The organism is Nostoc sp. KVJ20, assembly GCF_001712795.1.
In the GTDB taxonomy this organism is placed as follows: domain Bacteria; phylum Cyanobacteriota; class Cyanobacteriia; order Cyanobacteriales; family Nostocaceae; genus Nostoc.
Genome location: NZ_KV757586.1, coordinates 57,672 through 103,769, shown reverse-complemented (window position 1 = coordinate 103,769; position 46,098 = coordinate 57,672). Strand labels below are relative to the sequence as shown.

Annotated in this window: 40 protein-coding genes, 1 tRNA gene, 1 pseudogene, 1 CRISPR repeat array and 1 riboswitch; of the genes and pseudogenes, 18 read left to right on the top strand and 24 right to left on the bottom strand. The window is 41.7% G+C overall.

All coding sequences use genetic code 11. From position 1 onward, the window contains the following. Positions 1–743: 743 nt before the first annotated feature. Positions 744–1,697, top strand: a complete 954-nt coding sequence (locus A4S05_RS09890; RefSeq protein WP_069069656.1) for an SGNH/GDSL hydrolase family protein — start codon at positions 744–746, stop codon at positions 1,695–1,697. Between the two features lie 187 nt (positions 1,698–1,884). Next, positions 1,885–2,940 carry a M28 family peptidase gene (locus A4S05_RS09885; protein ID WP_069069655.1) on the top strand — a complete coding sequence of 352 codons (1,056 nt, stop codon included), beginning with the start codon at positions 1,885–1,887 and terminating at the stop codon, positions 2,938–2,940. A 298-nt stretch (positions 2,941–3,238) separates the two neighbouring features. On the opposite strand, the gene A4S05_RS09880 is transcribed toward A4S05_RS09885, so the two are convergent. After that, positions 3,239–3,694: a hypothetical protein gene (locus tag A4S05_RS09880; protein ID WP_069069654.1), complete on the bottom strand. Its 456-nt coding sequence runs from the start codon at positions 3,692–3,694 to the stop codon at positions 3,239–3,241. A 638-nt stretch (positions 3,695–4,332) separates the two neighbouring features. On the opposite strand from A4S05_RS09880, the gene A4S05_RS09875 reads away from it, so the two are divergent. From A4S05_RS09875 to A4S05_RS09865, 3 genes are all read left to right on the top strand, one after another. Further along, positions 4,333–5,994, top strand: a complete 1,662-nt coding sequence (locus tag A4S05_RS09875; RefSeq protein WP_069069653.1) for an alpha/beta hydrolase — start codon at positions 4,333–4,335, stop codon at positions 5,992–5,994. A 683-nt stretch (positions 5,995–6,677) separates the two neighbouring features. Beyond that, positions 6,678–7,364 carry a DUF6875 domain-containing protein gene (locus tag A4S05_RS09870; RefSeq protein ID WP_069069652.1) on the top strand — a complete coding sequence of 229 codons (687 nt, stop codon included), beginning with the start codon at positions 6,678–6,680 and terminating at the stop codon, positions 7,362–7,364. A gap of 303 nt (positions 7,365–7,667) precedes the next feature. Further along, positions 7,668–8,132 (top strand): CYTH domain-containing protein, encoded by a 465-nt coding sequence (locus A4S05_RS09865; protein WP_069069651.1) that lies wholly within the window; start codon positions 7,668–7,670, stop codon positions 8,130–8,132. 504 nt (positions 8,133–8,636) lie between these two features. On the opposite strand, the gene A4S05_RS09860 is transcribed toward A4S05_RS09865, so the two are convergent. Both A4S05_RS09860 and A4S05_RS09855 read right to left on the bottom strand, forming a co-directional pair. Next, on the bottom strand, positions 8,637–9,140 hold the full coding sequence (locus tag A4S05_RS09860; RefSeq protein WP_069069650.1) for a 2TM domain-containing protein: 504 nt from the start codon (positions 9,138–9,140) through the stop codon (positions 8,637–8,639). 154 nt (positions 9,141–9,294) lie between these two features. Continuing rightward, positions 9,295–10,104: a creatininase family protein gene (locus A4S05_RS09855; RefSeq protein ID WP_069069649.1), complete on the bottom strand. Its 810-nt coding sequence runs from the start codon at positions 10,102–10,104 to the stop codon at positions 9,295–9,297. Positions 10,105–10,342: 238 nt separating this feature from the next. On the opposite strand from A4S05_RS09855, the gene A4S05_RS09850 reads away from it, so the two are divergent. Then, positions 10,343–11,059, top strand: a complete 717-nt coding sequence (locus A4S05_RS09850; RefSeq protein WP_069069648.1) for an ROK family protein — start codon at positions 10,343–10,345, stop codon at positions 11,057–11,059. A gap of 793 nt (positions 11,060–11,852) precedes the next feature. Next, complete coding sequence (locus tag A4S05_RS09845) at positions 11,853–12,407, top strand: peptidoglycan-binding domain-containing protein (protein ID WP_069069647.1); 555 nt, start codon at positions 11,853–11,855, stop codon at positions 12,405–12,407. Between the two features lie 53 nt (positions 12,408–12,460). Here A4S05_RS09845 and A4S05_RS09840 read toward each other — a convergent pair whose 3' ends face one another. The 5 genes from A4S05_RS09840 to A4S05_RS09820 form a co-directional block, all read right to left on the bottom strand. Next, on the bottom strand, positions 12,461–14,881 hold the full coding sequence (locus tag A4S05_RS09840; protein ID WP_069069646.1) for a sucrose synthase: 2,421 nt from the start codon (positions 14,879–14,881) through the stop codon (positions 12,461–12,463). A 1,203-nt stretch (positions 14,882–16,084) separates the two neighbouring features. After that, positions 16,085–16,609, bottom strand: coding sequence for a hypothetical protein (locus A4S05_RS09835; RefSeq protein WP_256090908.1), 525 nt, complete (start codon positions 16,607–16,609; stop codon positions 16,085–16,087). Between the two features lie 18 nt (positions 16,610–16,627). Continuing rightward, positions 16,628–17,908, bottom strand: coding sequence for an LbetaH domain-containing protein (locus tag A4S05_RS09830; RefSeq protein WP_069069644.1), 1,281 nt, complete (start codon positions 17,906–17,908; stop codon positions 16,628–16,630). Positions 17,909–18,083: 175 nt separating this feature from the next. Continuing rightward, a complete protein-coding gene (locus tag A4S05_RS09825; protein ID WP_069069643.1) occupies positions 18,084–18,311 on the bottom strand; it encodes a hypothetical protein in 228 nt (75 codons plus the stop codon). 888 nt (positions 18,312–19,199) lie between these two features. Beyond that, positions 19,200–19,272 (bottom strand) — tRNA-His (locus A4S05_RS09820). A gap of 125 nt (positions 19,273–19,397) precedes the next feature. On the opposite strand from A4S05_RS09820, the gene A4S05_RS09815 reads away from it, so the two are divergent. The 8 genes from A4S05_RS09815 to A4S05_RS09780 all read left to right on the top strand — a co-directional run bounded on the left by A4S05_RS09815 (position 19,398) and on the right by A4S05_RS09780 (position 26,473). Further along, on the top strand, positions 19,398–19,781 hold the full coding sequence (locus A4S05_RS09815; protein WP_069069642.1) for a DUF4359 domain-containing protein: 384 nt from the start codon (positions 19,398–19,400) through the stop codon (positions 19,779–19,781). Positions 19,782–19,919: 138 nt separating this feature from the next. Then, positions 19,920–20,669, top strand: coding sequence for a sirohydrochlorin chelatase (locus A4S05_RS09810; RefSeq protein ID WP_069069641.1), 750 nt, complete (start codon positions 19,920–19,922; stop codon positions 20,667–20,669). Continuing rightward, positions 20,666–21,445, top strand: a complete 780-nt coding sequence (cobA, locus tag A4S05_RS09805) for a uroporphyrinogen-III C-methyltransferase (protein WP_069069640.1) — start codon at positions 20,666–20,668, stop codon at positions 21,443–21,445. The genes A4S05_RS09810 and cobA overlap by 4 nt, the downstream gene beginning before the upstream one ends. A 49-nt stretch (positions 21,446–21,494) precedes the next feature. Next, a riboswitch (cobalamin riboswitch) is annotated at positions 21,495–21,653 on the top strand. A 22-nt stretch (positions 21,654–21,675) separates the two neighbouring features. Beyond that, the gene (locus A4S05_RS09800; protein WP_069069639.1) at positions 21,676–22,128 is read left to right on the top strand and encodes a DUF1636 domain-containing protein; all 453 of its coding nucleotides are present in this window, start codon (positions 21,676–21,678) and stop codon (positions 22,126–22,128) included. 175 nt (positions 22,129–22,303) lie between these two features. Then, positions 22,304–23,041: a cobalt-precorrin-6A reductase gene (locus tag A4S05_RS09795; RefSeq protein ID WP_084227061.1), complete on the top strand. Its 738-nt coding sequence runs from the start codon at positions 22,304–22,306 to the stop codon at positions 23,039–23,041. A 76-nt stretch (positions 23,042–23,117) separates the two neighbouring features. Further along, positions 23,118–23,606 carry a PEP-CTERM sorting domain-containing protein gene (locus A4S05_RS09790; protein WP_069069637.1) on the top strand — a complete coding sequence of 163 codons (489 nt, stop codon included), beginning with the start codon at positions 23,118–23,120 and terminating at the stop codon, positions 23,604–23,606. 734 nt (positions 23,607–24,340) lie between these two features. Further along, on the top strand, positions 24,341–25,213 hold the full coding sequence (locus tag A4S05_RS09785) for an inositol monophosphatase family protein (protein ID WP_069069636.1): 873 nt from the start codon (positions 24,341–24,343) through the stop codon (positions 25,211–25,213). Between the two features lie 279 nt (positions 25,214–25,492). Beyond that, complete coding sequence (locus tag A4S05_RS09780; protein ID WP_069069635.1) at positions 25,493–26,473, top strand: 2-dehydropantoate 2-reductase; 981 nt, start codon at positions 25,493–25,495, stop codon at positions 26,471–26,473. 45 nt (positions 26,474–26,518) lie between these two features. Here the strand turns inward: A4S05_RS09780 and A4S05_RS09775 are convergent, their stop codons facing one another. The 7 genes and pseudogenes from A4S05_RS09775 to trxA form a co-directional block, all read right to left on the bottom strand. Further along, positions 26,519–27,295: a class I SAM-dependent methyltransferase gene (locus A4S05_RS09775; protein ID WP_069069634.1), complete on the bottom strand. Its 777-nt coding sequence runs from the start codon at positions 27,293–27,295 to the stop codon at positions 26,519–26,521. 76 nt (positions 27,296–27,371) lie between these two features. After that, entirely contained in the window at positions 27,372–28,667 is a 1,296-nt protein-coding gene (locus A4S05_RS09770) for an MFS transporter (protein WP_069069661.1), read from the bottom strand. A 111-nt stretch (positions 28,668–28,778) separates the two neighbouring features. Further along, positions 28,779–30,010: pseudogene (locus A4S05_RS09765) on the bottom strand (RNA-guided endonuclease InsQ/TnpB family protein). A gap of 380 nt (positions 30,011–30,390) precedes the next feature. Then, entirely contained in the window at positions 30,391–31,056 is a 666-nt protein-coding gene (locus A4S05_RS09760; RefSeq protein WP_069069633.1) for a nitroreductase family protein, read from the bottom strand. Between the two features lie 209 nt (positions 31,057–31,265). After that, positions 31,266–32,378, bottom strand: a complete 1,113-nt coding sequence (locus A4S05_RS09755) for an alkene reductase (protein WP_069069632.1) — start codon at positions 32,376–32,378, stop codon at positions 31,266–31,268. Positions 32,379–32,479: 101 nt separating this feature from the next. Beyond that, positions 32,480–33,274, bottom strand: coding sequence for an SDR family NAD(P)-dependent oxidoreductase (locus A4S05_RS09750; protein ID WP_069069631.1), 795 nt, complete (start codon positions 33,272–33,274; stop codon positions 32,480–32,482). A 134-nt stretch (positions 33,275–33,408) separates the two neighbouring features. Beyond that, a complete protein-coding gene (gene trxA, locus A4S05_RS09745; protein WP_012412473.1) occupies positions 33,409–33,732 on the bottom strand; it encodes a thioredoxin in 324 nt (107 codons plus the stop codon). An 80-nt stretch (positions 33,733–33,812) separates the two neighbouring features. Here trxA and A4S05_RS09740 point away from each other — a divergent pair, with 80 nt between their 5' ends. Beyond that, a complete protein-coding gene (locus A4S05_RS09740) occupies positions 33,813–34,163 on the top strand; it encodes an ArsR/SmtB family transcription factor (RefSeq protein ID WP_069069630.1) in 351 nt (116 codons plus the stop codon). Between the two features lie 146 nt (positions 34,164–34,309). Continuing rightward, positions 34,310–35,286: direct repeats of the CRISPR family, unit length 37 nt; unit sequence GTTTCAATCCCTAATAGGGATTTTGTTGAATTGCAAT. 378 nt (positions 35,287–35,664) lie between these two features. Here the strand turns inward: A4S05_RS09740 and A4S05_RS09730 are convergent. The 3 genes from A4S05_RS09730 to A4S05_RS38745 form a co-directional block, all read right to left on the bottom strand. Next, positions 35,665–35,964 (bottom strand): hypothetical protein, encoded by a 300-nt coding sequence (locus A4S05_RS09730; protein ID WP_069069628.1) that lies wholly within the window; start codon positions 35,962–35,964, stop codon positions 35,665–35,667. Between the two features lie 563 nt (positions 35,965–36,527). Further along, a complete protein-coding gene (gene rbfA / locus A4S05_RS09725; RefSeq protein ID WP_069069627.1) occupies positions 36,528–36,947 on the bottom strand; it encodes a 30S ribosome-binding factor RbfA in 420 nt (139 codons plus the stop codon). 123 nt (positions 36,948–37,070) lie between these two features. Beyond that, entirely contained in the window at positions 37,071–37,277 is a 207-nt protein-coding gene (locus tag A4S05_RS38745; RefSeq protein ID WP_084227060.1) for a DUF751 family protein, read from the bottom strand. A gap of 165 nt (positions 37,278–37,442) precedes the next feature. Here A4S05_RS38745 and A4S05_RS09720 point away from each other — a divergent pair, with 165 nt between their 5' ends. Continuing rightward, entirely contained in the window at positions 37,443–38,270 is an 828-nt protein-coding gene (locus A4S05_RS09720; protein ID WP_069069626.1) for a DNA adenine methylase, read from the top strand. On the opposite strand, the gene A4S05_RS09715 is transcribed toward A4S05_RS09720, so the two are convergent. The 3 genes from A4S05_RS09715 to A4S05_RS09705 form a co-directional block, all read right to left on the bottom strand. Beyond that, complete coding sequence (locus tag A4S05_RS09715) at positions 38,267–38,749, bottom strand: PD-(D/E)XK nuclease superfamily protein (protein ID WP_069069625.1); 483 nt, start codon at positions 38,747–38,749, stop codon at positions 38,267–38,269. The two genes, A4S05_RS09720 and A4S05_RS09715, sit on opposite strands and share 4 nt — an antisense overlap. Before the next feature lie 282 nt (positions 38,750–39,031). Further along, positions 39,032–40,252, bottom strand: coding sequence for a HetZ-related protein (locus A4S05_RS09710; RefSeq protein ID WP_069069624.1), 1,221 nt, complete (start codon positions 40,250–40,252; stop codon positions 39,032–39,034). Between the two features lie 466 nt (positions 40,253–40,718). Then, the gene (locus tag A4S05_RS09705; RefSeq protein ID WP_069069623.1) at positions 40,719–41,378 is read right to left on the bottom strand and encodes an L-threonylcarbamoyladenylate synthase; all 660 of its coding nucleotides are present in this window, start codon (positions 41,376–41,378) and stop codon (positions 40,719–40,721) included. A gap of 87 nt (positions 41,379–41,465) precedes the next feature. On the opposite strand from A4S05_RS09705, the gene larC reads away from it, so the two are divergent. Further along, the gene (gene larC / locus A4S05_RS09700) at positions 41,466–42,746 is read left to right on the top strand and encodes a nickel pincer cofactor biosynthesis protein LarC (protein WP_069069622.1); all 1,281 of its coding nucleotides are present in this window, start codon (positions 41,466–41,468) and stop codon (positions 42,744–42,746) included. A 68-nt stretch (positions 42,747–42,814) separates the two neighbouring features. Here the strand turns inward: larC and A4S05_RS09695 are convergent, their stop codons facing one another. The 3 genes from A4S05_RS09695 to A4S05_RS09685 form a co-directional block, all read right to left on the bottom strand. Then, positions 42,815–43,348: an REP-associated tyrosine transposase gene (locus A4S05_RS09695; RefSeq protein ID WP_069069621.1), complete on the bottom strand. Its 534-nt coding sequence runs from the start codon at positions 43,346–43,348 to the stop codon at positions 42,815–42,817. Positions 43,349–43,419: 71 nt separating this feature from the next. Next, a complete protein-coding gene (locus A4S05_RS09690; protein WP_256090907.1) occupies positions 43,420–44,985 on the bottom strand; it encodes an NAD(P)H-hydrate dehydratase in 1,566 nt (521 codons plus the stop codon). A gap of 88 nt (positions 44,986–45,073) precedes the next feature. After that, positions 45,074–45,937, bottom strand: a complete 864-nt coding sequence (locus A4S05_RS09685; RefSeq protein ID WP_256090906.1) for a hypothetical protein — start codon at positions 45,935–45,937, stop codon at positions 45,074–45,076. Positions 45,938–46,098: the final 161 nt, after the last annotated feature.

Genomic DNA, 46,098 nt, shown 5'->3' with positions numbered 1-46,098 from the left:
ATATTAAGTAGGTATGTTACGGCTATGTAAGAGGATGTTTGAAAAGTCATGATTGATGTATAAAATTTTTTTACCCCACCCTAGCCCTCCCCTTATAAAGGGGAGCCACTGCGTTGGGCGGCTTCGCCGACTTGAAGCATGTGGCGTGAGGGAACTGGATTTTATTGTTTCCACCCTTTATAAGGGGGGACTAAGGGGGGTAATAATTCGATTAAAATCACAACATACTACTTTTCAAACAACCTCTAAGAATTTGAGGATTTTAAAAACCCTAATTTAGCCGTAACGCAACATATTTCTAGGTGCGTTATGCGCTGCTTGAACGCATCTATAAATTTAAGGGTTACTTTATAAATGGTCTTTAAACCATTATTTTTTAGTGTAGATTATAGTCAAAATCAACGGCTTGCTTAACTATAAATTAGCAACTTTATTAAAGACTAATAATTATTAAGCAAGTATCTTTAAAATACAAAAGCTTTATTATTGTTTTCTGCCTTTTTCAATCAATAGTTAATAGCTAAATCTCAAACAATTTCAATCAATTACAGAAAACTGCAAATAAATAAAGTACAAAATGCAGGACTTAAAATCAGATGCGAACAAGCTCTAACTCTACCTATTAACTCAAAATCCGTAGTTTTTTTACTTCATGGAAAACAAAACTACTGAAATCACTCTTTGAGTTCCTATTGCCCAGTAATTTAATTTATAAAGTTGCTCAAACACATGAGGAAAATCTTATGAAGAATACAATTTTAACGGCAGCAATTTGCTTATTTTCATTCGTGTTTACACTGAAGGTAGAAGCTGCTGATTTTGAACAGATTTATATCTTTGGTGATAGTTATTCTGATGATGTAAATTATTACAAGATCACAAAAAGTGAATTGGGTATAGGTATTCCCCCCCAACCTTACAAAGATGGACGTTTTTCTAATGGGCCAGTCTGGGTAGAATATCTTGCACAAGATATGGGCTTAAATCCCTCTGGCATTACTAACCTTGCTGTTGGTGGTGCTAAATCTGGGTTATATAACGTTACTATACCTCCTATACCTGGTTTATATTTCACAGGAGTTTTATCTCAGATTAAGAAATTTACAGAAGTTAATAAGTCGGTTAACCCAAACGCACTTTATATCGTATGGGGCGGTACGAATGATTTCCTTTACTCTCAAAGTGCTGTAAATCCTAGCCAGCCAGTTACGAATATATCAACAGCGGTGCGTGCTCTTGCCAATGTTGGGGCTAAAAATATCCTAGTGGCTAATTTATTCAATTTGGGAGACTTACCAGGGACAAGAAATAGTGTAAACTCCACACAACTCAATGATTCGGCCACTGAATATAATGTCGAGTTGATTAAAAGCCTCAATTCTTTAAGCCAAGAACTAAATAATGTAAACATCATTTTTTTAGATGTTAATTATTTATTTAAACAGCTTTTAGCTAATTCTAGACAAGATAAGTTTACAAATGTGCTTGACTCTTGCATAGGAAGCTCAGTTTTAATAACTATACCAGCTTCTACTCCATCATTTGAATGTAAGACCAACCCCGACAAATTCTTGTTCTGGGACAGCATCCATCCTACAACTGCTGGTCATAAGATTATCGCGGAATATGCAGCTTCAGTGTTAAAGTCTCAACCTATATTGAAGTCTTTCAACAAATTAGGAAAATCTAGAAAATAGAACTATTTCTTGAAAGAGGCAGAAGGAGTCAATCAGTATTTCTTCGGAATTGCTGGAAAGGGGAGACAGAACAACAAAAAACTACTGAGACTTTATTAGAAAATTTTGATGTTGATCTAGACGATGATTAATTCATTCTGACTAGGGATTTGCGCTACCCTAAGTCTGGAAGCCAAGGATAAATTACATGAAAAAATGGATTTGGCTGATGCTGTTGGTACTGATGGCAGTTGCGGTGGTGGGTAGTAGAAGTAGCACATTTTTTGAACAGCGTCCCTCACCAGAAATTGTTGAGCGCATTCCAGTGGAAACACCCCAACCACAGCCAGAGCCAAAAAAAGTTGACAGTGCGCCGCAAGTGTCTGCTGACAGGCTGTTAACTCATGTCCAAAAGTTAAATTTTCAGCGCTACACAACAAAAGAGCGATCGCTTACTCGCACTTATATCACAACTGAACTCACAAAATTAGGCTGGAAACCTAAATTGGAAAACTTCTCTGACGGTGTGAATATTTTTGCCGAACGCCCAGGAACGAGCATTGCCGCTAAAGCAATTCTTGTGGGAGCGCATTACGACACTGTTGCTTCATCCCCCGGTGCTGATGATAATGCCAGCGGTATAGCCGTATTGCTGGAAGTCGCTCGGTTACTCGGTTCTCGCCCCACGCCACGGACGTTACAGCTAGCTTTTTTTGACCAGGAAGAAATAGGACTTTTGGGTAGTCAGGCTTTTGTGAGCAAGACAGCACGCTTGCAAAATTTAGGCGGAGCGATCGTTATGGATATGGTAGGTTATGCATGTTACACTCCTGGGTGTCAAAAATACCCTGCTGGATTGCCTGTTACCCCACCTAGCGACAAGGGCGACTTTTTGGCAGTAGTCGGTGATACAGAACATTTGCCTTTACTGAATGCCTTTCAAAACTCGCAGAACGTCCCCTCAATCGCCCTGAATAAAGAAGAATCAAATCTGCCAGCAATCTTGACACTGCCGATTCCTTTTAAAGGTTTACTGACACCCGATACCCTACGCAGCGACCATGCACCATTTTGGTATCAAGGCGTGGGTGCTGTGCTGGTCACAGACACCGCAAATTTACGTACTCCCCACTATCATCAACCTAGCGATGTTCCAGCGACTATCGAGCGATCGTTCTTCACAGGAGCAGCACAGATTGTAGTCAATGCGACTACTGCCTTGTTAGAGAAGACCGAAGTTTTGGAAACTCAACCACAAAACTGATTCTTGAAGAAGAATCCAGAAGTCAGAATTCAGGAGTCAGAATAAATCAGTCGGGGATTCAGACCGGCGCAGGAATTGAAAACCACCAAATCTACGATTTGGTGGGGGTGCAAAAACGCCGGTCATTCATCCGCCAGTCATACAGAAAACATTGCTAAATTCTGACTCCTGACTCCTGAATTCTGTTCGATAAATTATGAATTATCTTGACTAGTACAGCACAGCGGAAATAAACCACCCATTCCCAATCAACAAAACCCTTACGCTGTCTTCATTTTTAATTTTTAATTTTTAATTTTTAATTCCGCCTTGCGGTACTAGTGTTTGGTTCAGGGAAAGTTAACGTCCAGTTATCTTTATTGTTGAGGTCGAAGTACAAACCTTGGAGAATGAGTCGCAGAGCTGTTCGAGTTCTAATAAATTTCCTCACCAGATAAGTGCCTGGTTCAGCTAAGATATCATTAAAGTTTTTTCTATAACCAAATTGTTTTGAACAATAACTGCCAGCACCTTGGACTGTTAACACAAAAAATGGAGATTGTTTGTATTCATCAGGAATCATAAATATTCCATATACATGGTGACGGCCACGCCACGGCTGAACAATAACTTTAGTAGCGCGTACTTGGAATTTTGTAGTTTTTGATGTGAGAAAAGTCTCGAAATTGCAATCAGAGTTATTCACAGGCCACCACAGTGTAATAATACTCAGGGAGAGCAGCAAAATTAAAATATAGCGGAGTCTGTGACGCATAAATCTAAGAAAAAGTTTTGAGGCGGCTGGTAGAATTTGATGAGTAATGATAATGCAGCGACAGCAGTAAGACTATCCACCTGCAACACCTCTGCAACACGTTCTAAAAGTCATTTTTAGATTAAGGGGGGTAATTCTACTTGTGTATACACGGTAGCTTTTTAAGGGGGCTAGGGGGGATCTAAAAGTGCCTAAAATCACAGTGGAATACTTTTAAAATAACCTCTAAATCGGCAGGCGGCTTATTCCTTCCATCCCTCTTGTTGAGATGGAATTACCACTATTTTTTTGACCCCATACATAATCTAGTTACTTTGAATAAATAATTTTTGATTGTCGCTGTTACAGTATTAAACCTAGCTGAGAAACAATCGAGCTTTTGTGGCTGTTAACACTGATTTATGCTCAATTTTTTAGCTGTAATAAATTCTACAATTTGTTACTTTTGTTATGCTTTTGATGTGGCTCTGTTTGGATCAGCAGTTACTTTGAGGAGATCAGAGCGTAAGCGTAGCGCGTCGTAGACATCGCAATTAAGTTCAGGAAAAAATCTACTTTTATTTTTAGGCAATTAATGGGGTAGTCAAATACACAAATATCCGTTATATTCCCGTAAGTAACACTTGGTATAAATATTTATGGGAATAAGTTGGGGAAGTCTTAAGACAGTTGCGGGTTTCTTTGGTGCGATTATACTTACATCGTTCGGGACAAATGCTTCGGCCATTGCGGCTGACACAGTTGTGGTGCGTTTGGGTTTATTTACAGAATCCATCTCTCTTGCTGAGTTGCAAAAGGCTGCAAAAACTGGAAAATTACCTGGAAGTTTGCAGCCTTACGCTAAAGGATTATCTGAAGAACAACGCCGCTTTTTCTTAGGGGCGCTGGGTATGAATATACCGATGAATGTTGTCACCATTAATCGGTTAGTTAATACCCAGATTGGCACAACTATTCTCAATGACTTTGCTACAGCTTTAGCGCGAAAGGACAAAGCTGGGGTACAAGCACTGAGAGCAGGATTAGTATTAGGCTCTACTGCACCGCAGGGTCTTTCTATACTGAGTTTTATCGCCGCTTATCCCAGCAAACGCCTAGAAATTGATTTGCCACAGGCTTTTGTGGTTGCAGGGAGTTTGAATACAGCTTTTTGGCGTACTCAACAATTTATGCTAGCGATCGCTCCCCAACTCGACCCCATAACACCACAGCCTAGAACACCACAGGTTGCTTTCCCTTTTGATCCTAGTCAACCAGGAAGCGCCCAAGTAAAAATACTCAACTTAAGCCTAAATGACCAAAAGCGCGAGCGCAAAATCCCAGTTGATGTTTACTGGTCAACTGCTGCAACTCCCGACAAACCCGTAATTATCTTTTCTCATGGCTTCGGGTCAGTCCGCACGGACTTGCGTTACCTCGCAGAACATTTAGCATCCCACGGTTATGTAGTAGCAGCTTTAGAACATCCCGGTAGTAATGAGGCAAATACTAATTTGGCATTACAAGGTAAAACCAGAATTGTACAGCCTCAAGAGTTTTTGTATCGTCCTCAAGATATTAGTTTTGTTCTCGACGAATTAGAAAAGCTCAACCAAATGGCTAATAATCCCCTTGTTGGGAAACTTGCAACTACGAACGCGATGGTTGTTGGCTATTCTTTTGGTGGTGGTACAGCTTTAACAATTGCTGGAGCCGAGTTACAACTGGAACAACTCAAACAACGCTGCAAAAAAAACTTGACTAGCTTGAGTCTGGCGGAAGGTATGCAGTGCATCGCTGAAGAATTGCCCGAAAATAGCTATCAACTACGGGATACTAGAATCAAACAGGCGATCGCTCTTAATCCAACAACTTCTCTGATTTTTGGCAAAACTGGGTTAACTAAGGTGCAAGTTCCTACCCTAGTATTAGCAGGTTCCGCAGATAAAACCACCCCAGCTTTAACTGAACAAATTGTGGGATTTGACAAAATTCCATCCCCCAAATGGCTAGCTGGTATACTTGGGGGTACTCATCTAAGTGTAAAAGATCCCAGCACCACTTTGGATCAGGCAGGACAACCGAATACACCGATTAGTGGCGGTGAAGTTGTGGGTGAACAAGCCGCTGATGTACGTAAGTACGTTAAAGCTATAGCTTTGGCCTTTGCCGCACAGATGACTCCAGAAGCTAAAAACTACGCTGTGTTTCTGACATCAGATTATGCCCAGTTTGCTTCAACTCCCACATTCCCATTTCGCTTAATTACCCAGATTCCTCCTAATGCTATGGCAGTAGTGAAAGAATTTGTTGATAAATAAGGCCTTCCAATTCAAAAAATATCCAATTTGTTTATCAGGGAACCAGTGCGTTGCCAAGATTTGTCTGAGGGTCGGTTTCCCCCAATAGCACAGCCTCTACTCCATGAGAGGCTGTGCCAATAAGTCTGCATACCTCTACGAAGAAAGAAGCTTTAACAGTAGAGATACGGGGAACACTAGAAGCCGCAGATCATCCAGCCTCCTCATCCCTTTGTCCTTTCAATAAAATTGGACTGAATTTTAATATTTTACTTCAATAAAATCATACTAACTTGATAATAGCTTTATAGTTGTTATCCAGTCAATATTAAAATTTTACAGTAAGAATAAGTATTTAGATATAAACTTTATAATTGTTTTGTTAAAAATAATAGAAACTTAAGAGTGTAAAAAAATCCGAGCATCTACTGGATAATACATATGTATTCTGACGAAAATGCCAAAAATTAATGAACACAAGTTGCTTGATAAAAAAATATGTTTGCGTATTGATTGGCGTAAAATTGTTTAAATTCACAAAAATGGTAGAAAAATTTTATCTACTACAAGCCACAGATGAAGCCAAAATAAAAAACTTCAAGGCTTGCTTTGTTTATTTAAATAATAATTAGTTCCCGATACATAATATTATAAAACTAATTTTGAATTCAGAATTAAACAATTATTCCATTTCACTCAAGCTCATGCAACTATATACAACTCGTGAAATCGAACAACTCCAGCAACACGAAGACCTTCCTTACTTAATTGAAATTATGGATTGGGTGAAAAATTTTTTAGGAAGACCTCATCCTAACTTAGGAAGAACCGGTGCAGTTTGCCCTTTTGTACCTTTATCTCTCAAGTCAAATACTATTCGTCTGGCAGTTATTCGCACAAAAGATTTGTATTCAGAACAATTAGAAGATGTTGTTGGACGCTACCGAGATATCTTTCTTGAGATGGATCTTAAAGAGCAGGAATTAGCAATCAATAAAGCTTTTTTACTTATCTTTCCTGACGTTCATATAGAAGACGCTACTAAGCTAATAGATAGTGTCCAACAAAAACTTAAACCTTTGTTTGTTGAGTCAGGACTGATGATAGGAGAGTTTCATAAACGTAATGATAGTCCTGGTTTGCACAACCCAAACTTTCGTCCACTTCGTAGCCCTATTCCCTTGTTGGCTATCCGGTTTATGGTTGAAGCTGACCTTCCCTTTCTTCTGAGTCCGGCTGATCCACGCTTACGTATTCGGTATCTGGAAGCTTATTTAAAGCGTTTTGGTAATAAATTTATAGATGAAACAAAGTTTAAAAATGCCCATCAAGCATTGGCTTTAGCGAAGAAACAACTTCAAAAAGAAAATTTACTGAGTTATTGCATATAAATATCAAATATTTGAATAGGGGGTTGGGGACTGAGCAGCTAAAGTAATGATGCCAGGAAATTTGGCGATCGTATAGAATTATTTTTTGAATATGACTTTACTGAATTAGGACTTACGCAAACAATAGCTGAAACCTTTGTTTTACGGTAGTGGCAATTCATGCAGACGCATACTCCTAGGTCGAAGCAAGCTACAAGGAGCGTCTCGTAGAGAAACGGCTTTCCCCTAAATGAATAAAGCGCCACCTCATATAGAATTGGTATAAGGACACTATTGTTTAATACATAAAAGCAAATAAATAAAATGGCAAAAGAAATAGAGCGGAAATATTTAGTGAGAGGAGATAGCTGGAGAGGATTAGCTGAGGGTAGTGTTTATCGTCAAGGATACATTGCCACACAAGACAAAGGGACTGTACGTATACGTATAGTAGGAGAAAAAAGTTATTTGACAATTAAAGGCCCTAATATTAAATATTCCAGATTAGAGTTTGAGTATCCTATTCCTCTTGAAGATGCTCAAGAAATGCTTGAGACATTGTGTGAACGTCCCTTTATAGAAAAAATCAGATATAAAATAGAATCAGGCGGTTTAATTTGGGAAATAGATGAGTTTGATGGTGTTAATAAAGGACTTATTTTAGCAGAAGTTGAACTCAGTGATGAGAACCAAAAAATTGAACTACCAACCTGGATTGGAGAAGAAGTTTCTGATGACTTCAGATATTTCAACAGCAATCTAGTAAAACACCCTTTTTCACAATGGTAATGGCTGAAATATTGATGATAAGCACACCCCTATAGGGAAGCAAGCTATACGCACCGTCTGCCATAATATAGCTATTTTTAATCCGGTGAAGTACAGGTGTGCAAATAGACCTAACCCCTTTCCGAAGGCGGGAAGGGGGAACAATTCAAAGCCTCTCTCCTAAAAGGCTACGGTGTACACACAAGTCGAAAAAAGCTTGATTTTCCATTCATTGTTTTCCCGTTGATCTCGTTCCCACGCAGAGCATGGGAACGAGGAAAAACGCTTATCAAGCTAGGTTTTTAGGACTTGTGTGTACACCGTAGCTCCTTTTAGGAGAGAGGTTTGGAGATAGGTCAAAATTGTACTTCACGCTTGTCGAGAACTGCTATAGCGTCATTACGAATTACGATTCACAAAATTAAAAAGGGGGATTTTGAGGATCGAAAGTTTTTGATACCGACAAGAGGACTTTTCAAACATCCTTTACGAGACACTACACAGACGCTTACGCCAAAAAATTTCCTAAGCCTGTAATGCCTTAAACCACTTATTCAAAACGGTGCTGATGGTTTTCTTAATTTGATGGTTACGACTCCACTTTTGGAATGCAATTTCATACTCTTCACCTTTGATTTGAAAAGTATTCCAGACATCCAGTCCTACAGGTAATCCGCAGAATAGTAAAATATACAGCGACCAAGAAATTCCGCCACCAGCAATTAAATCAATCAGTATAAAAAAACCATTGAAAATTGCATAATTGCCTATACGCTTCTGAAATCTTCTGATCCGGTAATCGTCAAAAGCTTTTCGCTGTTGGACTTGGCCCTGTTGGACTACCCAATCACGCTCTGCTAATTTTAAAGATTCAGGTGAAATTTCTAACTCAGCAGCAATTTCTAATATCTGTTCATAAGAAAATTCTGTGTCTTTGTCATCAGCTTGACGAGCGATCGCTAAGTGCAGAATTTGCTGAACATCTTCTTGGCTATAAGAGCGGAGGCTCTTGGGTTCAAATGTTGTCATAATTCTTTCTCTTAATATTACTTTCAATAGAAATTTGCTACCCGATAGATTTTCAGCAGCGACGCTAGTACTATTTCCATTATTCTTACATTAGCAAATCTAGATGCTGTCCTGCATTGAATGTATTGGATTTTTAACTTTGGGTAAAAAGGGTCTATCTCTCGTCTACTTTTGGTTGTCGATAGGCATAAATATCTTGAATAACTTGTACCCAACCGTTAGCCACAGATTCGAGGATGCGATCGCCTTTTTCTTTTGTTGCGGTTGTCGCGTCGCCAATCACTCCACTTTTACTGATATCTCGCGTCACCCAAGCCACAGGTAACTTACCCTCCCAACTCAGTAAACTACTTTCTGACTGTTCTGGTGGATATTCTGCAACAGCTTTCTCTAGCTTCACTTGTTCTGGCAAAATCGATAACATAATGCTAGTTTCAGCGTCTCCAGCGTGCATTCCTAGCGCTGCCTCTTTCGGAGTCAATAAATCTTTAGTTATATGAGGCACGCGCCAAGTAAACAAGGGGAATACCAAAAAGTCATCATATTTAACGTGCAAATCTCGCGCCGCCATTTGCATAACTTGGGGTTGTCCACCGTGGGAGTTCATTAACACCAGTTTTCTAAAGCCAGCCCGGTAAATACTTTCTCCCATTTCCATAATGATTGCCGTGAGAGTTGCCGTACTCAGGGTAATCGTACCGGGAAAGTGCCAGTGTTCGTTAGATTTGCCATAATAAAGGTTTGGTAAAGCATAAGCGGGAATACTGGCATCCAGCTTTTCCATTGCTTTTCCCAGCACCCCCACACCGATCGCAGCATCTACAATCAAAGGCAAATGAGGGCCATGTTGCTCAATTGCGCCTACTGGCTGGATGATTACCACGTTTTCCTTATCTGGCATTGCCTGAATATCAGTCCAGGTAAGGTAGGGAAAAAAGCGTTCTGGTGGAATGAAACTATGCATATTAGTTAAATTTATATTTTAGGGCATTGGGAATTGGGCATTGGGCATTGGGCATGGGTTATTTATTCCCTTGTCCCTCTTATCTCCCTTGTCCCCCTTGTCTCTCTTCTCCCCCATGCCCCATGCCCCATTCCCCATTCCCAATTCCTAATATAAAGACTCTCCAAACATCCAGATATTATCAAATTCAACAGAGCATAATAACGAAATAACGAACATTAACCAAGGATGTAACTTAATGGTTGAAGAAAATGGATCGATTCGTACCCTATCGGTTGATATTGGTGGTAGTGGCGTTAAGGCAATGGTTTTGGATATTACGGGGCATCCTGTAACCGAAAGAGTGCGTTTAGATACACCCCAACCTGCGACACCGGAGGTTGTAATTAATGCAATTGTTGTGTTAGCGGCGGCTCAAGGTGAATTTCATCGCGTTTCGGTCGGTTTTCCTGGTGTGGTGCGGTGTGGAGTCACGGAGACAGCGGTAAACTTACATCCAGATTGGATCGGATTTGATTTGGAAACAGCATTATTAAAACATTTAAACAAGCCTGTGCGGGTGATTAATGATGCAGATATGCAGGGGTTTGGTGCGATCGCAGGTAAGGGTCTAGAAATGGTGATTACTCTGGGTACAGGGTTTGGTTCAGCTTTATTTATAGATGGTAAACTGGTGCCGAATATGGAAATGGGGCATCATCCGTTTCGCAAAGGAGAGACTTTCGAGCAGCAGTTGGGGCGTGCAGAGTTAGAAAAAATTGGTGACAAAAGATGGAATAGGCGTTTAGAAAAAGCGATCGCATCCTTGCAACATCTGTTCAATTATGATTACCTTTACATTGGCGGTGGTGAAGCTGTGAGAGTGAATTTACAGCTACCGTTAAATGTCAAACTCATCCCCAATATCACTGGTTTATTAGGTGGTATTGCTTTATGGCGAGATGAGAAAAGGTAAAGTATTCAGAATTCAGAATTCAGAATTCTGATTCCTGTTTTATTAAGGTGCTTCTTTTCTCAAGATTTAAAAATGTTATAAAAATTAACATAAGCTAGGCCAGAGAATTGTATAGACATTTTTTCCGTGCCCCCGTGTAACTTTGTCATGCAGTAATCTAAACTCTAGTTAAAATTTAAGACCGTGCAACAACGTTGTGCGGTTTCATTATTTTGAAGCTAAAGTATGCGCTTTCCGAGAAAAATTTCCTAGAAAAGTAGATATTTAGGAATTATGGCTGAAGACTTCCAGAGTTTCTGAATTCTGATTTCTGAATGCTGGCTTCTTCTTCAAAATAACCTCTGAGAGAGGACATTTTTTTGTAATTAACAATTGATTTTGTTGTCAAATGTTGCATTGATGAATGCTTAAAAACCTGACTCAGTGAATATAGCAGTATTTTTTGTAGCAGTATAAATATGATAAAAGTAGCATCAGCATACCAAGAACCAACCGAAGACAATTAGGCAAATTGGTTTCATGACATTCCCAGATGATCATATAGTATGTTATTGTCTAAACCGTTGATTTAAATATCATATTTGACAAATTGATGCCTGGATGAAAGATAAAAAAAGCACAAAGCTAATAATATTAGTCTGATTAAACGGAATAGGAGGTGAGAAAATATGAGCCTGATAATATTATCTGAAAAAATTAGTACATGATTTTTTATTTGGTCAGCATGAACTATCCCGGACAACAGCAATGTTGTTAGTTAAAAGAAATATTGCTTGAAGTAAAATGAACTACAATGAGTGAAATTGGCCTGATGATGACGGGCGTGTTAACAATAAGACAAGCATCTGGGGCCAATTTGCCACAGCAGCAATTATTTCAGATGGAAAATGACGTAAACCAGTCAAAACAGAGTCAGTTAGAAATGACTGCTCAAGTCACACCACCTGAATTTATGCAGACAGATGAGGTTTCCCAGGCTTCTCCCTCAGCGATCGCACTAACAAAAGAACACATACTTAATAAAATCGGCAAAAATAATCAGTTCCTAGCTTCTTCCAACTTAGGTCAGCCTAAGAAATATGCTCAGGCTGGAGTTAGAATCCGTGTAAAGGCTACAGGACGTTTCCAGAAGTTTAGTAGCCAACCTATGCCGACTCTTTATTTCGGTAGCTCTGGCCTTACTGTCAGAGTCTTACAAAGGCTGTTAGTGTCTAATGGTTATGCCGTTAGAGTGGATGGGATTTATGGCGCACTGACAGAGACGGCTGTCAAAGCCTTTCAAAATCAACGGAATTTAGCAACAGATGGAGTAGTTGGTCAACGAACCTGGCGGGCGTTAACAATTTAGTCATTTGTCCTTAGCCCTTAGTCCTTGGCTAATGACAAATGACAAATGACAAACTATCGATACTGATGTTGCTCTAATAGCTGTTGCGCTCTTGGCTTGTAAATTAAATAGAACAAAGCCTCAATGTAGCGCAACAAATCTTCCCGATTTTCCTTTGAAGTAAAATTCCAGAAGCCGTAAATCCGTGCTAATGATAACAACTTGCTAGTGTGAATTTTCCAAGTATAGGTGGTGTAAACTCGGTCAATTCCTCGCTGGGAAATTTCACTCCAATAGTTAGGATTTTGTTCGCATTTAGTGATGAAGTCCACAATTTTAGTGGCTGTTTCCTCTAAATTTGTCGGGTTAATTAAAAATCCATTCACCTTATCTTGAATAATCTCCAATGGCCCGCCAAATTGTGTAGCAAAAGTAGGTAAGCCTGAAACCATCGCCTCTAAAATTGTCAAACCAAAAGCTTCAAATAAAGCTGGTTGGACAAAAATTCCCTGATGATCTGCAATAACTCGGTAAATTTCACCAGAATCATTTTTAGTCAGGCGCACACCCAGCCAACGAATCTTTCCGTGGAGATTGTACTGATCAATTATTTGGTAGAGTTTGATAATTTCGTCACGTTCTTCGTTGTCGCCTGATTCTTCAACGCGCAATTTACCCGCCACCAAAATTAAGTTGCAATGCTCTTGTAATTCTTTACTTTGACCAAAGCATTCAGCTAAACCTGTGAGGTTTTTGATGTGGTCAAGACGCGCCATTGAAAATAGAGGGCGCTTGTTAGGATCATCGAGTTTGCCAAATATTTGCGTGGGATCTTCCAGAGTAAAGAGTATTTCTGCAAGGCGTTGGCGATCGCTCTCCACCCGATCTTTAGTCCTGGTGTAAGGGAAGTAATTATTTTCGTTTACTCCAGGCGGCACAACATTAAATTTGGGACTAAATAATTCAATGCCATTGGTCACATGGTACAACTCCGGCATGGTGAAACACTTATAAGACTCATACTGTCCCACACTATCCGGTGTTCCGACAATTTCTTGATAGGTGCTGCTGATTACAAAATTGGCAGCATTCATGGCAATCAAGTCAGCTGTGAATTGCAAGGAAAAATGATATTTTTCTTCCAAATCTTGCCAGTAGAGGTTACTGAACAAGTACTTAGATTTTTCCAAAGCATGGGCAACATTGCATTGCGTAACTTTCAATCGTCGCGCCAGCAAGAATGCCACTAAATTCCCATCAGTATAGTTTCCAACTATTAAGTCAGGTGTGCCGTGAAATTCTGCCCTTAGTTCTCTTTCTGAGTCAATGGCGAAAGTTTCTAGATAAGGCCAAAACTCAAACCGAGAAATCCAGTTTTGAGTCATGTTGGGATTAAATTCCCGTAAAGGTACTCGCAAAATCCAAGCGTTTTCAGTACCATAAACTTTTTCCAGTCGTTGATTGCACAAAGTACCATCACTGTTGGGAATTAAGCGGGTGAGAATAATCACCTTTGGCTCAACATTCAATCCCTCTAAACCAGCTAGCAAGACATCTTCTTGTAGCTGCTTCTCTAGACTCTTTGCCTGGTCAAGGACGTAAACCACCTGACCACCGGTATCGGGACGCCCCAAAACGCCCTCTTGCCCAAACCAACCGTGGGCTGACACTAAGACGATTCTAAAAATCATCGGGATGCGAGAAATGAAAGCTTCTAGGGTTTGAGGATCGGCAGAATCAATCAATTCATCGAGAATATTTAGGGTTTCCCGGACTCGCCCTGCGGTATTACCCCAACCTGGCTCAAAACCCATTGACTGCAATTGGAATCGGAATTGTTCGTAGGGTTCTTCTTCGGGGCGATTATTAACAAAACCGATAGCTTTTTTTACTTGCTCGGAAAGTTGCTGTTGTGATTGAATGCGATCGTTGACCAGCAGTTGAACACCGTTGTATTGGTGCAGGCGCAAAAAATTCAATAAGCTGTCCAGCAATTGTTTGGAGTCTTGAAATATTTTGCTGGATAGATAGCGGTTGAGAAATTGTACTCCCTTACCAATATTTTTGGGGTCGCGGATGACTGGGGTGTAGTCATAAAACGGGCCGAAATCCAATTCTAGCAAGCCGCCGTCGTTAGGATGAGATTTGTCCACTAAGCGATCGCGCAAATCCAGCAAATCCTGCACCGTCATCGGCTCAATGCTCAAGTCTGATGTCAACCAATAAACTTCTTGGCTAGCAATCTTAGAACGGATAATGAAACAGAAGTTTGAGTCCTCCTGAATTATTTCCTGAGTATAGTAAATAAGTTTGCCTAACTCCGAGGAAGTATAAAAAGCTTCAGGTTTTTGGGACTTAGAACAATACTCACTATATACATTCAGTATGTCGTTCCGCAGCAAGTACTTCTTTTCTTGTTGGCGTAATTCACTAATAAAGGAACGTAAATCACTTCTTTCTTCACTATCTAAGACTGCTTGAAGCAATTCAGACATGGCAACTCCACTAGATGACGATGTTTGCATTCTTAACTTTCAAGGCAAGACAAACAAGCCTCTACCTTTTCTTAAACCACATATAAACATGAAATAACACAGATAAACTATATTTATCTGTGTACCTACAAGTCTCAACTTTTCAGCAGGCACTTAAATCATGTTCTACTTTACTTAAAGTATCTATGACTCAGTATTTTTGGATCTAACTAAAGGAATACAATTTTTATTTCTTTTGATAGATGTTAGTAAATAACTGCATAATAATATTTTGGGCGCAATCTATTATGCCCTCAAATTCTTGATTAAACTTGATTATATCAACAATTTACATCTATCAGATTATCAGCACACCGATAAGGTCAATATTTATCTCTCAAGCTCAGTAAGACTTGTAAATCAATACTTTTTTTATTATTTTAGAATGTTGACATTTCTGTACTTGTAGGACTAATCTTTGATTTCTGAAATGCACGTAGGGTATGTTAGCGCAGAAAATATAGCATCAAAAGCTTAGAATGGTTCGTTAAGCTCCACGAATTAAAATCAATTTTTGTTCAGAGATAGACTAATCTTGATTTGCCCTAGTTATAATTTCAGCAAGGTTGTTTAAATCTGGTTGATTGATATGGCTACCAATACACATAAGTTAACAACTTCCGATCACAGTATAGGCAACATTCTGATTATCTCTTTGCTTGCTTTCTGTGGGCTGACTGTTATCATTCTTCTAGGCATTTTCTAACAGTTAAATGTGTGTTCAAAAACTTCTGATGCTAAAATTCCCGACTTTTCCAATAAGTCGGGAATCTTGATGTAAGCTTCACAACTCTTTCGGTGATTGCATTCTCTCAAAGGGAGAAAACAGGGCTAAGTCTAAATATTCAAGCGACCTGTAGTAAACATTAGATACGTTTGCCCTGCTACAGATAGATAGAGAGATTGCTGTTACTGTTTTTGATTCCTTTTGATAGCCGTAGAAACTGACCTCGTTCTTAATTGGAGTAGGTGCTGAGTCAGATCGGATTGAGTCAGCAAATGTAATATAGCTGGAGTACAACAAGGACAAAACAATGGTTCAAGGGGAAGCATGACTATTACGCACCTTTACTAGGGTATCTTCGCGCTGGGATTGCACCACAAACATTAGAAAAACTCACTTCTGGTGCTATCGCTAGTACCACAAGGGCTATTACAGATATTCTAAGTACCATTCAATTCAGAGGTAGTAGTTGCACCGACTGCCATGACTTCAGACCATTCACTGAGACGGTTGTCATTTAAGACAGCTCGCACTCGATAACCAAGCTGAATTTTATGCATTAGCAAGATCAAATCACGGTTGAGTAATCCTTGTGATTTTTGGTTTTCATTAGATGCAGCTTGTATACGAAAGCAGCGATCGCTTTGACGTTTCAACTTTGGAGATTTACCTTCCACAAGCACCGTTTGTAGTTCGTACTCTTTAGCTTCAGGATATGGTTCCCAGCAAAGTTGCCAGTAAGTTGACCAGCGAATTAAGCCTGATGGTAATTCCTCGACTTCATCTGACAATGTAGAGACAAGTCCGGTGACTGAAGGTTGTACAACTTGAGGCTGATTTGAGGTGATTTCAGCAGCTATAGATGAACTGTCATCAACACCTAGTATCAATCCGAATATCAAAGTGAACAGCACAATCAATCGTAGGCATTGTAATTGCACCGACAATATTTTCCGATTCATCATGATGCAAAAGTCAGTTGCTTACCACTCCACAGGTAAAATCAGGTTGCCGTTGTCTGCATAGATTGTTCGAGAACGGATATACGTTCTGGGAGCTACTGTAGAGTTGAAGACTGCGCTTCTTTGCCCAATTGCTGATCTGTTGCCAATGCTGGCGCGGAATATAACAGAGTTCGGCCCTAGCCCTACAGCATCACCTATGCTAGTTTCAGGGCCATTAGCAACACCATTGACAACCTGCCGACCACCATGAACTAGAGCGCGAGGCCCATAACCAACTCCATTACCAAGAGTCAAACTAGTGGTTTCTAAAGCGTGAAAGACAACATCGTTTGCCATCCCAGCAATTGACCCAACATTAAAAGGTTCACCTTCATCAGCACGTAGCGAAATTCTATTAGCTAGTTTGTGGTTGAGTGTTGCTAAAGAATCTTGGAAAGTAAGATTACCGATAATTCGGTTACGATAGTTCGGATCACTAGTTGGAGTTCCACCTATCTGCGGTAGACCTCCAGAATTAAAGAAGGTGACGGGAGCATAATTAATCCCTGTTACGTTTGTCAAGTCTGCCATAGCTAAATCTGTGTAACCTTTGGCAAATGCTTCATTGACTTCAATAATGCCTTCCATTAATGCAACGTCTGCTTGTGTCAGGTTGACTACTTTCCCTAAACTGCCGCTATTAGCTTGTAGATTATTTGTGACGTTTTTACCAGGCAAGACAACTTTACCAGCGGGTAAGGTAACACCAGGGCCAACTCGCGCCAGAAAGTTGACTACTGTGTTTCTTTGTATGGTTGCACCGTCTATTTCACAATTGAAGGCGAGAAAAGTCTCTGGAACAGTGTTGCTAAACTGAGTATTGGTAACTGTATCGGTAAAAGGCCCTGTAGAACCTTGAGTACCAATTTTAGCTGCACCTTTGATAATGGCCATGTGTGCCATAATGACACGCTCACCAATCTCCACTCCTGTTCCTGAAGCTGTGATTTTTACTTGGTCTTGGGCATTAGAATCTGCTGCAATACTAATTGGAGCATTAGTAGCATCTAACTGGGCAAATGGAGCGACGTAGACTTTTTCGCCCAAGGTGATATTTGTGGGATTGGTGATTGTTGCTGTTGGGTCAACAAAACTAGCTGACTCGGAAGGTGCGGTACTTGGGCATATAGGTAGGTTTCCCACAGTTGGATTACACGTTCCTCCAGCAGCTAATGCGGGTTGTATATATATCTGTGTGCTGATGGCAAACGCTAGGATAATTGCATTTAAAGCACTAAAAATTGTGCGAGGTTTGAACATAAAAAACTCCTCACGGTGTTTGGAATATTTGGCTATGGGATAATCTGCGTTAATGAATGAGAGATTTATTCAGGCGATGTTTGGCAATAAGACGCAGAGCGTCTACGCAGGCTAAAAATCAGACTGCAAAAGTCTCTATATCGACTATTTTTCTGTTGAGATATCAGACGATGAATTAACCGCCCCAAAAACCTGCTAAGTTGTAAACTATTTGCAAAATCAATGATAACAACAAGCCTAAAGGCGACACTGAAATTGTCGTTGTTGCTCCAGCAACCGCATCATTGTAGACAGTCTCCCAAGCATCTGGCCCGGTAGTGGAACTACCATAAACTTTTGTACTCACAGCTAACGTTAAGCTAAGTACACTCAAACCAGCTAGTATTATGCGACGTTTCAACATTATTCCTTGTTACCTAATAGTTTGCCAAGTTTATTGGGTAAGATAAACCGAAAAGTTTAAGTATGTCCTGTACCTTTTCGGTTTATTTTACTTAATAACTTTCAAGTTTAATCAAGTAGAAAATGCTACATCCAGCAATTAACAATTTATTGTATTCCTATTTGCTGTTTAACACTAGAGTTTTAGGTATTGAAAAAATTTATCGAAATAATAAAAATATTATTAAATTTATAATGGAAAATTTTGTTCACAAAACAATAATTTAATTAAAAAAGTCATCTATCTGAAGGAATAAAATTAGATTAATTCTGCTAGTAATACCAATTTTTTATGAAGCTGCATATAATTCGATCCCCCCCAACCCCCCTTAAAAAGCTACAGTGTACACACAAGTCCATCTCACCCCCTCTAACTCCCCCGATGCCTTGGGGGAGAACCGGATATTTCCCCCAAGGCATCGGGGGGATTAAGGGGGGTAAATCCAGGGTTTGCGCTTCATTACCAAGATGTGTGTACACCGTAGCCTTAAAAAGGGGGGCAAAAGTCTCTTAAAGTCCCCCTTATTAAGGGGGATTTAGGGGGATCAAGATATATGCAACTTCACATTAAATTGCTAGTAAAAGATAATCAGTATAGGTAAAAAATAATTTAAATTCTATCTTTGGGGGGATAAATATTTAAGCTGTATACTAATTTTCATTTAGAAAGTAGATTTGCTTATATACATCAACTTCTTGATAATATAAGCTAATTAATCATCGTGGATTTGTAACCATTCCAAGTCTATGAACTTATAGACGACAGATTCTTGCTAAAGTGATGTTTATGAAAGTTCAGAACCACAACCCACTTTTCTAGGAATATATGGATAACTATGAAATTATATAGGGCGAACGATGGGAATTGAACCCACGAATGGTGGTACCACAAACCACTGCCTTAACCACTTGGCTACGCTCGCCATTCAACAATTTGAATTATAGCAATAATTTGGCTAGCGATCAAGAGTTTTTATTCAAGGAACGGATTTAGTTGATTTAGAGTCTCTGGAATCTAACGATTTACTACGAATTTAACTTGGCAAACATGAAACCATTGACCATCATTGCATATACTGGAGCAGCAGCAGGACTCGCCGCCTTGGGTGTGACAATGGCGAAGACCAATCCCAGTCAGGTTGAATATGAAAAATATGCAGTGCAAAGGTTGTCAGAATATTTAAAAACCGATGTATGCAAAAGCACTACGAATATTATAGAAAATTTAATCCGTTTTAATTGTGATAAGTTGGTTGACTCGGCTAATCCGCAAATCCAAGAAATTATTGCCAGGACTACAGAAAGACAAAATTACGTGATTTTTAGCGTTTACCGTACAGATTTAAAAATAAGTTCTTGGATACCTTCTTATAAATTTGAAACGGTGGGAGCTTTTGATCAATTTTATACTTACACTGCTGAAGAACAATGAGTCAAGCAGAAGGGGGAGAATTTGAAGAACAAGTCAGAATCCAACATTCAGTATTCTTCTTCAAGAATTACCAGGGTATCTATTACCCCCCAACTTAATATTAAGTAAGAATAGTAACAGAAAGTTCAATTTTTGCCGATGTCATCTGCCTATCTCTTAGTATCTCACGGAAGCCGCGATCGCCGCCCAGAAATTGCTATGCAGCAACTAGCAGGGCTGGTATGTAATCAATTGCCAAAAAACTTCAACCCATTAAATAAGGAACATTTGGTTGGTATAGCGGCTTTAGAAATGAGTCCTCAGCCTTTACACGAGCAGATTCAACAATTTGCTAAGAGCGCTTTTGGTGATGATCGCAAACTACCTCAGAACGATAAGCGCCTAAAAATTGTACCGCTATTTTTGCTGCCGGGAGTGCATGTGATGACAGATATTCCCGCCGAAGTAGCACTAGCACAACAGGCTATTGGTCAAGATATCATCATTGAGTTGCAACCATGTTTAGGCTCTCATCCCAATTTAGAGAAATTGCTGGCCAAGCAAATAGCTGCGACAAAAGCAGAAGCATGGATTCTCTTAGCTCATGGTAGCCGTCGCCCAGGTTCTCAAGAAACTGTGGAAGCAATGGCGGCGAGTTTGGGAGCGGTGGCTGCTTATTGGGCTGGGCCTCCTAGTTTAGAATCACGAGTGAAAGAGTTGGTAACTGCTGGTTATCGGGAAATTGCAATTTTGCCATACTTTTTATTCGCTGGTGGAATAACTGATGCGATCGCTACTTCAATAGAGGAGTTAAAATTACAATTTTCTGCGGTGAATTTCCAATTGGCATCGCCACTGGGAGCAAGTGCAGAATTAGCCGAGCTAATTTGGGATTTAACAGATAAATGAACCGCACAGAGAAACAGGAGAGCAAGTATTTGGGAAAGGTTTATTTAGTAGGTGCGGGGCCAGGTGACCCAGGTTTAATTACCTTGAAGGCCAAAGGTTTGTTGGAATGTGCAGATGTCGTTATCTATGATGCCTTAGTTAGTTCGGCAATTCTGGCAATGATTAATCCCCAAGCCGAGCAAATTAATGCTGGTAAGCGGAGGGGGAAACATTCGCTGTTCCAGGAAGAAACAACTCAATTGCTGATTGATAAAGCGCAGGATCATGCAATTGTAGTACGGCTAAAAGGTGGCGATCCGTTTATTTTTGGTCGCGGTGGCGAAGAGATGGCAGAATTAGTCAAAGCTGGAATCTCAACGGAAGTAGTGCCCGGTATCACATCGGGAATTGCAGCAGCGGCTTATGCAGGTATACCTTTGACGCATCGACTGTATAGTTCATCGGTGATATTTGTAACTGGACATGAAGCGGCGGGTAAGTATAGACCGATAGTGAATTGGAGTGCGATCGCTCACGGTTCCGAAACCATTGTAATTTATATGGGAATTCACAATCTGCCTTATATTGTCGAACAATTAAGTTTAGCTGGATTGAATTTAGAAACACCCATTGCTTTGGTGCGTTGGGGTACGCGCCCCGAACAAGAAGAATTGATTGGTACTTTAGAAACAATTGTAGAGCAGGTAGAGCAAACTGGATTTGGTGCGCCTGCGATCGCAGTTATTGGACAAGTAGTGAATATGCACAGTATTTTGTCTGGTTGTCGTCCAGTATGATGTTGGCGCAAAGCTTGTCGTTTCATATTGTTAGATGACCACTAGTGTATGATCGATAAGGTTATTCGGTTCTGGTAGGAGTCAGCTACCAGAGGTAACGGGGAAAGTTCGGTGCAAATCCGGCACTGTCCCGCAACTGTGAACTAATTTGAGATTAAGGAACCAAATTGAGTAAGTCAGGATGCCCGCCGAAATAGATTTATCAGTTTCACTATATCTGCGAGGTACAGATGACTACGACTTTAAATATTTCCCCAACCAATCCCTTGGGTGTTGCTGAACATACTTTATTTGTTTGTAAAACCTGTGCCAGTGTTTGGCAAAATGGAAATCGCTTAGGTGAAAGTGGTGGTGAAAAACTTCTACATCAACTTCAGCAGCTTGCCCAAGATTGGGAGTTACGAGATGAATTCCCGATTCAGGAAGTTGAATGCATGAGTGCTTGTAATCGTTCTTGTGTAGTCGCCTTTACTGCCAAAGGCAAATTAACATATTTATTTGGTGACTTAGAAGTTGATGGTAGTGCTTCTGCGGTGTTGCAATGTGCTAGTCAATACTATGCTAAAGCAGATGGTTTACTGCCTTGGTCAGAGCGTCCAGAAGCACTGAAAAAAGGCATCTTAGCAAAAATTCCGCCTTTATCAAAACAGAATTCAGGAGTCAGGAGTCAGAATTCAGTATGAATTCTGTACGAGTGGCGGATAGAGTTAAGCAAAGCAAGTCCGCGAGAGTTTTAGTATAGATTAAAACCTCTTTCACCGTGGGCAAAAATAAATTCAAATATTCTTCCTTTAACCTATCCGTTTATGGGTAGAGTATTCTGAATCCTGAATTCTGAATTCTGATTCCTTTTTAATGATGCGCGTTTTGATTCTAGGTGGAACGGGAGATGCCGCAGAACTAGCTGCCAAAGTTGCGACTATCCAAGGGTTAGAAGCAATCACATCTCTAGCTGGCCGCACCCGTGAACCATCAATACCGTTGGGGGATTTGCGGGTTGGAGGCTTCGGTGGCGTGGCTGGATTAGCTAGCTATCTGCGAATCATGCAAATCGACTTATTAATTGATGCAACCCATCCTTTTGCGACTCAGATTTCCTTTAATGCAGCAGATGCCGCAACAGAAGTTGGAGTACCCCGTCTGATGTTAATTCGTCCCCCTTGGGAAAAAGAAAGTGGCGATCGCTGGATTGAAGTTGATCGCGTTGAAGTCGCAGCAGCATCTTTGCAAAATCAGGCACAGCGGGTATTTTTGACCGTTGGTAGGCAAGAACTCGCTGCCTTTGCTTATTTGGAGAAAATTTGGTTTCTGATGCGGATGATTGACCCACCTACTGATGATGCTTTAGTGCCGTTGGGAATGGTATTGTGCGATCGCGGGCCCTTTACCCTCAATAATGAAAGACAAATCCTGATTAATAACAATATTGATACCATCGTGAGCAAAAATAGCGGTGGCGATGCAACAAAGGCCAAAATCATTGCAGCGCGAGAACTGGGTGTAAAAGTTGTGATGGTAAATCGTCCAGCCATCCCGCCAGGAGAACAGGTTAGTAATGTTGATGCTGCTTTGAAGTGGTTATTTGATCGCTGCTAAATAATACGATCTTTCTGAATTTCCGTATAATACACGGGAACCTTCTACAAAATCCGCGATCGCATTAACGACTTCCATGAAAAATCTAGCTCTATATGCCATAGTCCTCGCCACCACTTTTGGATTAGTTTTCGGGACAATGCCAGCCGCCTCTGCTTTAAGTTGGAACTGGAGTTATTCTGGTACTGGCATAGCAGCAAACGGTACTTTCATCACTAATGACACCCCTAACGATTTAGGTTTTTACCTGATTACTGGAATTACTGGTACACGAAATGGTGAAAAAATTACTGGTTTGCAAGCCCCTGGGACTCCAATGCCAGGAAATGAACCTTTTGATGTTGATGATTTAATTAGTCTTAATACTCAGCAGTTAACGGGTAAGGGTTTTGCATATTCCACTTCAGAAGGACATTATTCAAGTCCATTTTTCGCTAATTTTTTGCCGAAACCAGGTTATTTAGAGATGTTTTCTGCGCCAACTAGACCAGGTTTGAAAAATTTAGGATTAGAAGATAGTGAATTACCCATTAGTTTTTCTGCGACCATAATCACCATCCCTTAACCCACTTCTATTTTTAGCTTACACGTAACAAGCTATCCAAATTCACTCAGAAAAAGCTCAAAAAAATTTCCTAAAACCATCAATAACAATTCAAGATTTTACCCTTACAGGGAAGCAAGCTATGCGTAGCATCTTCTAGAGAAGAGATTTTCAGATGGGATTTAAAGCCTGACTTAAACTTTAGCTAGGTGTTGACGTTCGGTCTTACAGCTATTTTCAGGTAAATAGACCACGCGGTAGGGGCACAGCATTGCTCATGCGTGTCAACTTAAGCCAAAAATAGCGTACTGATTAGGTGTTGTTCACCCACCAGGGAATATAATTAAGAGACTAATTGCGAAAATTTTCGCGCTCTTTAGTCCTCTTCAGAGGACTTTAACTATGAGACAGGGATTTACAATCCCTGGCGGACGTGAGGTTTCGCGTTAAGTTGACACCAATGAGCAATGCTGTGCCCCTACGACAGATGTGGTTCAAACACATGAGAACTGCTGTATAGCCGTAGCCACATAGGTTAGGACATTTTGAAAACCCCAAGGCTAGGAATAGTAATACTTTTACCTCCTGCCTCCTGCTATAAACCTTTAATTTGACGATAAAAATTGCGATCTGTCTATATGTTCTTTGAGACAAACGGTAGTATCATTGCATCCAGATGATACCGTAATTTTGTCTAGATATAGAATTCTATCGTCCTGTCAACGGTAGATTATTTCTGAAAGGAGTTTGCTGCAATGTCCACAAAACCAACTACTCGATTAATTTTGGAGACTTTACTCCCCCATCTCAAAGTAGCAGCAGCCTATGCCAATGTTCTTCAACCAAAAATTGCTGCACTTCCTGCCAAAGAACAAGGAAACAACTTTTTTAGTGCTGCACTTACTGATGCAGATGTGGCTATTCAAAATTTAGTAGAAGTAGTATTACTGGGCACTTTCCCAGATATTCGCTTTTATGGTGAAGAATATGAAAGTTCTAATAATACCAAATATTTTCGTGCTACCGACCTCGGTTCAGAAGGTGATTACTTAGTAACACTTGACCCGATTGATGGCACGAAGTTTTATATGGATGGACATTCTAATTACCAAATTATTCTCAGTATTCTAAATTCGGATGACTTTGAAGCAGTAATTGCCATTTCCCCTGCTCAAAACATTTATTTTTATGCCATTCGAGGCGAAGGTGCTTTTAAAGGGACGCTGGAGATGAACTTAGAAGCCTGTGCCCCATTACAGATAACATCCGCCAAACCTTCTATTTTGTTGGGATGGGGAATGAATGCGATCGCACCTTTACTAAAAGATCGATATCAAGTACTCGATATAGCAACTGATTACTCTAGTGATATTCAGATTCCCAATCTCAATGGTATTTTCAGCGGTGACTTGAGTGGAGCAGTAATCAAATCAGGAAAATTTATTGATGGTGCTGCACTCGCTTTTATTGCAAGAGAGGCTGGCTGGATTGTAACTACTCTAGACGGTTCGACTTTACCGCCACTGCATACTTGTCAAAACTATAGCTTACCTGGATTGATAGTAGCTGCTTCAAAATCTGTTCATCAAGACTTGCTGTTAGCAATGCAAAGCCTAGCTGCCTGCTAGTGAGTGCTGAGTAATGAGTAATGAGTAATGAGTAATGAGTAATGAGTAATGAGTAATGAGTAATGAGTAATGAGTAATGAGTAATGAGTTTTATCTCGTTCCTATGCAGAGCATAGGAATGCCTGATTAGAGGCTCTGCCTNNGACTGGGAACGAGGAAATGCTTATCAAGCTAGGTTTTTAGGACTTGTGTGTACACCGTAGCCACTTTAAGGTGGGAAACTCACTACTTGGAACTGAACTGGATACCTTCTTCCACGATCTATATTTTTTCGACACAATGAAAATCTGTATTGTTGGTGCGGGTGCGATTGGTGGATATTTAGGGGCAAAACTGGCACTGGCAGGTGAAGCAGTGACCGTGATTGCACGTGGTTCTCATTTGGAAGCAATTCAAAAAAAAGGACTAAAGTTGCTCATGGCAGATGGTTCCAGCCAAATTGCTACTCCATCTTTGGCCACTAGTGATATCCAGTCAGCAGGGACACAAGATGTAGTAATTCTAACTGTCAAGGCTCACAGTGTACCTGCGATCGCACCTTTTCTCCCTGCACTCTATGATGCTCACACGATGGTGGTAACAGCCCAAAATGGCGTTCCTTGGTGGTACTTCCGTCAACATGGCGGTCAGTATGAAGGTACGCGGATTCAATCTGTTGACCCAGATGGGATTATTGAAGCTAGTATCGGTGCTGAACGTGCTATTGGTTGTGTGGTTTACCCGGCAACTGAGATAGTTGAACCAGGTGTAATTAAACATATTGAAGGCGATCGCTTTACTCTCGGTGAAATCGACGGCACTAAAACCGAACGCATTCAATTATTGGCACAAACTTTAAAACAGGCAGGATTCAAAGCACCAATCCGTAATCAAATTCGCACGGAAATTTGGATCAAATTGTGGGGTAATGTGGCATTTAATCCCATCAGTGCCCTGACTGGTGCGACTTTAGAGGATATTTGCCGCTATTCCCTCACCCGTGAACTAGCGCGGCAGATGATGATTGAAACTCAAGCGATCGCAGAAAACTTGGGTATAAAGTTTGGCATCACTTTGGAACAGCGAATTAATGGGGCAGAAAATGTTGGTGCCCACAAAACCTCAATGCTACAAGATATTGAAGCCGGACGCTCCACGGAGATAGATGCTATTGTTGGCGCGGTGGCAGAATTGGGAAAACTCACTCAAATCCCCACACCTTATATTGATGCTATTTATGCCAGCGTCAAGCTGCTGGAGGCGACTAAATTAAAATACTGAAATTGACTAACCTTAGTGCAGGGTTAGCGAATGTGCGTAGCCTGATTACGAATTAGATTGCGGTGATTTGGCGATCGCAGCCCAAACTCTATGATGAACTTCAAGAATTTGTGTAGGATATCTTGCTTCGAGTAATTTTGCCAATTCCTGGTCAAATACTTCTACCTTTTCTGTTGTCAAACTAGCTCCCACGCCAGCGCTAGCACGAATTCGTCCCCGCCAAGCCTCGTGTGTATAAGGTACAAATACATCGTAAGAAAATGTGCGGATTTCTCTAAATCCTCCTTCGCCAATATCTTGTAACCACAAAGGATACAAGCCATTACCACCGCCCAGATTCCATGCTGGATTGTGAGCTTTGATCAGTTGTTCCGTTGCTTCAACTACATTATTTTTTAAGGGTATCCAATCAAAATGAGCGATCGCGATCGAGCCATTTCCTTTCAAGATGCGAGTAATTTCCTGGACGACACGCGGACGATCAAACCAATGCCAACACTGTCCGGCTGTGACAACATCTGCACTTGCATCTGGTAACTCGGTATTCTCGGCAGTTGCAACTCGATAATCTACTTTGAGTTGAGCAGATTCGCTTAACTGTCTGGCTTGTTCTAAAAGTGACACTGATGGATCGATGCCAATTACATAAGCACCTCTATCAGCAAAGCCCCGCGCTAGTGTTCCTGTTCCTGTGCCGAGGTCAACAATATTCTGCCCTGGTAAACCTATACCATATTCAGACAGTTTGTTGAATAATGAACTGGGGAAGCCAGCCCGGTGTTTTGCATAATCAGTAGCAGTTGCACCAAAATCAATTTTCATACCTTCAAAACTATTTTTGTAACAATTGTCTAGGCTAGAAGTTCTCTACCCACGGAGGTAGTTCTACTTCATAAATTCAATTTTCCATCACTGAAGATAACTGTGAATTGCCCTTAGTCGGAGTTTGACCAATTTGCAGTACACAAACTGCGGCAATCAGACAGAGAACGCCTGATAAAATAAATGCTTGTAAATAACTACCTGTCCAAGTTCTCAAGACTCCGGCTCCAAACGCTGCTGTGGCTGCACCAAGCTGGTGTCCGGCGACAATCCAACCGAACATCACGCCGACATTTTCTTTACCGAAGACGTTGGCAACCAGACGGACTGTTGGTGGTACGGTGGCAATCCAATCAAGTCCGTAGAAGACGGCGAAAATGGAAAGTCCATAAAAGGAAAAGTTGAAACTGAAGGGCAAGAAAATTAAAGATAAACCCCGCAGTCCGTAGTACCAACACAATAAGTAACGATTGTTCCAGCGGTCAGATAGCCAACCGGACATAGTAGTTCCGAAAAAATCGAATAGTCCCATGATTGCCAAAAGCCCAGCAGCCTTGACTTCCGGGATACCGTGGTCAATACAAGCAGGAATTAGATGAGTTCCAATTAACCCATTTGTGCTTGCACCACAGATAAAAAAGCTACCAGATAACAGCCAGAAGTCTCGATTACGCATTCCCAGCCAAAGGGCGTTAACAGTGGAAGCGATGGAATTGACTTTGGGCGGTAACACTTCCACAGTTTCGCGGTTGTCGCCAAAGGGTCGCAAACCGACATCCGCCGGACGATCGCGCATAAAGACTGCGATCGCTGGAATAATTAAAAGTGCTGCACCAGTCAAACCTAGAGCCGCAGTTCGCCAGCCAAAGCGATCGGCGACTGAAGCCAGCATGGGTAAAAACACTAGTTGCCCCGTAGCTGTACTGGCGGTTAAGATGCCCAGAACTAGACCCCGCTTTTCCAAAAACCAGCGATTGACGACAATAGCACCCAAAACCAGGGCGATAACTCCGCTACCAGAACCGACTACTACACCCCACAGCAAGACTAGCTGCCAAGATGCTGACATCAAAGTGGTTAAACCGACACCAAGGGCAATGACAGCAAGGGAAAACGCCATCATCCGCCGAATGCCGATCCGCTCCATAACTGTGGCAGCAAAAGGGCCAATTAATCCGTAGAGTACTAAGTTAATAGAGATTGCCAAAGATATAGTCGCTCTACTCCAGCCAAACTCCTGTTCGAGAGGCACTATAAAAACTCCAGGAGCAGAGCGAATTCCGGCTGCTACCAGCAAGGCTAAAAATGTTAAACCTGCAACGATCCAGCCATAGTGAAAAGAACGACGCGCTAGGAAGGAGGCTAGGGACATGAGTGGGGACTGGGGATTGGGGATTGGGGACTGGGGACTGGGGATTGGGGATTGGGGATTGGGGAGTAGTAGTCTGTCAATCAATAATTGATAGTTGACATCCTCCCCACCCTACTTCGTAGAGGGTGGGGATTCCAAAGATCGCTCTTTAGGTTTCCTCTTTCCACGAGTTGATTTGCTTGAAGGAGTTTCCTCACCCAAGTATTGATCAGTCTCTCCGGAGGCGTTAGTTCCGACGTGACCCGCCGTACTTAATCCATGAGCTAATATGTTCCGTGCCGCATTCCAATCCCGGTCTTGGGTGTGTCCACAATGAGGACAAACATGAGTTCTGGTACTAAGAGTCTTTTTGACAACTTCACCACAATTCGAGCAGTTTTGACTGGTGTAGTGGGGCGGGAAGTTACCACACCAAACACCTTACCGAAATACTTAACCCACTCACGAAACAGCGACCAAGAAACGTCACTAATCGATTTAGCTAAACGGTGATTCTTGACCATATTCCGCACCTGCAAATCTTCATACGCCACGAGGTCGTTAGACCTCACCACGCACCTTGCTGTCTTAACAGCAAAGTCTTGACGCTGGCGACTTACTTTGAGGTGCTTACGTGCAAGTTTATTTCTAAACTTAATTCTGTTTTGAGAACCCTTTTTAGTCTTAGACATCCGGCGTTGCAATCGCCTCAAAGACTTCTCGCTCTTGCGAAGATGTCTAGGATTAGCGACTGTATCCCCGTTACTATCGGTGTAGAAGTGGTTCAAACCAACATCAATACCAATAGTTTTACCCGTTGGCTCTCGCCTTTCTATTCGCTCTTGGTCAATGCAAAATTGGCAATAATAGCCATCTGCACGACGTACAACCCGCACTCTTTTAAACTGTTTAAGTTGGTAGAAATGCAGGTCACGGGTTCCCCAGAGTTTGAAAGTTCCCGCTTTAAATCCATCGCTAAAAGTGATGTGTCTGTGGTCATCAGAAAGTCGCCACCCACAGGTTTTGTACTCAACAGAACCGTGGGTTTGTTCCTTCTTGAACTTTGGAAATCCCTTTTTTCCAGGTTTACCTTTTTTGCAGTTATCAAAAAACCGAGCAATCGCAGACCACGCTCTTTCAGCACTGGACTGTCTTGCCATTGAGTTCAGCTTCGATACCCAAGGAAACTCAATACTGGCTGCAAGTACAGCGCAAAATTTATTTAGGTCATAGCGTCCAATGCCCTTATTGTCCATCCAGTATCTAAGGCAACTATTACGCACAAAACGAGCAGTTCTGATTGCTTCATCAAGCGCTCGATACTGCGAGTCTTGTCCATCAAGTTTTGCCTCGAATACGAGCATTTATGTCTAACTTTGGCACATAAAAAATATATCATGATTGTTAAAAACTTAGCTACTATGCAGATTCTATTTCGCTAACGCTCAATATCAATCCGCATAGTGCTGAGTTTTTAACCGCTTTACATCCCCCGCCTACGAGACGTTGAGGCGGGGGTCTTACAGCGATTCGATAAATTCCTTGTAGAGACGGCGATTTATCGCGTCTCTCTAACTCTCTAACTATTGCCCAATGCCCCATTCCCAATTTAGGATCGTGGATTTAATAACCTGTGTAGGTTGGGTTGAGTCTGCGAAACCCAACATCTCTGAGGCGTTGGGTTTCGTGCCTCAACTCAACCTACAAAAGTCGATGTTATTTAATTCTCATTCCTTAGGAAAATTTACCCTGCATAAGGATTACCGATTCTATCCACAGAGACATTAGAGGAGAATGGCAGACGACCGGGATTTAAGCGTGGTTCGGCTGCATAACCAACAGGAACAACAACAGCGATCGCTAAATCTGGATTATCCCCAGCCCCAATTACTTGCTTTACCTGATCCTCAATCCAACCGTTCATAAAACAAGTGGATAATCCCAAACTTTCTGCTGCTAAAACCAAATGGGTAGCGGCAATGATGGCATCTTTGATGGCATATTCACGTCGCTTGTCGCCTAGCCCAGCTTGAAATTGCGGGATGGAGGTTTTAAAGTAGTTTACCGTCTTTTCATTCCATGCTCCAGTCTGGAGTCCCTGCTCCAGAATCGGGGTCAAGTCTTGTTCGCCTGCGTTAGGATCGGCCGCAAACACAAAGGTTACAGGTGCTTGGACAATTTGCTGTTGATTCCACGATGCTGCTGCTAGTGCTGCCTTTTGCGCCTCATCTTGCACGAGAATAATTTGCCAGTCTTGGATATTAAAGCTGCTGGGCGCTGCCACGGTCAACTCTACCAGTTGCTTGAGTAGTTCTGGGGCGATAGGGTCTGTTTTAAAAGTTTTGATGGAACGACGTTTAGCGATCGCACTCGGTACATCTAAAGGTTGGGTTTGGGTGATAGGACTCATGAGATTCTCCTGATAGTTGAGTTATGACCAAATAATTCGTAATTCATAATTAGGATACAAGCCAATATATTTATTCATGAAACAAAAATAAAAATTATTTCTTGTTTCCGAACAAACAACTTGGCTACACCCACATAAGGCACAGCCATAAAGTCATAATTACGAATTACGAATTACGTTAGCGCAGCGTTAGCGACGTAGGAGCGTCATTACGCCTTAGCTACCGCCTCATTAGCAGCCGACCAAAATGGGTAATCTGTATATCCTTCTTCACCGCCACCATAAAAGGTTGCTTGATTTGGCTCATTGAGTGGTGCATTCAAAGCCAAGCGTCGGGGTAAATCGGGATTTGATATAAATAATGTGCCAAAGGCAACTAAATCTGCTGCTTTGTTTGCCAGTACCGCATCGCCTTTTTCACGGGTATAACCACCATTGACGATGAGTGTACCTGTAAAGCGATCGCGTATGTGACTAGTAGGTACAATTATCCCGCCATGTCTAATGTCTGCTTCTGTGGCTTCATAAAGATGCAGATATGCCAAATTAAACTGGTTCAATGCTTGAGCCGCATAACCGAATGTCTCCAGGGGATTGGAATCACCCATATCGTTAAAAGTTCCACTGGGAGAAAAACGTACTCCTACCCGATTAGAATCCCAGACACTAGTTACTGCCTCCGTCACCTCCAACAAGAATCGAGTCCGATTCTCAATGGAACCCCCATATTTATCTGTACGTTGATTGGTGCGATCGCGGAGAAACTGATCTATTAAATAACCATTAGCTGAGTGAATTTCCACTCCATCAAACCCAGCCGCTAGAGCATTTGCCGCTCCCTGACGGTACTGTTCTACTATCTGGGGTATTTCTGAAGTTTCTAAAGCACGGGGAGTTACAAAGGGTTTTGGCCCTTCATAGGTTGCAGCTTCACCTTTAGGAGCGATCGCAGAAGGTGCCACAGGTAAAGCTCCATTCGGTTGTAAGTCTGGGTGAGAAATTCTGCCTACATGCCATAGTTGCAGAAAAATTCTTCCTCCCTCCTGATGTACAGCATCAGTTACTAGCTTCCATCCTTCAACCTGTTCTGATGAATGAATTCCTGGTGTAGCGGGATAGCCTTGTCCTTCAGGAGTTACCTGGGTTGCTTCCGCAATAATCAGTCCAGCAGAAGCACGTTGAGCGTAGTAAGTAGCATTCAGTTCGTATGGGACGTTTCCCTGACTTGCCCTGTTTCGGGTTAAGGGTGCCATCACTATCCGGTTAGGTAATTCCAGATTCCCTAATTGGTAAGAAGAAAATAAGTTGATATCAGTTGTCATTGGTTATATCTCCTTGGTTATTTGTCATTTGTCATTTGTCATTTGTCATTGGGCATAGTTATTCCCCCAGTCCCTAGTCCCCAGTCCCCAGTCCCTAGTAACTAAACAATCGACCGAATAACGCCACCATCTACCCGCAAAGCTGCACCATTCGTTGCTGATGCTAGGGGACTAGAAAGATAAACTACGATCGCTGCTACTTCTTCATTAGTTGCAAAGCGTTTGATTAAGGAACTTGGACGCACATTTTGGAAAAACTCAGCCTCAACTTCCGTTGGACTGATACCACGTTCCTGCGCCAATTTGGTGATAAATTCTTCAACGCCCTCTGAGCGGGTTGGCCCTGGTAGGACTGAGTTTACTGTGACTCCAGTCCCGATAGTCATTTCTGCTAGACCTCGCGCAATGGCTAGTTGCGCTGTCTTAGTTGTGCCATAGTGAATCATTTCTACTGGGATCTGAATAGCAGATTCACTGGAGATAAAAATTATCCGCCCCCAGTTTTGCTCTAGCTGCTTTCGCAGATATTGCCGACTCAAACGGACTCCACTGAGGACGTTAACCTCAAATATATTTAACCAGTCTTCATCAGTAATATCAAAAAAGGTTTTTGGCTCATAAATACCAACATTGTTTATGAGGATATCAACGTGAGGAACCTCTTGAAAGAGTTTCTCTACCCCTGATGCGGTGGCTGCGTCAGCAACAACACCAGAAACTTTCGCGTCGGGTATACTTTGCTGAATTTTGGCGATCGCTTGGGTTACTCTTTCTTCAGACCGACCGTTGACAATCACTGATGCACCTTCTTGAGCTAGCCCAAGAGCGATCGCAAAACCAATACCTGCGGTTGAGCCACTCACCAGTGCGGATTTACCCTGTAATTTCAAATCCATTTCGCTCTTTCCCCGTTAGTTGAAACAGAATGAGCAGGGGACTGGGGAGCAGAGGGGCAGAGGGGCAGAGGAGCAAATGTCCGATACCCAATGCCCAATGCCCAATTCCCTATGCCCTATGCCCTTAACTTAAATTAAAGATGCTGTGCTAAGGTCTTATTCAAGGTGGTTTTTGGGACTGCCCCTACGACAGTATCAACCTGCCGACCTCCCTTAAAAACCATCAGCGTCGGAATGCTGCGAATTCCATAATGGCTGGCAACAGTAGGATTTTGATCTGTGTTCAGCTTCACAAATTTTACCTGTCCTTCGTATTCAGCAGCAACTTCATCGACGACTGGGCCGACCATCCGGCAAGGGCCGCACCACGGTGCCCAAAAGTCCACTAAGACCGGAATTTCACTTTCCAAAACTTCTTGCTTGAATGTGGCTTCTGTGACGTTTGTAATGGATGACATAAATTGCCTTCCTAGTTAATTCTATTATTCGATAATATCGAATAATAAAAATATATGCCACCTGATGAGATAATGCAACTATGAGATTCCTTTATCATCCAGATAGAAAAAATATTTCTTTACCGGGCGTGTTGTATGCATTGGGCGATCCGGTGCGGCTAGAGATTGTGCGGTTGTTGGCGACTGAGGGAGAACAATGCTGTGCGAGGTTTGATTTTGCGATCGCTAAGTCTACCATGTCTAATCACTTCAAGATTTTGCGGGAGTCGGGGATGGTCTTTACACGGAAAGAAGGGACACAGCACATTAACATCCTGCGGCGTGAAGATTTAGAGATGCTGTTTCCAGGGTTGCTGGATGCGGTATTGAAAGCCGCTCAACCATTGCCTGTTGTCCCTGCGAGTGCTAAACAAACAGCTTCAAGGATTTAGGGCATTGGGCATGGGGCATGGGGCATTGGGCAAAATAGTTCCGAGTTCCGTTAGCTGTAGCGGGGCGTTGAGCCAGTGATGAGTAGAAAAAGTGAGATTCTCCACTCAGCACTCATGACTCAGCACTCGCTACCTGTTTAAGAATCTTCTTATTTTTTAATAGGGATTTTGTTGAATTGCAATTCCTGAAGTGTTTCTTCCCTGCCTTTACACAGAGTTTCAATCCCTAATAGGGATTTTGTTGAATTGCAATGGCGCATTCAGCAAATTCGGGAGGAGATTAACTGCTCTCGTTTCAATCCCTAATAGGGATTTTGTTGAATTGCAATTTCTCTCTCACTTCTTTTAAAAGCGCTTGCAATTCTTTGTGTTTCAATCCCTAATAGGGATTTTGTTGAATTGCAATAATTTATAGACATACCTATATATAGTGATGTTACTGTTTCAATCCCTAATAGGGATTTTGTTGAATTGCAATCAGCACCTTCTACCAAGCCGATGCGTATCTTACGTTTCAATCCCTAATAGGGATTTTGTTGAATTGCAATATGCCTAAAAAAGTCATCAACCTCAAAGATTTGATAGTTTCAATCCCTAATAGGGATTTTGTTGAATTGCAATCATTTAGATTCTCTCTCTGAAGATGAGAAGTTTCGTTTCAATCCCTAATAGGGATTTTGTTGAATTGCAATCTGCGCTTTGGCTGAAGATGAGCGTTGGACTAAAGTTTCAATCCCTAATAGGGATTTTGTTGAATTGCAATGAGTAACATTGTTGTCAAAAGAAGTCAAAAAATCATTGCGTTTCAATCCCTAATAGGGATTTTGTTGAATTGCAATATTGTAGAAAGAATTTTGAGAGCAATTCGAGAAAGTTTCAATCCCTAATAGGGATTTTGTTGAATTGCAATTAAACTCACTCAGAATTACTCAATATTCTACCCACGTTTCAATCCCTAATAGGGATTTTGTTGAATTGCAATATGGCGGAACCGAGTTACCTATCCCCCGAATATCGTTTCAATCCCTAATAGGGATTTTGTTGAATTGCAATGGGAAATATGGGGTTATACGATTTTCGCCAAAGGTTTCAATCCCTAATAGGGATTTTGTTGAATTGCAATGGCAGAAGCCGGAAAGCCAAGCTGTATTTAGTTTTCAAGGTACGGTTGCGCGAATCTAGAGCAATCATAGCATTAGAGAATTTCTTTGGAAAGAGTGTCGGGAAAAGTTGAAAGCTGAAACCCACTTTTTGTAAGCATTTCAGAAGTTGCGCGGATGACAATGGAAGATTAGCGGGGTGAAATGCTTGCTGGTGTTGAGATAGAAGCACTTTTTTGGGAATGTGAAATTTGTACACCTACCCTTCCGCGCATTGAGATAAAAAAACTCTGTGAGAAGCTACACAATAACTTAATGGTGATGGGGGGCGCGATCGCTGCCTTCAGAGCCAGAAATCACAGTCTTTATAGCCTCCCACATCACACGCGGCACTTCTAATGTTAGTCTTGAGACTCCTCAGAGGTAGATTCTGATTCTGATTCGGTTTCAAGTTCTTCTGTTTTAACTTTAGCGGCTGGAGGTTTAACGGGTTTTGGACCACGCGCTAGTGCAAGATTCACAGGCTGCCTAATTTCATCTTTATATGATGATTTTTTCCCTCCACCAGAGGAGCGATCGCGGCTCGGTTTTGAGCTTTTGGGGTTGGATTCAATAGGGGTTACAGAATCCGAGTTTTCGGAATTCTTATCAGTACTTCCTTGAGACTGACGTTCCGATTTCTTAATAGGACGTTCTACCATTGTTTATTTTTGTAAACTTATCTGTATGGTACATCGGTTTGGTAACTGAGCATCTCAAATATACTAGGCGATTAGAAATCATGGCTACACAAACGAAGGACTCAAAGAATTTCAAACCCACCTCCGTGGGTTTTGTTCCTCGTTCCCAGTCTCCGACTGGGAATGCATTCATTGAGTCTCTGACTCAATATTTGACTAAAAGCAGAGCCTCTAATCAGGCATTCCTATGCAAAGCATAGGAACGAGATAAACCAGAGAACAATGAGAAATTGATCTTTTTTTGACTTGTGTGTACACCGTGGCCAACTCGGAGAAGGACAGGCTTGCGTAATAAAACCTTTTGATTCGGTTCATTTAGATGGACACTATATAAGCTGTCGAATTCACATTGCAGTAGAGTAAAAACAAAAGCCAAGACAAACAGAAAGCCCATACATGCAACTACCGATCGCTGAAGTAGGTTATGGTCACATTAAAACAGACGCGATCTAGTCACGTCTGTAAACTGTTTGGCGGATTTGCTGAGATTAATTGTTCTGAAGTTACATTGTTATTTAAGTTACTTATTCACTAGATGATTCATCATCTTGATCTGTGCTGTCTTCTACAAGTACCAGATTTTCTGGAGGACGGTCATGATTAAGTTGGTTTAGTAGTGCCAATACTTTATTACCGCGTTCGATGGAGCGATCTTCGAGAAATATCACCTCTGGTGTACGACGTAGGCGTACCCGCGCCCCAAGTTCGCTGCGGACGAAACCTGTAGCGGACTTTAAGCCTGCCATTGTTTCTTCCTTAGCTTCATCTGTACCATAAATGCTGACGTAGATTTTGGCGTGTTGGAGATCGCCAGAAACATCAACATCAGTAACACTGACCATTCCAGTACCCACACGGTCATCCTTAATGCCGTTGAGCAGCATTTGGCTAACTTCCCGTTTGATCAGTTCAGCAACGCGGGAAACCCGACGATTTGTAGCCATAAAAATTTCGCCTCATCACAGAGGTTGTACGACAAAAATAGATGCAAGTTGGTTAGACAGTACTTAGCGGGAGCAACGCTAAGAGCAACCGTCTGTGGGGCATAGCCCCGATATAGCGCTAGTCTAGATTGGACTTAAGCCCAGCATTGCCCGTAGAGTGAAAGTAAGGAAGACTAGGCTGCTCACAAATAAACCCAAGAGGGCGATCAATGTGACCGGACGCTTCAACAGTGGCACTAATGGTGCAAAGGTGTTCAGAAACAGTCCTAAGACAATAGTAATTAAGTACCGGGGGTAGCGAAAGACGTTATCCCAAAATCCGTCAAACATCTGAATGTAAACTGCCTTGTTATATACTTACGTTTGTTTTGATATGCTTTATCTACTCAATTGTAATATATGTGGCTGGAAAATTAGCCAGTTAATATAAAATACGGCTCGTCGGTTATATTGGCTTTATTTAGTCGTGATTATTTTCAGTTAAATCGTAAGTAAATGGTAATTCAAATCCCCAAAGAAACTAGCCCGCGTCCATTTTTGAAGTGGGCTGGGGGTAAAAGTAGGTTGATACAGCAATATATTCCTTATTTTCCCAAAAGTTATAAAAATTACTATGAGCCATTTTTAGGTGGTGGTGCAGTTTTTTTCTATCTCCAACCAAGTGCAGCTATTTTAACTGATATTAATGCCGAGTTAATTAACACTTATTGTTGTGTTAGAGATCATGTTGAGGATTTAATTTCTCTATTGAAAGAGCATAAAATACGACATAACAAAGATTATTACTATAGTATTAGAAACAACTCTGTTGGTACTGATATAGAAAAGGCTGCTCGTCTAATTTATCTTAATAAGACTTGTTTTAATGGTCTTTATCGAGTTAATTCACAGGGGAAATTCAATGTGCCTCTAGGCAGATATGAAAATCCCAATATTTGTTCTGAGGTTTTACTCAAAGCAGCCTCAGAAGCACTTTTTCATATAAAAATTCAACAAGCAGATTTTGTTGATGTACTAAATCATGCGACTAGCAGTGATGACTTTATTTATTTTGACCCACCATACTATCCTGTAAGTGAAACTAGCTATTTTACAGCTTACAGTAGCTATCGATTTGTTGAAGATCAGCAAGTTCAACTCAAAGATGTATTTGAAAAATTAGCTGAACGTGGAGTAAAAGTTATGCTATCTAATTCAGATTGTGAATTTATTCGCAACCTTTACAGCAGTTTTAATATCCACACTATATCAGCATCTAGGGCAATTAATTCTAACGCCAAAAAGCGCGGAAAAATCACAGAATTACTAGTAACATCCTATTAAAGATTATTGTTAGACCAGGCAATGAATGAACTTAAATTATAAACAGAGAGAAGATTTTGATTAAAACCAACTTGTTTACCTAACCACGATACGGCTTGCGGTTTCATACCTCCACCGTCAATTAATACAACTGCTTGTGCAGGATAGCAATTTTGAATATTCAAGTTAAGGTAAGGAAGTTTTTCATCAACTGATCCGCTCGATTGCTGCCATTTACACTCAATAATCAGCCCGGAAGAAATGGATGCAGCACCAATAATGTAAAAGTCTACATATATATAGCTGCCATAAATCCCTGCTCCGATATAAACCTGCCTTGCATATCTTTTTGGTATATTATTTGAGCTTAAAAGACATCCAAGGCGCTGTTTCTTTGGTAAATCAAAACCCACTTGGACATATCCATGACCCAGTAAAGTCCCTTCTACAGCTTTTTCTAAGACATTGCCAGAAGTAACTGCTCTTGCACCTTGAGTCATCTTTATCCTGATTATCTTCAAAAGGTTTCCTGATTTTAGGATTCCCTGGAAGCAAGAGTAAATGCTAGGTTATATAAATTTTTGATTTTGGATGCACAAGGTTAGATTTATTAGGTATAAAGTAGGAATAAATTAGTATCCTTGTACTAAATAAATACAAATGTATTAATAATTGTGGATAAGGCGAGTTACTAATTCAAGGAAGTATGAAAGAAAAGGAAAATTCCATTTCTTTTTGCCTCTTAACCTCTCTAATAACTGGAATTGAATTTGGTCTTAGCTTCAACCTGTCTGCGCCTCAGTATGACCATTGCGGATAGCCCATGCTAGTTCTAAAAGTTGAGTCCAGCGCTTTTGTAACTGTTTGGGGGTGCATTTGATAGCTTTGGCGATCGCTTGGTCGTTTTGTCGGGCAGTTTTTAACTGTAATATTTGCTGTTGCTGTTCTGTGAGTTGATTCACAAAGATTTCCCACTGCTGGGAAGATAAACCCAATTTTTGCTCTAAACCCGCACCTAACCATTGATGTACTAATTGCCAGTGGTGTTGTTTGGCAAATTTTTCTACGTGGTATTTAAACCGTTGTTGGAGATAATCGCGCTGACGGCTAGTTAAACCGAGAATTTGGTCAATTTCTGGGGCTGAGAGGTCTTGAAGTTTCAGACTGAGGTAGTTCATACAATCAGATTGACCTTGAGACTCCAGATATTTCATCAATTCAGTGATGACGCGATCGCGTTCTGACTCTTCAGATGGATCGAAATTAGTTTGGGCAATCATCTGCGATCGCAGCTGTTGCACCGCCGAGTTACGCTGGTAAGATTCTGCTTCTTCACCCTTAGCAGACTCTACCGCCATTTCAATATCCACGGTAGTTTCTTGGGGCTGACGACGAGCAAAACCTTGGGCCCGCAAGATAATTAATTGCTGATTTGCACCACCAGGTAAATTGATCCGGCGTTTAGCATACTGTTCTGTAAACGCCATGTATTCAGCTAATTGCAGCTGAGTCCGCGGCGTGTGATCGTCAGGTAGTTCGTTTTCTCTGCGGAAAGCTTTGATAGCTTCGATATAAAATGCTTGTAAAAAATCTTCAATCAGGCTGTAACGAGCCTCAAAACCCAACTCAGAACCAGATATAGTTACATGACGATAAACCATCGCACCCAAATTGCTATGTAATTCCACCCGCCCTTGTTTGGAACCTAGTTGGTAGTAACGTAAGCATTTTTGCATCCGATGCCTTCCCAACGTAATCTGCCAGGACTTGATTTCCCCAGATGTTTGGATACGGGAGCTTTTATCGCAAATGCGTTCTACTTCTACGGCTATGCGCTTGGCTAAAGCTTCTACACACTTGGGTGTTGCTTTCACTTGCGTTTGCATTTCCTCACACAGCAACTCAATTAAAGTATCACTGCTGCTATCTGAAAATTCTTCAGTCGAAACGTGGTTATCAAAAATGGGTGTAGAGTTTGGTAGATTGACGACGTTAGCTTTCATGATTTTTCCAGGTAGTAGTATTGCACCGTAATTACAACGCAGACACAGCAATCAAGACCATCCTTGACTGGAGAATCTTTGGGCATTCATCCATCAAGACTTGCCGCATATAATGCTCACATCTAAAGCTCATATATCAAACTATAGGAAATACGAAAGAGTTACAGTTATGACAATGTGTCGGTTTGTTCACAAGCCATCATAATTGACACTGACACACGAATACCCGCCATTTTCTCCAAGTTGTCAAATACCTTGCTGTACAAACTGTTGTCACCATCCTGTTATATCCACTGCGACACCGAAGATATCGCCTTTAAATATGACAATTTTAAAACTGGAGTCGTTTTTATCACAATTTCCGAAACGGAGAGGTGCGCCTGTGAAATAGGGGCTGGGGACTAGGGACTGGGGATAAAGAATTTTTTCCCCAGTACCCAATACCCAATCCCCAGTCCCGGAATTATTATACCCATGCTGCTGCTGTTTCCCAACCTAAACCCCTCCGTATAATCACTGCTTCGTCTCCCGTCATATCCAAGATGGTAGATACTTCATAAGTAGGTTCCTCGCCAGTGTCTACAATTATGTCTACCAACTTGTCCAAACGGTCAAATAGCTCTACCCGCGACTGAACAATTTCTGGATCTATCCGAATCATGCCATTATCTGCTTCATCTGGTGGCAGATGTGCTGAAGTTGAAATAATCGGATTGCCCAAGGCTGCCAGCAACTCCAAACACACAGTATGGTTTGGTACTCTAATTCCAGTAGTTTTCCGCTTGGGGCTTTGCACCAATCGCGGTACTAACTTAGTCGCTGGGAGCAAAAACGTGTATGAACCCGGAATCAGGCGTTTCATAATTCGATAGGCTGTGTCACTTACGAAGGCATAAGTTGCCACATTTGAAAGCGAGGGACATAAAAATGTCAATGGTTTATCATTTGCTAGCTTTTTAATTTGCCGCACTCGTTCTACCGCCGACTTGGCATTCAAATCACAACCGATCGCATAGACTGTATCAGTAGGGTAAAGCATAACTGCGCCACTAGAGAGCGCCGACTTTATTTCCTCTATTCGGCGAATTTGAGGATTATCCGGATGAACTGAGAAAATTTTTGCCATAGGACGGGGATTGGGGATTGGGGACTGGGTGAGAGTTACTAACTCTTAACAAATGACTAATGACTAATGACTAATGACTAATTTATTATGAATAAAATCGCTTATCTTCAATGTCCGACAGGAATTTCTGGTGATATGTGCCTGGGTGCTTTGGTCAGCTTGGGTGTTCCTGTCGAGTATTTAATTGAAAAACTCAATGGGTTGGGTATTGAAAAGGAATATCAGTTAAGGGCGGAATTTGTCCAACGGAATGGTCAGCAGGCGACTAAAGTCCATGTGGATTTAGTACATGATCATCACCATCATCATGATCACGAACACAGTCACCATCACACACGCCACTTGCCAGAAATAGAGCAGATGATTCTCAAAGCGGGGTTGCCACCACGGGCAGAAGCTTGGAGTTTGGCGGTATTCCGACAGCTAGCAGTCGCAGAAGGGGCGGTGCATGGTATTTCGCCTGAAAAAGTTCATTTTCATGAGGTGGGTGCTATAGATGCGATCGTAGATATTGTGGGTACTTGCCTGGGGTTGGATTGGTTGGGGATTGAGAGCAATGAGGAAGGATTGCCATTACTTTACTGCTCGGCGTTTCCGACTGGTGGCGGAACTGTTTGGGCTGCACATGGTCAGATGGCGGTACCAGTACCAGCAGTATTAAAGCTGTGGGAAATGCGGAGTTGTCCAGTTTATAGCAATGGCATTGACAGAGAACTGGTGACACCAACAGGAGCCGCGATCGCTACTACTTTGGCAAGAGATTTTGGGTCACCACCCGCGATCGCTATCAAGCAAATAGGACTGGGAGCAGGAACCATAAATTTAGCCATTCCAAATATTTTACGCCTCTGGTTGGGTGAAAGCACAAGCTTGCAATCAAATTTCAGCGATTCTGAAGATACTAGCTCAAATTTAGAAACCATCTCAGTACTAGAAACCCAAATTGATGATTTAAATCCGCAAGCGATCGGCTATGTTTTTGAGGCGTTGTTTGCGGCTGGTGCGCTGGATGTTTTTACCCAAGCGATCGGCATGAAAAAGTCACGTCCAGGAATTTTATTGACTGTGATTTGTCATCCAGAAAATTTACTCAGTTGTGAAGCGGTTTTATTTCGCGAAACCACGACTTTGGGCATTCGGCGAACAACTCAGCAACGCGCCATTTTACAACGGGAAATTCAACAAGTTGAAACGGAATATGGCAAAGTGCGCGTCAAGATAGCATGGAAAGGACAATCACCAGAAAAAGTTATTGCAAATGTGCAGCCAGAATATGAAGATTGTGCAGACTTAGCCCGAAAACATAATATTCCCTGGCGCGAAATTCAACGGCTGGCGCTACAGCGTTGGTATTTAGTCAATAACTGATACAAATCCCTCGTTCCCTCGTTCCCAGTCTCCGACTGGGAATGCAATCCTAAAGGCTCCGCCTTCCCTCACACATCAATCAACTCTACCTGTAATAAACCTAGTTCCCCAATGTAATTCCGGTAACTAGAATACCGCCAATGCGCGGGATCATCCACATAACCACGCCTGACTGGATTGTTGTGAATATAATCTAACTTTTGTCTAAACATTTCCTCATCTAGAATCACCTGCGGATGAAAACCTTCTTGCCAAAGCTGATATTCTTGTTTTGTCTTGTGTTTTAATTTATAAAGCTCAAGCTGATTAAGTATGTAGTTAGAATTATTTTTCTCAAGTAAGTCAATAATAGAGCGAGCCGTGAATGATTTAAAATTTCCTATTTCTTTAGATAAACTGCTGGCAGAGGCGATTACATGGAGATGATTTTCCATAATTACGTAGCCGTACAAAGTTAAACGCTGCTGACGTTGCAGAAAATTTAGGGAATCTAAAATAATTTGTGTAAATTCAACTTTGCCGAATAGTGGTATCCAATTTATAACTGTGCAAGTGAGGAAGTGTGGCTGGGTTCCTAATACGTGGTAGCGACTGCGTCCCATGATTTTATTTAATTGGAGGCGGAGCCTCTAGGATGGCATTCCCAGTCGGAGACTGGGAACGAGGGATTTGACTAAGTTAGGGCTTTCATCAAATATTGTGTCAATGTAAACGCATCTACACCCAATTCGGTACGCTCTTGGGCGGCTACTATACCTGCTTGCGAATGCCACCAAGCAGCAGTTGCGACAATATTTTCTATGGGAATCTGTTTAGTTGCGGCTTGCGCTAACAATCCACCCAGTAGCCCAGTTAACACGTCACCGCTACCGCCACGGGCTAAGGCGGGTGTGCTTTCAGGAACAATCCAAACGTCACCTTGAGGGTTGGCGATCGCAGTTCTCGCCCCTTTCAACAACACTATCGCCTGACTTTGCACGGCAGCTTTTTGTACTGCTTTTACCCTGTCATGTTTGGCATCGGGGACATCAGGAAACAATCGTTCAAATTCGCCAGTGTGCGGTGTGAGTACGGTTACTGCTTGGCGTTTTTTTAATGTGGCGATCGCTCCCATTTGTGCCAGGATATTTAAACCATCGGCATCGAGAATTAAAGGGCGTTCGCTTTTTATGATTTCTTGCACAATGGGAGTAGCATCTCGTGTTAAACCGGGGCCACAAGCGATCGCATTAAAGGAACTCAGATTGGTGTTTTCTGGCAATTGCAATTGAGCGATGGCTCCGGTTTCCGTCTCTGGACAACCGACAATTAGCGCTTCTGGTAAGTGTGACACTAAAAGAGATTTTAAAGATTCTGGTACGGCAATGGAAAGCATTCCCACACCACTTGCCCTAGCACCCAAACCAGTTAAAATTGCCCCACCTACATAGCGCCGCGAACCGCAAATCAGTAGTAAATGTCCTTCCTTATATTTGTGAGTAACTGCTGGACGCGGTAAAGGTAAAGTAGCAAGTGCTGTTGCTGGTGTAATCCGTTTAATTCTGGGTGCATCTTTCAGAACAGCTTCTACATCAACTAAAGGAATATCAAAATCGATTAACTCAGCTTTCCCGATATATTCCAATGCCTGATCTTGGAAGAAAGCTAGTTTCCATAAACCCAAGCAAAATGTGTGAGTGGCGCGAATGGCAGTTCCCAATACTTCGCCCGTGTCGGTGTGTAAACCCGAAGGTAAATCGATGCTATAAATCGGCACAGACAATTCATTTAGCCGATTAATTGCAGAAGCGATGGGATCAGTCAGGTTTCTTTCTAAACCAAACCCAAACAACCCATCAATCAACAAATCAGAATGTGGTAGTTGCTCAATTGTTTGATAAATTGGAATGCCCAAACTCTGGGCATATTGCAAGTGCTGCGAAGTTAATTCTTTGAGCTTAGAGAAAGGAGAATAAATCCAAACCTCATGCCCGTGAAAGTGTAATTCACGGGCTACTACTAAAGCATCGCCACCATTATGACCGGGGCCGACAAGAATTCCGACACGAGATCCCCTTAAATTTGAAAGAACCTCTGGAATCCGACGGGCAATTAATCCCGCCACCTTTTCCATCAAAGCGACTACAGGCATTCCTGCTGCAAAGATCCGCTTTTCAATATCGCGCATCTGCCCAGCAGTCACTATTACTTGTGAAATTTGTTCTTGCCTATCTTCTATCAGTGCTGAGTGCTGAGTCATGACTTCTGAGCTTAAGTTATCAAGTTCGTATTAATTTCTCACTCTTAACTTTTAACTCTTAACTCAGCACTCAACACTCAGCGCTTATTCACTTTCCGTAGTAAACCCTGGCATTTCGATATCCTGTATTTCGCAGAAATTTATTCCATTCCTCAGCTTGGAATCGATCAGAGAAAGGCCCTATTGCTACGTGTGGGCCTCGTGGTTGCGTCCTTTCGAGGACTCCGCCAGATCGGCCTAAATCCTGGCTAAATCGGGCTAGATTCTGCCTAATTTGTGCTGCGATCGCAGGTAACTGTTCTGGAGTGGCAGGAATAGCGACATAATATCTAGAGACTGGCCTATTAGAACTTATAGGATTGCGATCGCCTACAAAACCTCTATTACCTGCATTTATTTCCTGTCCGTTAGCAAAGCTAATAATCCGGGCGCTATATATCCCTCGTGACTGTAGCTCACCCACTCGTTGTTGGGCGTTAGATACTCTGTTAAAAACACCTGCCTGAATTACATTCCTTCCCTGATACTGGCGAATATAAGCAGTGGGTTCAATCCGACGTATTTCTTGTAGCGTCTGGAAATCACTACCATCTACGTAAACTAAGTAGCGCTCAAAGTTTTCGTTATATTGACTAAACTGTTCAGGTTGAGAGGGCTGAAAGTTCTGGTCAAATTGATTGTTTTGTAATGGTTGGGAGGGCTGGAAATTCTGCTCCAACTGATTGTTTTGTACTGGTTGAGAGGGCTGGAAATCCTGCTCAAATTGATACTCCTGCACTGGTTGTAATTGCGGTGATGGCTGTTCACCAAAGGGAATTACTGGCGGTGGCGGTAAAGTTTCACCAAATTCTTGAGCCAGTAAGACGTTGCTGTTGTGGATTTGTGCTTGTGCTGGGGTCAAATCGGGAATCAGCACTAACCATCCTCCCACTAATAAGGCTACGGTGTACACCCAAGTCGAACTACCCCCCTTAATCCCCCCTTGGAAAGGGGGGAAACTAAAAATACAGTTCCCTCCCCTTTCCAAGGGGAGGGTTAGGGAGGGGTAAAACTTACGCTTAAACTCAGATGAGTGAACTGTTTCAGACTTATGTGTACACCGTAGAACTAATA

What these genes read in the sequence shown, in the direction of transcription:
- A4S05_RS09890 (WP_069069656.1), top strand. Translation starts at nt 744, where the DNA reads ATGAAGAATACAATTTTAACGGCAGCAATTTGCTTATTTTCATTCGTG.
- A4S05_RS09885 (WP_069069655.1), top strand. Translation starts at nt 1,885, where the DNA reads ATGAAAAAATGGATTTGGCTGATGCTGTTGGTACTGATGGCAGTTGCG.
- A4S05_RS09880 (WP_069069654.1), bottom strand. Translation starts at nt 3,694, where the DNA reads ATGCGTCACAGACTCCGCTATATTTTAATTTTGCTGCTCTCCCTGAGT.
- A4S05_RS09875 (WP_069069653.1), top strand. Translation starts at nt 4,333, where the DNA reads ATGGGAATAAGTTGGGGAAGTCTTAAGACAGTTGCGGGTTTCTTTGGT.
- A4S05_RS09870 (WP_069069652.1), top strand. Translation starts at nt 6,678, where the DNA reads ATGCAACTATATACAACTCGTGAAATCGAACAACTCCAGCAACACGAA.
- A4S05_RS09865 (WP_069069651.1), top strand. Translation starts at nt 7,668, where the DNA reads ATGGCAAAAGAAATAGAGCGGAAATATTTAGTGAGAGGAGATAGCTGG.
- A4S05_RS09860 (WP_069069650.1), bottom strand. Translation starts at nt 9,140, where the DNA reads ATGACAACATTTGAACCCAAGAGCCTCCGCTCTTATAGCCAAGAAGAT.
- A4S05_RS09855 (WP_069069649.1), bottom strand. Translation starts at nt 10,104, where the DNA reads ATGCATAGTTTCATTCCACCAGAACGCTTTTTTCCCTACCTTACCTGG.
- A4S05_RS09850 (WP_069069648.1), top strand. Translation starts at nt 10,343, where the DNA reads ATGGTTGAAGAAAATGGATCGATTCGTACCCTATCGGTTGATATTGGT.
- A4S05_RS09845 (WP_069069647.1), top strand. Translation starts at nt 11,853, where the DNA reads ATGAGTGAAATTGGCCTGATGATGACGGGCGTGTTAACAATAAGACAA.
- A4S05_RS09840 (WP_069069646.1), bottom strand. Translation starts at nt 14,881, where the DNA reads ATGTCTGAATTGCTTCAAGCAGTCTTAGATAGTGAAGAAAGAAGTGAT.
- A4S05_RS09835 (WP_256090908.1), bottom strand. Translation starts at nt 16,609, where the DNA reads ATGATGAATCGGAAAATATTGTCGGTGCAATTACAATGCCTACGATTG.
- A4S05_RS09830 (WP_069069644.1), bottom strand. Translation starts at nt 17,908, where the DNA reads ATGTTCAAACCTCGCACAATTTTTAGTGCTTTAAATGCAATTATCCTA.
- A4S05_RS09825 (WP_069069643.1), bottom strand. Translation starts at nt 18,311, where the DNA reads ATGTTGAAACGTCGCATAATACTAGCTGGTTTGAGTGTACTTAGCTTA.
- A4S05_RS09815 (WP_069069642.1), top strand. Translation starts at nt 19,398, where the DNA reads ATGAAACCATTGACCATCATTGCATATACTGGAGCAGCAGCAGGACTC.
- A4S05_RS09810 (WP_069069641.1), top strand. Translation starts at nt 19,920, where the DNA reads ATGTCATCTGCCTATCTCTTAGTATCTCACGGAAGCCGCGATCGCCGC.
- cobA (WP_069069640.1), top strand. Translation starts at nt 20,666, where the DNA reads ATGAACCGCACAGAGAAACAGGAGAGCAAGTATTTGGGAAAGGTTTAT.
- A4S05_RS09800 (WP_069069639.1), top strand. Translation starts at nt 21,676, where the DNA reads ATGACTACGACTTTAAATATTTCCCCAACCAATCCCTTGGGTGTTGCT.
- A4S05_RS09795 (WP_084227061.1), top strand. Translation starts at nt 22,304, where the DNA reads ATGCGCGTTTTGATTCTAGGTGGAACGGGAGATGCCGCAGAACTAGCT.
- A4S05_RS09790 (WP_069069637.1), top strand. Translation starts at nt 23,118, where the DNA reads ATGAAAAATCTAGCTCTATATGCCATAGTCCTCGCCACCACTTTTGGA.
- A4S05_RS09785 (WP_069069636.1), top strand. Translation starts at nt 24,341, where the DNA reads ATGTCCACAAAACCAACTACTCGATTAATTTTGGAGACTTTACTCCCC.
- A4S05_RS09780 (WP_069069635.1), top strand. Translation starts at nt 25,493, where the DNA reads ATGAAAATCTGTATTGTTGGTGCGGGTGCGATTGGTGGATATTTAGGG.
- A4S05_RS09775 (WP_069069634.1), bottom strand. Translation starts at nt 27,295, where the DNA reads ATGAAAATTGATTTTGGTGCAACTGCTACTGATTATGCAAAACACCGG.
- A4S05_RS09770 (WP_069069661.1), bottom strand. Translation starts at nt 28,667, where the DNA reads ATGTCCCTAGCCTCCTTCCTAGCGCGTCGTTCTTTTCACTATGGCTGG.
- A4S05_RS09760 (WP_069069633.1), bottom strand. Translation starts at nt 31,056, where the DNA reads ATGAGTCCTATCACCCAAACCCAACCTTTAGATGTACCGAGTGCGATC.
- A4S05_RS09755 (WP_069069632.1), bottom strand. Translation starts at nt 32,378, where the DNA reads ATGACAACTGATATCAACTTATTTTCTTCTTACCAATTAGGGAATCTG.
- A4S05_RS09750 (WP_069069631.1), bottom strand. Translation starts at nt 33,274, where the DNA reads ATGGATTTGAAATTACAGGGTAAATCCGCACTGGTGAGTGGCTCAACC.
- trxA (WP_012412473.1), bottom strand. Translation starts at nt 33,732, where the DNA reads ATGTCATCCATTACAAACGTCACAGAAGCCACATTCAAGCAAGAAGTT.
- A4S05_RS09740 (WP_069069630.1), top strand. Translation starts at nt 33,813, where the DNA reads ATGAGATTCCTTTATCATCCAGATAGAAAAAATATTTCTTTACCGGGC.
- A4S05_RS09730 (WP_069069628.1), bottom strand. Translation starts at nt 35,964, where the DNA reads ATGGTAGAACGTCCTATTAAGAAATCGGAACGTCAGTCTCAAGGAAGT.
- rbfA (WP_069069627.1), bottom strand. Translation starts at nt 36,947, where the DNA reads ATGGCTACAAATCGTCGGGTTTCCCGCGTTGCTGAACTGATCAAACGG.
- A4S05_RS38745 (WP_084227060.1), bottom strand. Translation starts at nt 37,277, where the DNA reads ATGTTTGACGGATTTTGGGATAACGTCTTTCGCTACCCCCGGTACTTA.
- A4S05_RS09720 (WP_069069626.1), top strand. Translation starts at nt 37,443, where the DNA reads ATGGTAATTCAAATCCCCAAAGAAACTAGCCCGCGTCCATTTTTGAAG.
- A4S05_RS09715 (WP_069069625.1), bottom strand. Translation starts at nt 38,749, where the DNA reads ATGACTCAAGGTGCAAGAGCAGTTACTTCTGGCAATGTCTTAGAAAAA.
- A4S05_RS09710 (WP_069069624.1), bottom strand. Translation starts at nt 40,252, where the DNA reads ATGAAAGCTAACGTCGTCAATCTACCAAACTCTACACCCATTTTTGAT.
- A4S05_RS09705 (WP_069069623.1), bottom strand. Translation starts at nt 41,378, where the DNA reads ATGGCAAAAATTTTCTCAGTTCATCCGGATAATCCTCAAATTCGCCGA.
- larC (WP_069069622.1), top strand. Translation starts at nt 41,466, where the DNA reads ATGAATAAAATCGCTTATCTTCAATGTCCGACAGGAATTTCTGGTGAT.
- A4S05_RS09695 (WP_069069621.1), bottom strand. Translation starts at nt 43,348, where the DNA reads ATGGGACGCAGTCGCTACCACGTATTAGGAACCCAGCCACACTTCCTC.
- A4S05_RS09690 (WP_256090907.1), bottom strand. Translation starts at nt 44,985, where the DNA reads ATGACTCAGCACTCAGCACTGATAGAAGATAGGCAAGAACAAATTTCA.